Below are 57,671 nucleotides of genomic sequence, written 5' to 3' on the forward strand. Positions count from 1 at the left end.
ATGACCGCGACGATCATATCAACGCGTTAATCGATGTGCTTAAACCTATGTTGTAAAAACTGATGGGTAGGCACATTAGCTGCCTACTCAAAATTTTATACTTCCACGCAATGCCTTAGTGTTACCGTGCTTGGTTTTTTTATCCATGCGTTTACGCTGCGAACTCCGGCTCGGTTTCGTCGCGCGGCGTGCCCTTTGCACTTTAGTGGCTGAGACAATCAACTCTTTTAAACGCGCCAGTGCGTCTTCTCTATTTAACTCTTGAGTACGATGACTTTGCGCTTTGAGCACAATCACCCCCTCTTTTGTGATCCGGCTATCATTAAGCGCCAATAAACGTTCTTTATAGAATTCAGGCAGCTTTGAGCGATTAATATCAAAACGCAGGTGAATAGCGCTAGCTACTTTATTAACGTTTTGCCCACCAGCCCCTTGTGCACGAATAGCAGTTAGTTCAACTTCCCACTCATCAATTGTTACAGCGTTTGAAATAGTTAACATTAGGTTCAGTTACATTTGGCAAAAATGCATTATAGCATTTGCTGCATAGAGACCAAAATCAACTAATATTAATAGCGGTAAAGCTATATTTAGTTTTTAATGCGCAATAGGAAATAACAAAGGATCTAACTATGAAAAAATTATTATTATCAATCAGCTTATTAGCAATGAGCTTTTCAAGCCTAGCTGCAGACATTACTGAAAGTGATCTGCAAGGCTACATGAAAGCACTGCCAGCAGTAGTTGACTGGTCGCAAAATCAAGATGCATTAAAAAGTATGGACTTAGGTAGCATGCTAGGGGGCTCAGAAGGCGGTACCAGTGCAATGGCTTTAGGTGCACTTGGTATGATCAAAGATAACGATTTATACAAAGAATTTGCCGCATTAACTAATCAATATGGTTTTACACCTGAGCAACTTATTTCTGTAGGTTCTGAAGTATCAATGGCTTACCTTGAAAACCTCAAGGGCAATTTATCACCAGAGAATAAAGAAAAAGTAAATCAACTAATGGGTGGTTTGCAAAGTATGGGTGGCTCGCAAAACAACAGTGCTAGCTCATTGTTAGGTTCAGTTGCTAACTCAGCAAATGCTGGCAGTGCAGATGCGCCAGTAGTGAGCGAAAACAACTTAAACCTAGTAAAAGAGTATATGCCGCAACTACAAAAGCTCTTTGCAATGGTGCAATAAATTTGCCTAAAAGCATTAATAAAGCGACCTTTTGGTCGCTTTTTTATTGGTTGTAACTAACACTACTGAAATTTATACTGACTGCAATTATTAGCGACTTTAATTATTGATTTTATGTCATTTAACACTTTGCCACCCGCCACAACTGACGAACAACAAAAACAACTGTGTGTGTTACTTGCACTAATAATCAGCAGTGCTTCCCAGGGCTATCAAAACTCCACTCAGCAGATCACCAAACGCCTGTATAATCACCTTAAAAATGGTTATTCATTTTCCCAAGCTGAAGTAACTAAATACACAAAACAGCTCGAAGCTGACGAGCTGCTCTGGAAGCTACCTTATGGTGCGCACTTTCGTATTTCCATCAACGCGCTAGCGTATGTAATTATTAATGTCACTCAACAGCCTAAGATACTAAATGCATTTCTAACCGAAGCTATCCAAAGTTGTATTTACTTTGACAATAATTGCGACTTTTTATTCATGTTATTTAGTTATATTCGCCAGCAGCATGACACCGCGAAGATGCCGAAAGATTTATCACAAGAAATTGATTTTCAGGTTATAAATTTGCTGGCGCAGTCGCAATATAGCAGTCAAGTGTGGCACTGTTTACCAAATGCATGGCAGCAACTATGTTTAGAGCACTTTATTCGTGGACAGTTTTTTAACCTCAGCGAACAACCCGCTTGGCCAGCTCTGGTCAGTCAGGCAGCCCCGGCTTTAGCAGTTCATACACGTATTTACCTTAATGAAAACCTAGCGCTATTACTGCAAGATAAGCGCTTTACACAACTGCTCGATAACCAACAAGATGCTGTATTAGCAACCTTTATCGAGGCCAATAGTTGTGCCATTGAGGGTGAGTCTATCGATGGTGCATTAGTACTCTATAAAAGCGTATTAACCGCGTACAGAAAAAAATTTGGTAAGGGAAGTTATCCCAGTGAGCTCACAGGCTTACTGTATACATTGTGCTTATTTATTAGCGGTAGCGCGGCTGATATTAAACAACTCAATACGTGTCGCAAATGGTATAAAAAAACCTTTGGTGAGTTAAGTCACGCCTGCCAAGGCATTGATCACTTGCTTGATGATGACTTAGCACACTATCAACATCACCGCTTAGCCGGTAGCTTAAGTTATTTGCTTAATAACCCAAATGCTTTAGCGCCGTTATTTTGCTTATTACTAGCAATCATCAAAAACGCCACCGATGAACAAATAAATAGCTTACGCGATGACACACAGTTATTAACACAACTTAAAACGGCCGCAAACCACCAGCAACATTGGCTTGCAGAGCAATGTACTCACTTAGTTAATTGGCTTAGTGATGATATTGCTTTACCGAGCACAGGTTTACTACAGCACTTTACCCGCGTACCACAATGGCAACGTTGGTTAAATGAAATTAGCCAAATAGACACCCCAACTGCGCAGCAACGCGTGATTTGGCAACTCGATGTTACTCATCTAGATTTACCGATTATTCAAGCCAAAGTGCAACAACTCAATGCCAAAGGCGACTGGACCAAAGGCCGTAAAGTAAACGCCCATGAACTGAGTTACAGCCAATATGAAGACGCCCTAACCAGTGCCGACCGTCAATTTATCCAAGCGCTAAATAGTCATGCAGGGTTTGGTTACAATGAAATCCATGCAACTGGTGCAGTGTTACAAGCTCTAATCGGATTTAAAGGGCTGGAAGATCACAACGCCCAGCCAATTAGCCTAATTAAAGGCGAGTTTGTTATTGAAATTGCACAAGACATAAATGATTGCTACCGCTTGGTGATGCAACCGAGTATTAGCGATATTGATTGTGATTTTTTACTTTTACACAGCCATGCTCATTGTTATCAAGTGTTCACTATTGATGATAAACAGCTCAAGCTACTGAAATTACTTGAACAGCAACCCAATAACCTTACCGAAGAACGATTGCCGCAACTCAATAGTGCATTGCAAGTGCTGGCCAACGAACACCATATTAGTAGCCAACGTAGCGAGTTTGCCCAAGTTAATAACGTACGCCAAGGGCTCTGCGACATTGCCGCGGTGGTTGCGCTGACTCAATTAGGCATTAATGTTAACTTTTACAGCATGCCAGTTGGCGTTGACGGCCCTTGGCTTGAGCCCGGTATTGGTGCGTTAACCTTAGCGCACAGTATCAATGAACAAACCGACAGCATTGTAATCAAGCGCGATTTAAAAGCAGAACAGAAAGCCCTGCAGAAACTACTAACAGGTATGGCGGGTGTATTTGCAGATAAACAAGCGCCGCACTATAACAAGTCACTGCAACAATTTTACTTACCAGAAGATATCAGCCAAGCAATAGAACTACTTGAAACAGCACAGCAACAACAGTCCTTGGTACTAAGCTGGGATGAAAGCAGCCAAGGCATGCAAGTGGCGAAGAGCAAACACCTGTCGCTGAACCTCAATGACGATAATGACTGGTTAAGTGTCAGTGGCAATATCTCACTGCCCAGCGGCCAAGTATACGAATTACAAACGCTACTCAAAGCACCTCGCCGCGGCAGTATTTTAGAGTTTTCAGAAGGTAATTCGCTGTTATTGGATCAGCGTTTAACTAACTTGTTAAATCGTTTAGAAGGTATGCAAAACCTTGATAAACACAACCCTACTGATGAGCTAAGGATTGCCAATGCGCGCGCCCTGCCATTACACAAAACGATTGCCGACTTAGGTGATGTCACCTTTGGTGAAAGCTGGCAAACTCGCTTAGCTAAATTTGAGCAAACAATAGAGCCCACTTTACCGGTGCATTTAATCAATGTGCTGCGCGATTACCAAGTGGTTGGCGTTAACTGGCTCATGCAATTGGCTAACTGGGGGCTCAATGCCTGCTTAGCCGATGACATGGGACTGGGCAAAACGCTGCAAACTTTAACTGTCCTACAAATGCGCAGTAGTTTAGGCGCCAGTTTAGTGGTGGCACCTAAATCAGTGTGTCATAACTGGCGAGTCGAAACCGAGCGATTTGCAGCTAGTTTGAACGTAAAAATCATCGAAAACGCCACCGCGTGCAGCGATGTTCTCGCTACGGCAGGTAAACATGATTTAGTGATTGTTAGTTATGGTTTATTGCCGCTGATTAGCGAGCAACTCTGTCAATTTAGTTTTGCCAATATTGTGTTTGACGAAGCACAAGCAATTAAAAACCCTTTGAGCTTACGGGCAAAAGCCGCGTTTGCGCTCAATGGTCAATTTAAAGTAGCGCTGTCTGGCACACCGATTGAAAATCACTTAGGTGAACTGTGGAGTTTATTTAATTTTTTAATGCCGGGTTTTTTACACACTCTGCCGGTATTTAAAAAGCGCTTTGGCAATGCCGATAAAAACCAACAACAAGCAGACACCCTAAAAACCCTTATTGCACCGTTTATCCTGCGTCGTACCAAACAAACTGTATTAACTGAGCTGCCAGAAAAAACCGAAATAAATTTAACCTTTGCGCTCAGTGATAAAGAGCAAGCATTGTACGAGGCCACTCGTTTAAACGCGCTTGAACAAGCAAATCAGGAAGACAGCCAATACATCACCATCTTAGCTTCACTCACTAAATTACGCCGCGCCTGTATTGCTCCGCAGTTACTGTTAGAGAGCAGTAAGTTGCCATCGAGTAAACTCGACACCGCCGAAGCCATTATTACAGAGTTACTTGAGAACAATCACCAAGCACTGATCTTCAGCCAATTTGTTGATGTATTAAAACTGCTTGAGCAACGTTTGCAAAAGCGAGGCATAGAATATTGCTACCTAGATGGCAGTATGAGCAGCAACAAACGAAAACAACAGGTTGATAAATTTCAAGCGGGCGATGCGCCACTATTTTTGATCAGCCTCAAAGCTGGCGGAATCGGGCTTAATTTAACCGCTGCCGATTATGTAGTGCATTTAGATCCATGGTGGAACCCTGCGGTTGAACAACAAGCCTCAGACCGCGCTCATCGTCTCGGGCAAACGCGCCCAGTCACTGTGTACAGATTAATTGCACAAAACACCATTGAAGAGAAAATTCTGCAATTGCATGAACATAAACAAGCATTAGCAGATAAAGTATTAGCGGGCAGTGGTGATGCAGGGCAAATGTCTAAAGACCAATTATTGGCCTTGTTAAATAACAATGATCGGTAATGCTAAGGTTACTCTTGGTGCGCGAGCGTAACCGCAAACGCACTGTCATCTTCAAGCCTGCTCAGCATTTTGGCACTAGGCAGGCAAATATCTTGAACAAAATGCAACACATGCGGCTGTGGCTCACAAAACAAAATATCCAGCGCTAAACGATCTTTACCATATAAACCACGGTGGATCATATTCGCAGAAAAAATCAGTAAATCACCCGCTTGCATTTCAATCACGTGGCCGGTGGCTAAATCATCACTAGAACTATAGCCTTGCTCTGATAATCGGGTAGCTAACTCAGCTTTTGTATCCCAACGTCGATGGGAGCCCGGCACCAGTTCAATACCAGGCTCGTCTTCTAATGCCACCCGACAATGAATAACCTCTGGTCCCGATAGCGCCGCTTGCTGCTCAAGCAAACTCAAGTGGTATTGCATATCACGGTGCCAATAATTTTCTTGCTCAGGATTGACTGGATTAAAAAATAGCTGCGTATTCATAAATGCCGCTGAGTCTAAAATTGAGTCTACTTGCGCCATTAACTTATGGCTGGCAATAAACTTAAACAACACAAGTCGCTGCGCTTCGTCTAAATAGGTATTAGCGGTTAAGTAAGCGCTATTAACCGCCTTGGTTTGATAAAACGTTTTATTATCAGCAATCCAGTGATGATGAAAACAATTAACCACCTCGCGTACTTGCGAAAGCTCAGTTTCATTGTAAAAACCTTTTACATGAAAAAAACCGTGTTGCTCAAATTGCGTGTTGATCATCTGGCTAACCATCCTCACGATTTAAAATTGACTGCACGGCATCGGCTAACTCTGGTACTACATCACGTTCAAACCAAGGGTTGTTAGCGAGCCAAATATTATTACGTGGACTGGGGTGGGGTAACGGCAAAGTTGTTGGCCAATACTCACGCCACGATTTTACTAACTCAGTAAGCGCTAAATGCTTAGTGTGTGGCAGATGATACGCTTGCGCGTATTTACCCAGCACTATAGTCAACTTAATATTAGGCAGCGCAGCTAACAACTGCGCTCGCCAAGCAGGCGCGCACTCTTTACGTGGCGGTAAATCGCCAGACTTACCTTTGCCTGGATAACAAAAGCCCATCGGTAAAATGGCAATTTTTGTCGCATCATAAAACTCGTCTTTATTAAGCCCTAACCACTGGCGTAACCGCTGACCACTGGCATCATCAAATGGGACTCCAGTTTGATGCACCTTGAGCCCTGGTGCTTGCCCGGCAATTAAGATCCGTGCACTAGGGTTAAATTGCACAACCGGACGTGCGCCAAGCTCGAGCTGTGGCTCACAGATCACGCAATTACTAACTTGATCTAGAAGGTTACGCTGACTCACTGTTTTGCCCTATTCGCCACAACACACCACTTGGATCATAAACTACAAAATCAATCATATGCCACGGCTGTAAACTTGGCTCTGTTATTGTTACACCATACTTTTGCGCTAAACCTGCATTTTGTAACTGCGTATACCATGCGTTCACATCTGCAACTAAAAGGTGCATCATAAAGTTATTAGCGTGATCTGGATTATAAAAGTTTTGCAGTAAAAAACTGCAATCGCCATGATAAAAATACGCCATCTCAGGGCTTTGCCACGCAAGCTCAAAACCCATCTGCTGATAAAACGCAATGCTCAGCGGGTAATCTTTCGCTGGAACATATGCTTTGAGCTCCTCGCAAGTTAAATTTGCCATGTAATTTCCTTCCCTGAGTTAGTAAAAATATGATCTGTCATACTTGAACTATACCTGCTCTGACCACACTGCAAATTCATTACCACTTGGCTCTGTAAAATGAAAACGACATCCCCCAGGAAATTCAAATATAGGCTTTATAACTTGTCCTCCATGTTGCTCAACTTTACTGAGCGTTTGGCTAATATTGTCACTATAAAACACCAGTAATGCGCCGCCGTGTTGCGTTAACGAGCATGCTTGTGCCTGATAAAATCCACCATCAAGCCCGGCACTGTTTTGATCAAATGCAGTATATTCCGGCCCATAATCAACAAACTGCCAGTTAAATACAGCACTAAAAAACGCCTTCGTTGCCGTTAAGTCGGCTGCAGCAAATTCTACATAATTTAACTTTTCATGTGCACTCATAATTAATCCTAAAAACAACAATCACAATGCTTAATAACCTAATCACCACTAAGCATACAAGCAGTTGAAAAATTTGCGAACTTTTCAATAAAAACAACTGACACCCCGCATAGATCACTATTTTACTAAGTAAAAAGTAATGATTATTGAGGACTAACTTAGATAATAAAAGCAAAGGTAATACGAATCACTATCTTTTCTGTATCGAGAATATATAATACCCTCTTTATTCGCTCCCCACTTTGGGGCTTTGAGGGATCATTATGCACGCTCAATCGGTCAAAACTAGCCAAACATTCTCGATAGCTTCTAAATTAAGTCATGCTTATCAAGCTCATAGCTATCGTATTGCGGTAGTCTCACGATTTTTAGCTGCCATCGTTGGTGGCTACGTCTTTACTGCTGTATTTAGCTCATTACTGAGTATTATTTTACCGCTGAAAAAATCAGACGCCGTGTTACTTAGTATCAGCCTGACTATTTTTATTTATAGCTGCGTGTTTATTTGGGTGTTTGCCGTTAAGTCTCTCACTAAGATTTGGATCACTATTTTACTAACTACAACGGGACTTGCGTTGATCTTATCGTTACTAAAGGGCTGGTTATGAAAGAGAATTTTTTTCGCTCTATGACCTGGATGCATACCTGGGTTGGCTTACTGGTATGCTGGTTACTGTATTTAATTTTTTATGCCGGTACATTAAGTTTTTTCCGCGACGAAATAACTCTCTGGAATCAACCCGCTTTACATAATGTGCAAACAACAGATACCCGTATTGCGCAGCAAAAATCGCAGATCATCGCAGGTGTTAAATACCTGCAAAATGTCGCGGCTGATTCTCAGCGCTGGGGAATTTACCTACCCACACAGCGCGAACCACAGCTTAACTACGCCTATGAAAAACCTCGCCCTGAAGGCAAGCGATTTGGCGGCTGGCAAGAACATAATATCGACCCAAGCACAGGCCAAACCATCGCACAAACACGCGAAACAAAAGGCGGCAACTTCTTTTACCGACTTCATTTTGACTTACATTATATCGATGTACTCACCGCGCGCTGGATAGTCTGCTTAGCCAGTTTATTCATGCTGGTTGCGCTTATTTCTGGCATTGTGATCCACAAGCGTATTTTTAAGGATATGTTTAGTTTTCGCGCTAATAAAGGCAGCCGCAGTTGGTTAGACGGGCATAATGTATCGTCGGTTTTAGCCCTGCCTTTTCATCTGATGATCACCTACACAGGCTTAATAACACTGATCTTTATGCTATTCCCCTACCCAGCAATGACCGCCTATGAAGACGGTGTACGCGGCTTATTTAATGATGTACTGCCAACCAATGTTCGCAGCAAGAGTAGCCCTGAGAGTGCGCCATTGGCTAATATCGAAGGCATTTTAGATCACGTTTATACTAACTGGCCTGATGCCGATTTAACGCAAATATCAATCCGTGATCCAAACAAAGCTTCGGCTACTATCACAGTTCGCGCCTCTACAGGCACAATGCTTAGAGACCAAACACCCACCTTATTATTTAATGGCGTTGACGGTAGCTTAATAGCTAAAAGTGCCACAGAGCTGACGAATACAGAAGTATTTTACGATTCAATGACGGCACTACATACCGGTCGCTTAGCCAACCCACTACTACGTTGGTTATATTTTTTATGCGGCATTGCCGGCTGTGTGATGATAGCGAGCGGCTGTATAATGTGGGCTAAACGTATTCGTGAGCGGATGAAAAAACAACAAACCGCCTCGTTTGGTTTAAAACTGGTAGAAGGCTTAAATTTGGCCACACTAATGGGCCTGCCACTGGCTACTTGTGCATTCTTTATTGCTAATCGGCTGCTACCTATTAATGTTGCAGAGAGAGCTGACAAAGAGATTTTAGCGTTCTTTTTAACTTGGCTTGCAGTTGCGTTATTTGCCTTATTTAAACGCGCTACAGCGCAATGGATACAACTTGCATGGCTCAATGCTGTAGCGTGCATTGCAGTGGTACTTATCAATGCACTCACAACCGATGGCAATATCATCAGCTACTTACTGAATGGCCAATGGGCGCTGTTTAGTGTTGACTTTTTATGTATCATTTTTGCTGGGCTATTTGTGATCCAAGCCAAAAAAATACCAACTCGAGCACAACCTAAAGCACAGCGACAAAGCTCACGACGTGCTGCTAAAACTAACTTACAGGAGCAACAATAATGCATGAGTTATTGCAGTTTAGCCTGTGTTTATTGGCCTTTAATTGTTTTGCTTTAGCAAAATTCAATCATTATCGAGAGGTATTTAAAACGCGCCCCAATGAAAAACAGAGTAAACAATTTTTATTGGCGGCTTGGATCAGTATTTTACTAAGTTTAGTGCTGAGTGTTGTACAACATAACGGCTATGGCGCCTTGCTTTTTTGTGGCTATATTGCTGTAAGTCTTTTAGTTTTAATGATTTTTTATAGTTTTAAAGCATCATGGGTAAAAATCATGAGTGTACTAAATATCACGGTAATAATGCTGAGTGGGCTGTTTTTAAGTGTTTTTTAAGCTTAGTTAGTAAAATTATGATCTGAACATAAAAAAAGGCAAACTAAGTTAGTTTGCCTATATAGCCAAATAATTTGGTTATAAAAAGTAGGGGGATACACATGTCTACAAATAGCTTAGGGCAATTACTACTTAAGCTATGAAGGTATAATACCCACTGTATGTGTCATATTTATTACTGTGCTAACTTTTTCTGCACTAAGCATTTATTAGCGACTACAGTGGCTGTAAAGGGGATTTACAGTCACTTAGGGTCTTGCTTCACCATAATTAGCTGTTCAATATCAAATCCGCGTTGTTTTGCGCTGGCTTTAAAGTCAGCCAAGCGCTGCTCACTCACTTCTGGAGTACGCGCTAATAACCATAAATAATCTTTGTTGTAGCCAGACACATAAGCATACTGATAATCTTGTTGATCTAAACCAAACACCACATAAGAGCTATAAAACGGCCCAAAAAACGACACTTTTAGATGTCCTACATTATCACCATCAACAAATTTCGCCTTACCTTGCGCCTCGCTCCATTGCTTATCTTGAGCATTAAAACCACGGTTTAGCACAGTGACACTGCCGTCATCATTAATAGCATAATCCGCAGTGACGTTTTCTAAACCACGCTCAAAAGAATGGTCCAAACGGGCAATTTCGTACCACTTACCTTGATATTGCTCAAGCGAAAAAGGGCTCACAGCGGTGACTTGCTCAGGTAAACCTGTACACCCGCTAAGCAAACTGCCAACAAATAAAGTAAAGCTAATAAAATAATGATTTTTCATCGTCGAGTCCTTAATAGTTCATGATTGAATTTACGTAATAACCTACAAAAAAGTTCACTTAATACTAGTGGTTAGAAAAAGCTTAGGTTAGGATCACTCTTTTACTAACTAAATGAGCTAATAATGAAGATATGGGTTGATGCCGATGCCTGTCCGGTGGTGATCAAAGAAATTTTATTTCGCGCAGCAGAGCGCACCAAAACTGAGACCATTTTAGTCGCTAACCATGCCATGCGTATTCCGCCCTCTAAATATATTAGCCGTTTGCAAGTATCATCAGGATTTGATGTCGCCGATGACGAAATCGTGAAACGCATAGCCGCCAATGATTTAGTGATCACCGGTGATATTCCACTGGCCTCTGAAGTGATTGATAACGGCGGCCAAGCACTTAATCCGCGTGGTGAACTTTATACCAGCGAAAATATTCGCTCATTACTTAATGTACGTGATTTTATGGACACTATGCGTTCAAGTGGCGTAGAAATGAATGGTGGGCCACCACCACTGAGTCAAAGTGATCGGCAAAACTTCGCCAATAATCTTGACCGCATTTTAGCTAAAAACACATGAGTAACAGCGTAACTAATATCGGCTTTGGTGATACCAGCTTTACTGTTGCGGTCTACATCGCCAATCTGCCACCAATGCCTGAATATAGCCATTTAAGCGCGGTTACACCACTGCATAACGGGCAAATAAACACCATTAATCAAGCATGTGGTAATGGCTGGCGTAAAGTGTTTAACGTGTATGCTAAGGTACTGTTTGCACTGCCAAGTGAGCATTATCAATTTGCTAAACTCGCCCCAACTTGGCAGCAATATCGCGATAGCCAATTATTGCAAAGCAATAGTCACACCGCCTTATTATTCAGTCCGCCCCAACTTAATTGCCGTAACACTTTGCATATTATTACAGGACGAACCTATGCCAAAGCGCTCATAAACCAAGGGCTGCTAACGGCAGAATTAGACTGGCTAGATGATGAGTTTGCAATAGATAAAGCCAACAAACTCATTGTTTGCCCATATTTTGACTATCGCCAATTGAGCAATATTAAAATAGCCCGACTCAGCCAATTAGTTGCCGAGTGTTTTGAATAATATGGCGCAGTATCATTTTGTTAGCTAATCTTAAATAAGTTAACAAACTACGGATTATTAAACTCCATGAAAATACTCGTCGTTGACGATATGCCGTTAATGCGCCATGTATTGATTAACATGCTCAGAGCACTTAACTTTCCAGATCTAGTCGAGGCTACTGACGGCGTGCAGGCCCTTTCATTTTTAAAAAACCAAGACTTTGATCTAGTGATCACCGATTTACACATGCCAAAAATGGATGGTAAAACCTTACTAAACAGCATTCGTGACGATCAAGCGTTAAAAGCCATCCCCGTGCTTATGGTTACCTGCGAAGATAACTCTGCCGCAATCAAAGAGATTATTGCCGCAAAAGTTAGCGGCTTTATTATCAAGCCGTTTTGCTTAAACACTCTCGATAAACAATTAAAGAAAATCGTGTCACTAAGCAGTGCTTAAGCAACCTAGCTTTGAGCTTAAAAAGGATGATCAACCATCACCCACATATTTGTGCCTTCGTTGGAAATAGCTAAATCAGTGCGTACGACTAAACCTGCCAACATAGCGCGCAAACCAACCCCGTAGTCAAACTTAATATCGTCGGTAAGCGTGCCAAAATCGTACTCAGGTGCGACTCGCCCAGCTTCAGCAAATGCCACTAATTGAAACCAATCGAGCTTTAAAAATTTCAGCCATTGCACATCTTCAATTGGATTATATTTAAGGGTATGACGGTACTCTGCCGTGGCATAAATAGCCGCTTTATCATGAAAACGATAAAAATCGTAACCTTTCATTCTTTTAAAACCACCTAAGGTTGCCCCCTCATTATATGGGGCGGCATCAGTTATTACCGTTGAGCCATTAGGGGTTTTAAGTAGATCCCAACTCGGTGAATAGGCGGTCCACAAGTTAAGCGCTAACACCCGCTGATGAGCATATTCAGACTCACCAAAGGAAAAAAACTTACTGGCACTAAATTGCCATAAGTCCCAATCATACTCTTTGTCCCCCCATGGCGATGATGTTGTGTAAGAGACATACTGACGGCTACCAAAGCTCGGGTTAGTGCCAAAATCCGTATTGTCATATAACAAGCCAAATTCAACCGCTGACATATCACCACTGAGCTGTTGTGACTCAAATTCAAAACTTTGGAAGCGGCTAAAATAACGCATGGTGGCAACCATCGCCCCCGATGTCAGTGGGTTCCACTCTTTACCACCTGATGGAGCAGACACTAACATGCCATTTTTTAATTGGTAATCAACTATGCCGCTATCTTTGGTCGCGCCAAACGGCAGAGCATATTCAAGCTTCATATCAACCCAATTAGAATCGCCATCAGCTTCTAAATACTGCTCATTGTTTGATTCATTACTGCCTGGAGTGACGTCACCAGGAGCAACGGGTTGGCGAGCACCGGTATAAGCCCGTTGATCAGGAAAATAAGCCAATAAACCATTGGCACTTAAATACCAACGTTCACTATCGTTGATACGATAATTAAATACCCCAGCCCAAAAGCCATGACTCACATCACCTTTAAATGCGGTAGCACCAATTGTCATTTGATCTTGATGCCAACCTTTAAGCATACCGCCTACGCCTAAGTTAAACCCCATGGTCTCGGTGCTAAAAAAGTACGGCAAAATGAGGTTTTCTTGGATTTTATTCGGGGTTTCTTCGCGGTTAACACTCGACTTCATCTGCGTTACGTCAGCATGAGCAAGCCCCATACAACCACTAAGCAAGATTAAAGCCGCTACTTTTAGGTTTTTTGCCACTGTTATTTTCCCTATCCCAGCTCAACACTTTAGGTTGATTTTTACTCACCCAATTAAAGATACCAGTTAGTTATTAAACTGCAAAGCTGCGACTTATTGAATTACTTTAAATATGTTGTAGTCACTTTACTAATTATAGTTTCAACCTAAACAAACTGGGCTACGAAAAACCAGTACTTTCCCCAGTAGCCCAGTTTTATTACTGTTGTAATTGCAGTTTCAGCCAAATATCGACTACCGCTGCGTAGCTTAGTTTACTGCTTGCAGGTAATTCACCTCAACGGGTAAAGCAAGTGCCGACTCATAAAATGTAAACACCGCTGTAACATAAGGTTGTTGGTAATGCGTATCGAGTGCTGCTTGCGATGCAAATTGTTCAACCAAAAACAAACAGCTTTGCTCAGCATTGACATAAAGCTCGAAGCGCATGCAACCAGCTTCTGCCAAAGTTGCTGCTAAGATCCTCTGTAAACGCCCTTTACAATTATCAAACAGCTCAGGTTTTGGGGTTATTTTTGCCACAATATTAATCATTTTTGCTCCTTACTAAACAAACGCATAACCATTAAACGGATCGGGGGTGCCGCACTAAAGGCCACCACAAACGCAGCAGGCCACGCATTAGCAAAAGCTGTCATCCAGCTTTGCATAAATGTTTCAGTGAAGCCTAAGTTTACGTAAGTCACCCAAGCCGATAATAAAAACGACATCAAAAATGAGAATGCCGCGGTAAATGTTAAATGAATTTTCATATCTCCTCCTTAGCGTTACTATATTCAAAGCCGAGACAGGCAAACAGTCACGAAAACGCAAACTAAGATTGAGAAATTGATATGCTTGATGATCTTCATTTATTTATTGAAATAGCGCGGCGTAATAGCATGAGCCAAGCAGCGAAGGATCTAGGGCTAAATTTATCCACCCTGTCAAGGCGTATTCAAGGGTTAGAGGACAAGCTCGCAGAGCCATTATTGCAACGCACAGCAAGAGGGATTGTGCTTACCACAAAGGGCGAGCAGCTTTATAGCGAACTTGCCGAGCAAGTGCTGGCGCTCAATGATCAGCTCAATCAACTAAACAGCAGCGAGCATGGCCTGAGTGATTTTTACTTACTGTGCCCACAAAACATTATGGCAGGGCCACTAATGCCGGCAATCAACGAATTCGCAGCCACTAATTCGGCGCTCAATCTGCACATTTACCCAAGCAATGCCAATAGTAAGCTCAGCCAAAAGCGTTTTGATTTAGCCATTCGCATTGGCGAACAACAAGATTCGAGCTATTACCAAAAACGCTTAGGTTCAATTGCTATTAAACTCATTGTTAAAAATAATGCGCCCACTACTCGGCTGGTTTTACCCTATACTGAATCGCAGTTCCCTGCAGGGCTTTTAAAACAGCTTAAACAAACGTACCGGCAAATTAGTTTTTGTTTTGATATAACCATTGCTAAAAATATGGTCGAGTCAGGGTATGGCGTAGGCCTACTGCCGATGAGTGAAATTGACACTATTTGTGAAAAACATGCCTTTAGATATCTTGAACTACCAATAAACTTCCCAGCAAGGCCTATATACGCTCTATGGCCACATTCTCGTAAGCCCAGCTATGCGGCAGAGCAATTAATTAGTTTAGTACAAACAAAAATTGCGCAAACGCCCAGCTTGCAAGGTGAAACGGTTGAGTTAGGAAGGTTCTAGGTTCAAAGAGCAGACGAGGCTTCGGGATACGAGCGGCGGGTTTCGAGCGACGGGCTAATCCTAGTTCCTAGTTGCTTCCCTATAACCTAGTTTTTAATTTTTTCTCTTCAGCGCAGCGCCTCATAACCTCTTTGTGAATAAATCACTTAAAAACATATTTGCACAAATAGAAGACAATGAGAGTAAATGAGAAGATCAAAAATGCAGCGGGCTGCAGAATAAGCCTAGCGCCTAGTCACTTCCCTAGAACCCAAAACCTAGAACCTTTGCTACTCTTGCGCCATTTGACCTAACGGCAGTAAATTGATTACTCTCACGTAAAGTTTTAAAACTCAGAGGTATTTCAAATGAAGTTAGGCCGAAACGATCCATGTCCGTGCAATAGCGGTAAAAAGTATAAACGCTGCTGTATGGATAGCGCATCAAAGCAGCACTGTGAAGTATATAACGAAATAGCACAAACCATTGCTACTAACCCTGACTTAAGCCTAGATGAAATGAATCTGATAGCTCAACATAAAATTTCAGGGATCAACAATAGTTCATTAGATGATTTTTGCGGCCTTTCCGCTAATCAAATGGATAATTGGCTAAGAGCACCATTTAATGAGTTGGCAGGGGTAACAATAAGTATACCTAATGAGCTAACAGCAAGCCCCGTGATGCGCTACTTAGCGATAATACTAGATGAAGCGATGCAACAAGGTGGCTCATTTAAAGCAACAGCCAAAGGTAATTTACCAGCTCAAATAGCCAAGCAAGCTAGTGAATTACTTCCTGAGTTTGCCATATCTGAGTATGAAAAGCCTGTAAGTATCAGTGAGTTTGCCGGTAGTAACGAAGACAAAATTAACGCCTTACATTACACCCGAATTTTGGCAGATATTGCAGGTATTATTTACCTTCAAAACGGCCGTTTCCATGTTAAAAAAACTGCCCAAAAACAATATCAAACTCATGGTATTAAAGCCTTTTTCTTACCTATGCTTGAAGCCGCCACCACACACTATAATTGGGGCTATTTTGATAGCTTTGTCAGTGATAGCGATCTACGCACTTTTTGGGTATTTATGCTGTGGCGAATCCAAACTCACGGATCGGTTGAGCAATTGATAGAAGAAGTCATTACCGCATTTCCTGCTCTACTAAATGAAACACCGGCGACCGAATACACAGAGCCCCAAGATTTGTTAGGTGTTTTAATCAGATCCCGTTTTATAGAGCGGTTTTTAGAGTTTTGGGGATTTATCACGGTTAATCCTAAACGATTTGCAGATGGCAAACCCATTGCAATAAAAGCAAATATACAACCTTTATTAAAGCAAACCTTTGCGTTTGATATATAAAAAGAGCACATTTTATTCGCCTCACACAATGAGGCGAATAATAAGCTTAATTGCCTCATTGTGTAGTTTGCGAGTGTGCGAGTTGAAATAGCAACGGGTTTCGAGCGACGAATTGCAGGTTGCCCCAAGCCAAGAACCTTTAGTAAGTAAAGCGCTTTTCAAAATTGATGGTTACAGCTCGATATCAGTTAAAACAGCTAAACTAAACGATTTAAATACATCAAATGCATGTTCCCAATTAACGCTATGATCACCATAAACCATTGGAACAACATATTCATTAAAGCGCGTTTCATAGAGTGAATTAGTTTGCAATACATCTAAAGCAAACTTAAGTTCAACTATAGGATCTTCCATGAATTCTAAATGCTGATTACCGTAGCGGGTAATATCTTCCGCGATGACTTTTTTGACTAAAGGTACTACATCTTGAACATTCGCCAATGCTGCTTGTTGAATATAATAGGTATCATAAATATGACGAATTAGCGCAGGATCATCGTCTCTTTTATTATCACGTGCAAAGCTCGCTGTTCGCCTAAGCATAGACACTAACTTTTCAGCTTGTGTACTCTTAATACTAGAAAAATCCATCAGCGGCACTTCTGGTGCCTGTTGAGTTACCTCGTTCACTAAAGAAGATATATTGCGGCTTTGTACATTATCAAAAAGTAACGTTTCTATAAGCTCTAATTTAATAAACGGTCGTAAGCATGGGACTTTTGAATGGGCTTGAGGATAGCGAATATCAATTTGTTGATATCGATATTCATCAAAAACAGTTGGAGTATTTTCTACAGAAAAATAATCATGTGAATTAATCGCAGTAATTAACTGCAAGTGGAGCGCTTTTCTAGCCTTTCTTCTTTTAGTTTTAGACGTGTTAGCAGCTAAATCTTTAGGAATGATTTTTATATCAACATCTTCAGACATTCGATGAGTTTTAATGCCTGACTTTGTTAATGCCGTACCACCTGAAAAAACTAAAAAATGCGTATCAAAAGATAACTCACAAAGTAGCTTAAGTAGTACAACTACATAGTAATCTTTTTCAACAATGGCAGGATTACCCATACCAAGAGCATCCGCTACATCTAAAAATAAATCGCTATCAACTCGCATTGATAGCGCTATTATTTACAACAATCTTACGCTTAAATCGACTGGTGGTCATTATTTTAAATGAAGCGGGAACTTGTAAACTTTCACCATTAAGGCTGCGTTGTGAAAATTCATCAAACTGATACTCAACGCCCAGTTTTTCAATAGCCTCTAAAATGACTCCATCTGCACCCGCAGGTGATGCTGGCATTAACTTACCAGTAATGCGATTTTCTCGCGCTTTGGTATAAAGCCCATAACCAATGCGTAACAATTGACCACTATCAACCAACTTTTTTAGTACACGACCAACTTGGTCGTAACCTGCAATATCAGCAAAATCAGCGCGCTCAAAAACATAACGCTTAGAGCGATTTATTCTTGTCGTTACTTTACTTGCTATTGTCATATTAATTACTCTCGTTGCTTAGACAAAATATAGCAAATATACGACATTTAAACAATGCAAACATACGACACTTAGTTGATGTAATCACATCATCTTAATGGTATCTATCACCAGTAGGAGCGCGCTTTAGCAGTAATTGTTTTTAAATCCAGCCACGGGCATCGAGCTACGGTTACACACTAGTCCCTAGTCACTTCCCTGAAGCCTAGCTCCTTTTACTACCGTAGGCGTTAAGCTTGCTGACGCGGTCTTTATATTCTTTCTCTAAAGCGCAGCGCCTCTTAATCTCTGTGGTGAATACATCACTTACAATCAATTTGCACAAAGAGCAGTGAATGAGGGTAAATGAGAAGATAAAAGCTTCGGGCTACGAGTCGCGAGCGGCGTGCTATGAATTCAGCCTAACTCCTAGCCACTTCCCTAGAACCTAGCACCTTTACCTTAATTTGTGATTGTTTTAAAACCAATTTTACCACCGAGCTCACCGAGGCGCGGCGCTACACAGAGAAGATAAAATGCTACGGGCTATGGGTAACAGGCTACGAATTAACCCTAGCCACTAGTCACTTCCCTGAAGCCTAGCTCCTTTTACTACCGTAGGCGTTAAGCTTGCTGACGCGGTCTTTATATTCTTTCTCTTCAGCGCAGCGCCTCTTAATCTCTGTGGTGAATACATCACTTACAATCAATTTGCACAAAGAGAAGACAATGAGGGTAAATGAGAAGGTAAAAGCTTCGGGCTACGAGTCGCGAGCGACGTGCTATGAATTCAGCCTAGCAGCTAGTCACTTCCCTAAAACCTAGCAACTTTACCACCGTAGGCGTTAGCTTGCTGACGCGAAAAGCGTAGCTTTTGGATTGTAGGCGGGAGTTTACCTCGCGCTTTGGTTCTTATTTAAATTTTACAAACCCATGCCTGCTAATTTAATTTTTGTAGCATAACCTCTTGCAGAAAACACCTTACATACGTGGTAAACAGAATCATCTTTATCAGCGGATAACCTATACGCTATTTTGGCTAGTTCTTTAGCGACATACATAGGAGATGCCGCTAATCCTTGTGGTCTTGGAACAAAGTTCATGGCCTTAGTACACTCTTTTGATGAGGCTAGCATTTCCCAAACTAACTCAATCACTTTATCGTTAATCTCAATTTGGCTAGCTGTGCCTTTACTAAAAAACACCTCTAAGATCTTTTTTACGTCCTTGTCATCAATATCTTCATATTTTTTAGACATCATCCATTCCTTTGTTAAACATTATTTTTATCAGCAATTCTTTGCTTCCGTCAGTTCCTATACCAATAAACTCGTTAGATTTACCTTCTTCAATATAAGCAACATAGTTTTTGTAAGCTGAGTTTTTTATTTCTAAATCAAAGAAGTAAACCCCACCTTTATCATATTTAATACCACTAGTAGTTGATTTTAAAAGGTTCTTTCTTTGGGCTTTTATATATTCGTTTTCAGGTTCACCTTGAGGTGTGTATATAGATAAAAGGAGTTCTTTCACTGTCAATTTATTACCTGAAACAAAGAAGTGCTCTTCATGCGTGAAGTTTTCATCTTCAAATGAAATATCAATATAAGAACCCTCTTTCTTTAGTTTATAGCCCACGATATTGCCTTCATTATCAACGGCTTTTTTACAGCTATCAAAGGGTGCTATTGGCTTTACTAATTGATAAATAGTGCGATCTTTACCCTGTAAGTCGCAATCTAAAATAGCTGCATTTACATGAAGCGAGCATAGAGCTAAAAAAGAGAGGTAGATTATTTTCATTTATATCCTTTAAATTAAATACGTTCCTATTTTGATGGTATCTGTTTTTTTTATGTGCAGCAACACCCCATACAATATATGCAATTACGCCATAACCTTAATACGCTTAGCTTGCTGGCGTGAAAAGCGTAGCTTTTAAATTGCTTTGCTTTCATGTAATGAACGCTGAACCACTTGATAACAAATCGCACGTTGTTGTTCTTGGTTTAAATTTACTTGCCGCATCGAAAGAATCGTTTTCACTATTTGTTTATGCGAAACAATTGGAAAGAGTGGCCGCTGCTTTAGTTCGACAAACCAACCAGGAAAGCACAAAACAGGCATCACCTGTGTGTTAAAACCGGTTGATTCATATAGCCATTTGTTCACCCAATTTGCTTGATTTTGAGCTTGCTCTAACGGCTTACTTTCAAACCAAGAGGGAAATGCTAGATGATTATTCTCAAATTTGACTTTGTAATTTGCATCGTCTTTTATTCGCTTGTATCTGCCTTTAGTTTCAATAGCAAAAATACCATTAGGCCCCACAACTAAGTGATCAATGTTAAAACCATCTGCTTGTATATCATGAAATACCTGATAACCGTGTGACTGTAATTCTATCAGTTCAGAGGCAACAGCAAGTTCAGCATCACGGCCAAGTTTTAGCTTTATGAGATAGTTAGATTTAAGCCAGAGCTTTCTCGCTACATAAACTAAACCTAGCAAGATCATAATAATTAAGAAGTAATTAAACTTACCACTGGCAAACATTTCAGCAATGCCTTTGATAGCAAAAGGCATTGTTACTATCAAAACGGACAAGAAAATTAAGCCTATGACATCAACAATTTTATCGTTAACTTGTTCGTTGAGCGTTTGTGCCGCAACACGTTTAAGCTTTGTTCGATCCACAGGTAACTTTGCATTCTTTTGGTGAAGCCATATTCTAAAAAACAAAACGCCTAGTAACGAGTAGACGCTACCAACAATAACTAAAAGGCTGAGGCCTTGATTTAATAAATCATCCATGATGAGTTCCTGTAATAACAACGCACTCTTTATACATTAAAAACAGTTACATGTCGCGTTGGCGAAGGCAACCAAGGGGCGGATACCGCCGACCGCCCCTTGGAACCCCACGACGCCCCGAGGATCACACTGTTTCCTCAATCTAAATTAATGATATGAACGCAAACGCCGTGTGAGACAAAATAGTCTCAAACTCTCACTTTAGTGAGTTCATCAATTTGACTATTATTACTATGCGACTTATCATCATACCGTACCCATTAAAGTAAAAGGAATTACCATGGCAATAGATATAGTTATTTGTTTTGATCCTGTGACAAAAAAAGCAGTTCAATGCAAAACCGACGAAAAAGATACTTTCTCAAAAGACAATAGCCATATAAAAAATGAAGTAATAACTTCTGGAACACCTTATATTTGGCGAAAGGAATACTCAACCCCCTTGAATGCCCCCTCAATTGAACAAAAAAATATACTCAATCAATTTTCGCTTCTACCAGCACAATCCAGACGAAATACGAGCTGCACATAAGTCAGGCACACCCAAATACCACATGGTCGCTTTAGAGCAAAAAGCGCTTGCTATATTTAAAGAGTTGCAAGTTAAATACCAAGCTGAGTTACAACGTTTTATGAATACAAACCGTGCCAGCCGAAGAGGCACTATTTGGTCTAACCCTAATCGAGCTGTTCACATAGCTAAAAGTGCCAGACACTCAACTAAACTAGACATAAGCAGCACCGCAGAATTTAAAAAAATTAAATACATTGAAAACACAGGGCGTTGGCTTGGTAATGGTATGATCTTACTCGATGGTGCTTTTAGAGCTAACTCGGTTTACAATGATTATAAAAATGGTGACGACTGGCAAAGAAGTTTATCAACTGAGCTAGCAAGTTTTGGGGCGTCAACAACAGTAGGGATAGCAACTGGTACTTTTATAACAACACATTTAGCCGCAAGTACACTTCTAATGTTAACACCTTTTGGTTGGGTTGTTGCTATTGGATTAGGCCTTGTAGCCGGATTTGCCATGAGTATTGGAACCAATATCTTAGTTAAAAAGACGACTGAGAATATTTATGATCGCAAGCCTATTCATACGGGTATTTTATAGATGGATCTAGCACCTATATTAACTTACTTGTTCTTAACTTTTCTTTTTAGCTTTTTTATTTCATCTCTTTTGCTTTCAAGAATGTCAATTAAACATATAAATATACAAATGGAAAAAGATGGCGTGTATCCACCTAGTTGGGACCGAGGGATTGGAGCGAGTGCTTCATTTTATGTATTTGCAATGCTTTTTAGTAAGTATAGAATTAAAAACACGCTATTTGATGCCCGCTTTGTAGCTAAACATGCGCGGCCTATTGATAGAGTAATAGCGGCAGCCCATTTTATTTCAGTAACAGGAATGATAATTTGCCTCTGCATTATTACTTTATTTAAAAGCTTTTATTAAAGAAAAACTGAACACTTGCCTATATGACAATAGATGCCAGCATATTGATCTCATTAGAAAAATTAGCACTAACTAGTATGTTTATTTTTATGATAATGACATTTTTATTTGCTGTTTTATTCACTCGAATATCAATAAAACATATTAATAAAAATATGGAAAAAGAAGGCGTCTTTTCTCCCAATTGAGATAAAGGTATAGGAGCCAGTGCTCCTTTTTACGCTATGGCAATTTTTTTTAAACGCTCGCGCGTCCCAACACCACTTTTTGATGGGCGTTATATCGCAAAATACGCGAGGCCTCTTGATAGATTTTTAGCATTTTGTCATCTAATAACGACAATGGGGCTACTCATAAGTACGCTTACTGCTATGTATCTAGAGGCATAGGAGTTTCTCTGCGGAGTTAGCATGTTTTGGGGCTTCGACTGCATTCGGATTGTTTGTGGGTACATCTTTAACAACAGCGCTAAGTTCAATATTAATTGTAACGCCTTATGGCTGGGCAGTTGTTATTGGAGTAAGTCTTATAACAGGGTTAACAGCGAGCATAAAGATGAACAAATTTATGAAAAAACTTCTGAAACATATACGATAGAAACCTATATTTGAAGGGACTTTTTAAATACCCGCAGCTCATTTAGCTGGATATGCTCTTATCGTACTTATGATAGGTACTTTGCTTCTGGCATTTTATTTTTCGGGGGGATTACCGACCCACCTAGTTGGGATAGAGGTATCGGTGCTAGTGTGTCATTTTATATATTTGCGATGTTTTTTGAACGCTCCCGCATACCAACACCAATGTTTGATGGACGTTTTGTAGCCAAGTATGCAAGGCCCAGTTGATAAAGTAATAGGCGCAACCCATTTGGTTTCAGTCACAGGAATGATGCTTTTCCTTTGTATCGTTTCTTATTTTTCAGTTGGTTAATCAAATAAAGTAAAACTATAATTTAGGGAGCGTTATGGTGACTTCGACTCATTTATCAGGGTGTTTATTTTTAGCTTTTGTTGTTTTCTAATGCCTATACTAGAAATACTATTATACAGCACCATTTTTTTCTTTTTTTATCTAATGATAATGGCTGTTTTATTTCCGCGTATTTCAATTAAATACATTGATAGTAAAATGATACAAGATGGAATTGACTCTCCAAGTTGGGACAGAGGTATAGGCGCAAGTGCGCCATTTTACGCTATGGCTATTTTTTTTAAAAAAGCACGAATACCAACACCACTATTTAATGGCAGTCATGTTGCAAAGTATGCAAGACCAATAGACAAGTTTTTAGCCTGTTTACATCTTATTTCTACCACTGGGTTTTTGTTAAGTATTTTTTCTATGATGATTCTAGAATTTTTTATTTTATAGATGGAGTTAGCACCTTTTTTAGTTTACTTATTCTATATTTTTCTCATTAGTACTTTTGCTTCATCGATATTATTTTCAAGAATTTCGATTAAGTATATTAATAAAAATATGGAGAAAGATGGCGTGGACCCACCTAGTTGGGATAGAGGTATCGGTGCTAGTGCCTCATTCTATATTTTCGCCATGTTTTTTGAAAGGTCCCGAACCCCGACTCCGTTGTTTGATGGACGTTTTGTAGCTAAGTACGCACGCCCCATTGATAAAGTAATTGGTGCTATTCACTCTATTTCAGTGTTAGGAACAATAGTGTGTCTTTGTATAATTACCTATCTTCAAAGTAGCGTGTAGGCGAGAGTTCATCTCGCGCTTTGGTTTTTAATTGCAAATTCTGAGGGGGTCACGTTTGCGACGGCAACCAAGGGGCGCTCTTTATTAATTTAAAGCGCCTAAGCTCTTTGAAGACTCGGCACACTACGTGTTTTACAAGCTCTGAGCGTGCAACTTGCTGTCATGCAAACCACGTTTAATCTTTAAACCAGCGATAAAAACCAAACACTGCCAAAAGTGCAACACAACCAACAATCACGAGTTGCCATATTTTATCGTTATGAGTTTTTTCTTGCTCAGGAGCGTGTGCAGTTAAACGGGTATCTGCTTTTGATACAGGGGTTAATGTCATAGAATGAGTAAGCAGCTTCGCTGGGTTAGCGTCCGCCTGAGGCACCACTACCTTAACGGGTTCAAGATTCGTGCTTACTTTGTTTTGCGCATGCCACTGGTCTTCAAATTTAGTACGCTGCTCAGCTCGGTTTTCACTGCACCAAACAAAGTCAGTTTGTTGCAATTCATTAGCGCGGCAACGCTGCGGGTATTGGTAAAAATTACTCCAGGCGAGCCGTTTCCGATCACTGTCATATGTTTTACTATAGACCGTTGAATCATGTACTTTTTTATTTAATAAATCATTTGCTGATGAACGAGAATAGCGAGGTGATACAGAGCTACTCCCTCGGCGCTTTGGGCTTTTACAATAACGCCCTAATTCTTTAAAGAGCTCTGTGGCACGCTGGCGTAACCGCTCACCTTCTCTTGAGCTATAGCTTGATCTCATTCTGTCACGAATATTTTCTCGCTCAGCTTTTATGCGATCACATTGTGCTTGGGAATACTGCTCAGCGGCCAATGTGCTCGAGCTTGTAACCAAGCAAGTCGCTAATAAAATCCTTTTAATCATGTCTACATCACTGTCGTTAAATTAATGCTAGCGTATCAGTTTTTGCCTTAGCAGCAAGCCTTTGAGTTTAAAATCAGCCCCCTTTGCTTTATTTTCTTCATTATATGAGCTCACCTTTACCACTGTAGGCGTTAAGCTTGCTGACGCGAAAAGCGCAGCTTTTGGATTGTAGGCGGGAGTTTGTATCCGGCTTTGGTTTTTAATTGCAAATTTTTAGTTATGTCGCGTTGGCGACGGCAACCAAAGAGCGTACGATTTTCAAAGTTGACTCTGCTGCAAGTAATTCATCCCTGAAGCTGGGTTACTGTCGGCATCCATGCCTTCACTTCCTCAAGCTGCAAAGCTGCGCTTTGGTCATTCGTCACCTCTCAGCGCCCCGAGGATTTTACAGTTTCCTCAAAACCTAAATTGATATGAACGTAAACGCCGTGTATTCGCCGTCCATGGCGAAGTCACGGCTTTAATTGCTACCATGCAATTGATTACTCATCATTAATCTAATTTCGAGTGTGATCACGGGGAAATTGTCTTAGCAGCAGCCTTTTATGCAAAATTTGTCGATGTACAAAGAGTTATGTATATTAAATTCAACTTAGTTTGAGTAACGCGAATGGCTAATCAAGATCAAAAGGGCAAATGGCTTTCGAGTAAAGAAGCTATGAAGCATCTAAAAATATCAGGCTGTGAGCTTATGCATCGCCGCGAACGTGGTGAGCTTAAGTTTGAAAAGCGCGGGCGGGCATATTTTTATTATATTGGAGTTAGCAATAAGACTACGCTTAACTTTTAAAATGTAACCTCATTCGAGGTTTTTGCCAGATTGCTGGCGGCAACCAAGGGGCGCATAGCGCCGTACGCCCCTTGGAACCCCACGGCGCCCCGAGCATTTTGCAGTTTCTTCAAAACCTCAATTGATATGAACGTAAACGCCGTGTAAGGCACATCCTTGTGCCAGTCACGGCTTCGATTGCTTCCATGCAATCAATTACTCATCAATTACGTCTTTTCGGGCAAAATGACGGGGGAGTTTAACTCAGCATTAGCCTTCAAATTTGTTGTTGCTATTGCTGTTAGGTATATTGAGTTATCTTAACTATTTGAGTAACTTAAATGGCTGCTAACTTACCGACATCACTCAACTTCCCTCAATACCGTGATTTAGTAAAAATGCTCAAACATGGTAAATCATTACCTACAGCCATTTATTTACATAAAAGTTCATTAGAAGAAGCCCTGTCACCTGAATTATTCAGCTTCATAGAAAACACTATTATCAAACTTGAAGTCGAGCAACCGTGGAACTTAATTAAGCTCTATAAACGTGACTTAAAATTTACACTACTAAACTACCCTGATTTTGATAAATACGCATACCCTGCACTTCATACCAGCCATACAATAGATGCCCAAGAGCTAACATTAAAAACAACTAATTACATTGGCTCAAATAATCCCCCCATATTGCACCGTAAAGAAACCTTTGTTCTGGCCAATTATCCTCACTACCCATTATTTAAAGATATTACCGAGGAAGGAGAACAAATTGGCCTGTACCAAAACACCAAAAGCATTGGTTTTAAACAACAATGGCATAACTTAATTAAACGCAAAGGCTATAAGCTTGATGAGCAAGGACGGCTGCATAAAGTAGCAGAAATACCAAAACCTGAAATTGAACATAAACCACAAGCAATACAGCGCCATTTAACGGCTATAAATCGCGATAGACTTTCAGCGCCTTTTCAAAAACTGGCAAAGTATGGCTACTTAAATGGAGATTATTCAATACTTGATTACGGTTGTGGGTTAGCTGATGACGCAACTGAGCTAGAAGCACATGGGCTTAATATAAATGCTTGGGATCCAGTACACAGGCCAAGCGGAAATAAGCAAACTAGTGATATTGTTAATTTGGGTTTTGTACTCAATGTTATTGAAGATCAACAAGAGCGAAAAGAGACTTTAAAAGCAGCTTATAAACACACTAATAGACTGCTTTTAGTATCTGTAATGCTCGCCAACGAGGCAAAACAAGAACATTTTAAACAATACAAAGACGGCGTAATTACTAAATGGAATACGTTTCAAAAATACTATAGCCAAGCACAAATAAGAGCTTACATAGAGCAGACCCTAAACGTTAAAACAATGGCGTTTGGGCAAGGCATAATTGCTATTTTTAAATGCCCGCAATTAGAAGAGGCACATCATTTAGAGCTGCAATTTCAAAATTATAATTGGCAACACATAACGCAAAGGCCACAACCAAAAGCATTACCCAAAGCCCAGCAAAAAACCTTGTTTGAAAAACACCAAACACTGCTTGATGATTTTTGGCAACATTGCCTGCACTTTGGCCGTTTACCCGCAAACGATGAGTTTGAGCAAAGCACAACATTGCGCAAATACTTTGCCAGCCACAACAAAGCATTTACCCTGCTGCAAAATTACTATGAGCAAAATGAGTTTGAGCAAGCGCAACAAAAACGAAAACACGATTTACTGGTTTATTTTGCACTTAGCCTATTTGGTAAACGCCAAGCTAAAAGCCACATGCCTGCAAGGCTAACGCGAGATTTAAAAGTACATTTTGATGATTACAACCAAGCATTAGAGCAAGCAAAGCAACTGCTTTTCTCGATTGCAGAGCCTGCTAATATTGGTAATGCCTGTTATCAAGCCTATGAGCAGATTCAACTCGGTGAGTTACACGACAACCACTCGTATATATTACCCACTCGTTACTTAAATCATCTCCCCGCAATATTGCGTGTATACATAGGTTGTGCAGTGCAGTTTCCTCAAAACCTCAATTGATATGAACGTAAACGCCGTGTAAGGCACATCCATGTGCATGTCACGGCTTTAATTGCATCCATGCAATTAATTACTCATCAATTGAGTCTTTTCGGGCAAAATGACGGGGGAATTGCCTTAGCAGCGGCCTTTAATTCAATAATGAGTTAATGCTTGTTTACATTGCATTTTTTAGTAAACTGAATGCTCGCAAACAGGGAGTGAATTAATGCAAAAAATATTTAATGAGTTAGAAGATGTTTTAAAATCGCAAAATCACCTGAAGAGCAATTTCTTCGGTAGTTTAAATATTAAGAGCTGGAAATTATTTTTAGCAAAATTTGTAGCCCTCTACTTTTTAATATTTGCAGTATTCCCCTTTGTTTCCAGAATTGATAATTCTGTCATTTCAGAAAATATTTACCCGTACTCTGCAATGATATTTTTCATCACCCCTGTAATTTATCTTTTTATAAAACTGATGATGAATACTTGTACCGCATTAAAAAACCCTAGCTATGACTTTTTTAAACCAATAATGAAAGATATAAGCTTACATACAAACCTTGTAGATAAATTTTCAACATTTCAGAGCTATGAGCTATCTCAATCAATTAGAAGACTTACTTACGATATTGAAAGAACGAAAGGAAGAATGGGTTTTTTAGTAGGTGCAATAGAAAAGCTAGGGATTATTCCCTATTGCATAACCTTATGTTTCGCACTCAGTAATTTTCTTGATAAAAATGAGGGGAGTACAATTTATATATACGCTCTTGCCTTTTTATTCGGTTTATATGGCGGAGCTATAGTTACATTAAAAATAATAGATAAATTAGAATTTTTTAAAGTAATTTTAATTGATGCCAATGAGATTGCAGAACTGAGAGAATCACAAGAAGTAGAGCCAAATAACAAAAAAGCTTAACCTTTTCACCTATCTTTCAAGCTTTATTCGATTATTGCCAGATTGCTGGCGGCAACCAAGGGGCGGATACCGCCGACCGCCCCTTGGAACCCCACGGCGCCCCGAGCATTTTGCACTTTCCTCAAAGCCTAAATTGATATGAACGTAAACGCCGTGTAAGGCACATCCATGTGCCTGTCACGGCTTTGATTGCATCCATGCAATCAATTACTCATCAATCGAGTCTTTTCGGGCAAAATGACGGGGGAACAGCCTTAGCATTATCCTTTAATTCAATAATGAGTTAATGCTTGTTTACATTGCATTTTTTAGTAAACTGAATGCTCGCAAACAGGGAGCGATTTAATGCAACAGATTGGTATTTACGAGCAGTTAATTACACAAGTAATTAAGCAAAACTTAAATCGCGATCAATTTTATGTCGGTGAACGCCAGCTTGAATCGGCTGAAGCTGCTATTTGGCTTTCGCGCTTTTTAGGTAAGCTTGTTGAACATGCAATTGATGCAATTCCTAATTCAAACGAGCGTTTGCAAGAGCAAATAAACCTCGCAAACAGTCTTGTGCTTTGGCTTAAAGATCATATTCGCGATGACGAGCTGATCAATGAAAACCTTATCGACAGCCAAGGCCGTATTCTTACTGCACTGTTTAATACTCAAAACCCTATTGCGGCCAATCTTAAAGATTACTCTCACGATATTTTTCCGCTAACAGGGCTTACCCAAAGCGAATTATTTAGCGGTGCGAATGCGGGGATCTCCCTCGAAACCGAGCTAAAACGCGAGATTAAATCGTCCGACACTATTTACTGGCTTGTCTCATTTATAAAATGGACGGGGCTGCGAATATTTAAAAATGAGCTTGAAGCCTTTACCAAAAGCGGCAATAAACTCAAAGTAATCACCACCTCGTACATGGGTGCAACTGATGCTAAAGCGGTGGAGTTTTTAGCTAACCTACCAAACACTGAGGTAAAGCTTAGCTACAACAATCAGCAAGAGCGCTTACACGCAAAATCATACTTGTTTATGCGTAATACGGGTTTTCATACCGGTTATATTGGCTCGTCTAATTTATCGCATTCGGCGCTTACTAGCGGCCTTGAGTGGAACTTAAAAATTACCGCCCAAGAGATCCCGCACATCATAGCCAAAACTAAAAGCACCTTTGAAACTTACTGGCAATCGCCAGATTTCGAGCTATTTACTGGCAAGGTTGAATGTAAAGAAAAGCTCATAAATTCACTTAACGAGCAACGCGGTGTTGGCCAAGCAAGCAGCCAGTTTTATTTTGATATAACACCAAAAACCCACCAGCTCGCTATTTTAGAAAAACTAAGCGTTGAACGTAGCGTTCATAATCGCTTTAAAAACTTAGTGGTTGCAGCAACGGGAACTGGTAAAACAATAATCTCAGCGTTCGACTTTAAAACCGTTTACGACAAAAACCCAAACGCACACTTTTTGTTTGTAGCCCACCGCGAAGAAATACTCAAACAAGCGCAAAGCGCTTATCGTGGCGTGCTTAAAAATAACGACTTTGGTGAGCTTTGGGTTGGTAACTACAAACCACAGCGCTATAACCAATTATTTGCGTCAATCCAAACGCTGAATAGCCAAATTGAATCGCTCAATCTAACCCACGATTACTACGACTACATAGTTATAGACGAAGTGCATCACGTAAGCGCCGCCAGTTATCGCGCTATTCTAAACCACTTTACGCCCACAATATTACTTGGCTTAACCGCCACACCAGAGCGACAAGATGGCGCCAATATACTGGATGATTTTTGTGGGGTAATTGCCGCTGAAATTCGCTTGCCAGAGGCAATAAATCAACGCCATTTATGCCCGTTTCAATACTTTGGATTAGATGACGATATCGACCTAAGCCAAATAACATGGCGTGGTGGCCGTTACGATATAAGCGAGCTAAGTAACCTTTATACAGGGGAGAACAGCCGCGCTAACAAAATTATATCCAGCCTTGCTGATATAGTGACTAATGTTCACAACATTAAAGCATTGGCGTTTTGTGTGAGCCAAAAACACGCTGAATTTATGGCCTCTAAATTCAACTTAGCAGGCATAAACGCCGATGTACTGATCAGCAAAAATACCAATGAACGGGCGCACAAACAGCAAGCCCTGCGCCAAGGCGAAATACAAATACTCTGCGTGGTTGATATTTTTAACGAGGGGGTCGATATTCCAGAGGTTGATACCCTGTTATTTTTACGCCCAACTGAAAGCCTAACGCTGTTTTTACAGCAACTCGGCCGTGGCTTACGCTTGCCAGATAATAGCCCAAAGCAATGCTGTACCGTGCTCGACTTTGTAGGCAACGCTCGCCCAGAATACGACTTTGCTAGCAAGTTTCGCGCGCTGATAGGTAAAAGCAACCAACCAATAAAAACCGAGATCGAAAACAACTTCCCGCATTTACCGCTGGGTTGCCGAATAGAGCTTCAAAAGCGTACACAGCAAACAATATTAAAAAATATTCAGCAAGCCATAAACACTAAACGCCGTTTACAACAGCTGATAACTGCTTACCCGCAACACACCAATGATGCGCTAACGCTAAGTAACTTTTTACACATAAATCCACAAGTCACGCTTGAAGATATATACAAACCAAAAGACAGAAAGCTCGGCGGCTGGCACTGGTTAAAAGACGATGAAATACCCGCAGAGCAAGCCGACCTTTACGCCGCGTATTACCGCGCTATCAACACCCAGTTACTCGGCTGCGACTCGCTCAGCTACTTATGCTTTTTACGTGATTTATGTAACAACGACTTTAGTTTTACGCCAACAGCGCAAAACCAACAGTACGCGCTTATGGCGCATTACAACTTTTGGGATAACACAGGCACAAGTTTAGGCTTTAAAACGCTTGAGCAAAGCTTACAGGCACTTAAACACAAAGAGCTACAGCAGGAACTTGCCCAAGTGATTGTGCTGTTAATAAATCGCATTCACCAGCAAGAAAGCGATTTAACGTGCTTACCTAATCACGTAATCAAATTACACAGCCGCTACACGCGCCAACAAATACTCGCCGCATTTGGCGCTCACACGTTTGAGCAAAAGTCATCTGCTCGTGAGGGTGTTCTTATATTAAACGACCAAAACCTAGAGCTGTTATTTGTAACACTCAACAAGTGCGAAAAAACCTACTCACCCACCACGCTGTATCACGACTACGCAATCAGCCCCACCCTGTTCCATTGGCAAACGCAAAACAGCGCCCGCCCAGAACACGGCCGCGGCCTTAGTTATATTCAGCACCAACAAACAGGCAAAACCATATTGTTATTTGTGCGCGAACAAGGCAAAGACGAAAACGGCCGAACCATGGGATTTGTAAACTACGGCGAGGTTAAATACCAAAGCCACAACGGCAGTCAGCCGATGAATATAACGTGGGAGTTAACCAGCCCAATGCCAAGTGAAATGTGGCATGAAGCTGGAAAATTGGCGGTTGGGTGATAATTAACTTATATCATGCGCTAATTCAACGTAGCGAAAATAATCATCAATTGTCCAGAATTTTCTCGAGGGATCGTATTGATCTAATGCTCTTTTAAAAGTACAGAAGTTTTTATCCTTTGTCTTTGCGGTACTACTCTCGTATTTATCATTCATAGTAGATTTAACAAACTCTACATCAGCTGTCATCTTTGAAGAGTTAAGCACCTTTCCATATATATGAGCAAACTTGTAAGCTTCTTTAAAAATAGGTGGCTCATTCTCGAGTATTAACTTTATATCTCTATCTAAGCTCGTAAAGGCTAAATCTATTGAGTATTTAACTGTATGACCCTTAACCCTCTGCTGCTGCTGAGTAGTTTCTGGAGCATCTAACTTTTTATGTAAACGTTTTCGGTCATAAGATTCACGATAAAACTCTGATTCAAATTCACATATTAATTGCAGAAGTAACCTGGTATCAAAAATTTCATTCTCACAATGTATGACTATAGATTCATACTTGCTGAATAACTGCTCAAGCCGCCTGAGTGAAAGCTCATATAAATTTCCAATGGCAGAAAAAATATGTGATAACCCATCTTTATCTTGTTCATTTTCAAGAAAAAACATTTTGTCAATTTTATCGACTATTAGAGATTTTTGAATTAACAGAGATGCGAAGTTCTTTAGATCAGGTTTAGGAATCTTCGCAGTGCGGCTAAAAAATCTGGAAAGGTATTCTTTACCGTCAAATTCATTACCGTAGACAGCCTTAATAGATTTACTTAATTGATCTGTATCTGTAGCAATAATAAAAACGTAATTTTTTAATTCGAAAAAGTGCTTTATAACTTCTAAAAATTCAATTGCGTAATTAGGTCTACACCTATCTAATTCGTCGATTAAAATATAGACTTTAGCATCACCATCATATAGTTGAGCAAATCGCTCTAACGAAGTTTTGATATCTTCAATTGCATCTTTTTGTCGCATATATACTTCATTAAGCTTTTTACCAACTGTTTGGTAATCCTCATCTTCAAAAGTAAACTTTTTTGTGAACTCAACAATAGCACTATTCCCAGTAACGCCAGATACATAAGCCCCCCCAGCAACAGCAAGTAGATTCCATGTTTTTTTAGAATATTTCGCCGCAAATTTTAATAATACTTCTTCTTGATGCGCACAATTCTGCAGAGTATTAATTAAAGCCATTTGTTCTATCAGCTCACTAATAATAACTAGCAATGGGTCATCCGAAAAGTCTGAAATCCACGCATCAATGTGTATAACTGGTAGTTCATGGTCAAATCTCAAATCTGAATATAACTGCTTCAAAAAGTGAGATTTTCCAACTCCCCATGAGCCATCTAGATTTAGCACTAAAGGACTGTTTTGTTTGCGTATATAGCTAGATAAAAACTCTCCATATGCTTTTCTACCTAATTCACATGATTCAAAGGTATAATCATTCTTCCATTGTTTAAACTTGTCGCTACCCATTCATAAACCTCAAATATTCTTCGCTATTAACTCAGCTTTCAACAAGCCACCTTTAGTCAGTAGCTTAGGCGCAAAACTTGGGTTACGTTTTGACTTATAGGCATCAAGTATTAACTTAAGGCCATGCGCTTCTAACAATGAAATATTTACTTCTGTATCCATCTCGGCTGATTCGATGAAATCATCTGAAAAACTGGGGGCAATTATTAATACTTGTGCTACGCGTTTACCCTGATTTTCTGCGCGGGTTACATAGGCTTTTACTTGGCGAGACGTTGTAGAGTATTTTGCAAAATCACCATTTTTACAGGTTTTTGCTTCTCCAATAATTATGTCGTTATCGCTGAGCGAAATTACTATATCGGCTTTATCTTTAGTGGTGTTTAAGTCTTTTCGGAGATCTTCATCAATATTAAGTTCTAATATTTCAAAAATAGCTTTTGTGACTTCTTCAAACTTAACGCCAATGTCAGCTTCAATTACATCAGCGCCCGCCTCTCTTAGCGCGTTAATATCACGACGAGCTAGTGCATCATAATTTTCAATCAACTTATCTGTCGCATTAGCAAAGCTCTCTAAAATAGCAAAGCGTGGGTTACCACGTTTAGACAAGCCCATACTGTCGCGAACTTCTTTTACTTCATCATTTGAGAGTAAATATAAAATATCATGAGGTGTGATACTCAAAGCTCGAAGCTTTTCAGTGTCTATCACTTCGTTAGCTTCGAGTTCAAACGCTTCCTTTAACACAGCTTGCATTGTTGGGAAATGTTCTTCTAATGTTTTTAGAAGCTGTTTAAAACCGCTTGCACTTAGTGAATCAAACTCTTTTTCTGTTGCACCTGATAACGATGACAATATCAGGCCAATGCGCTCATCTAAGGTTGTGCCTAGTTTGTCGGTATCAATTTCTAAATCTTGTATCAGCTGCTTTAGCCTGTCTTTACGTTGGTTTTGGTTATCTTCAACGTTATGAATATCGTCTGATAATAAATTTGCAGCACTAATACCTGAATGAATAATTGTTTGAATTTTATCTGTTCTGCTTACACCTCTAATTTTACGACCATGGGCTTTAAGTGCATTTGAAAGCTCGGCATCAGTGCAAGTTCTTAATATTCTTAACACATATTTATCTGCAAGATCTTTTCCTTGAATTTCATTCAGTAAGGTAACTATTTCATCAGGAATAAATACTTCTTGGCGCTTTTTACTGATAAATAATAGCCCCATATCTCTAAGGCTATTTAAAGCGTCTAGTACACCATTTTTAGGAATAACATCAACTAAGTGCTCTACAGCTGCACACTCATCTGTAGTTAGATTTAACTCATCTGCAAGCACATTAAGAATACTGCGTTCATCATCGGTAACTTTGGCATCACGGTTATTCTTTTCGTCATTAAAATATGCTTCTTTCATACAAGCGTGATAGATTTTTAATGCTCGATTTCTTTCTAAAAAACTCTCACCAGAGCCTTGATGAATACACTCTTTTAATTCTTTTGAAAGCGTAGATAGCTCAGCCCACTCTTTTTCATAAAGCGATTCAATCCAGCTTATTCTGGCAACCCCGTTGCCGTCACGACTTAAAATATTAACCAATAAGTTAAGCTGCGCTGTACTCATTAGAATCTGTTCTTTTACAGAACCTTTGAAGAACTCGCGGACGGTATTAAACAACTGAGTTATTTCGCTGCCTGATGCATTTTTGATTTGGCCGTCGATATTGTCGATTGTTTTAGCTAAAGTTTTATTATTTTTAGCAGCATCAGAACAAAGGCGATCGAGGCATGAAATGAATTTAGATTTTTCGACTTGGTTAACAATTGATAAAACTTGGTTGAGTTTCATTTAGTAGAGTCCTTTCTTATTATGTGGTTACTAACCTAGCAGCAATTTGTAATTAGAGCAATTTACATTCAGTTAATGTTCATTTTTAAGGCAAATAAAACAACGATTGATTAACACCAATCTACCAGCATACTCCAACTCCCCGTGATCACACCTGAAACTAAGTTAATGATGAGTAATTTACAGCATGGATGCTGTAAAAAGCGTAGCTTGGCCATGGATGGCCTATCTACGCTGGTTACGTTCACATTATTAACGCATGTTGAAGATCAAGTGTGATCCTCGGGTGCGCCGTGGGATTCCAAAGGGCGGTCGGCGGCAGCCGCCCTTTGGTTGCCATCGCCAACGCGATAAAACCTCGAATAGAGGTTTTTAATCCCTTTCCCAAAATCATCTATAAATCACGGCTAAAGCCGGTTCCTACAAAAACAAAGCGCGATATAAAATCGAGCCTACGGCACGACCTACAATTTAAAAGCTTCACTTTTCGCGCGAGGCAAGCTATACGCCTACGCGTCATACCTCGGTTTACCTTCCGCCACTAAATTAAGCTCCGCATCTCTATTAAGATATAACCCTGCACCAGCGGCTTGTTCAAAACTATCTTTCGCTAACCACAATTTAGCGCTGTTCGCCTGAGCCACCTGATATGCCCAATCACTTACCGAGCGTGATTTATCAGCATCACAATTAAAATAATCACTGAGTTCACGGGTTATATGCTGGCTATTTAAAACGAGGTTTTGTTCTTGCCAACGTTCGCGGTGCAACTGCGCGGCTAAAAAGTCACGTTTGCTGTTATTACAGCTGCTATGCGCAGCCACAAAATTATGGCCTAAGTCGTTTGCGTAGCGGGCAAACGGTATAAAATGATCAACTTCAGTTTTATTGTTCAGCGACTTTTGGCAATAAAAACAATTGCCGTGTTGCAGCTCAATTAGCACAGGTTTGGCTTTACTCAGGGCGTTGCGGTCAAAACCAAATAAAAAGTCGTGCAGTTGGCTTTGTGGGCCAATTAGCGCTTGGTTATGCTTAATACTTTGAATTTTTTGCAGCCAGGCATTTTTAGCCAAATACACCACCAAATCATAAAAGCGCCGAAAACAACTGGCGATACCAGCATTTAAGGTGATGAATTTAGTGCTATTGGTATGTGGATATAAAAAGCATTCTGCTTGTTTTGCTAATATTTGTAAGCGCCACAATGGGCCACTTTTGAGTGTTGCCATTGCTGCGTTAAAGGTTGGCTTATAGAGCGAGCTTTGTTTTAACGCGCGTAAATTACGAATGTTGTTTTGTTGGCACTCATACAACACCGAAATCACTTTAGATTGCGCGCCAGAGTTTTGTTTAAGTAAAGCGCTTTCGCCTGTTTGTTCTGAGGCAAACGGCACTGCATGGTGCCAATATAGAGTTATGAGCTTGTCGGCTAAGGTGGCTAAGTCAATTTTCAGCTCTGCTTGCTCAGATATAAGCGGTTGCTCAACACATACATCAGCCAACGCATGCAACAACGCAAACTTATACGTTGCACTAAAGTCACCTTCCACCAGCATGCGCTGAATATAGGCAATAAAGTCGAGTTGCTGCCTCAAAGTATTACCTTTACGTTTTTAGCTTGGGGTTTTCCTTTATTATCAAATGGCTCAAATGATACTTTTACGCCACGTTTTAACTTATCTTTAGAACAATCAGCAACCTGTGCGAATGTAAAGTAATAATCGTTTTGCTGTTCACTTTCAATATGACCATAGCTTCTTTCTTCATCTAAAAACTTAATAGTGGAAGTTTTTACTTGTGAACTATTATAAGTACTGACTTTTTCGGCTACTTCTTGCTCTGGTATTTTTAAAATTTTATCTGCAAAAGTTACGCTTTCACCTTTAAGTGGAACAAAGCTAACAAGCTCATTATCTTTGGGTATATAATTTTTATCTTCAATATTCTGCTCGTTGAAAGGAAAGTCTTTACCAGTTTCAGAAACTATATATCCATATGAATTCTTTTGATTCCAAAACTTAATTCTAGAAATTTGTCGATTTTCATTTCTCAGTTTATATTTTTCATGGAAGGCCTTGAGTACATTATCTCGTATTTCACTGAAGCTCTGTTTAAACAGTTCTTCTAACTGCCTCATAAACTCGTTTTCAAAAAATTCGTTATGAGATGAAGTAATAGGTATACGCGGTACTGAAATTTTATCCCTGTCTAGTTGAATAGCTTGAGAGCCACTCTTTCGCTTAATTTTTCTGCCACTACCCATATTCATAGAGAACAAATCAACATAGCGACTAGGCCCCACACCAGAATAAGGCTCAAATACAAGTTTTAGTTTATTTTGAATAACATTATCATTGGCAATTGCTGATGATTTGGTAGAAGTATCATTACGCCTAGCATTAATATCTAAATAAGCCTTAGTAATATTATTAATTGCTTGCTGTTTGTTTTCTTCGTCCAAAGCGATTGTGAGCTTTTCTGGATCAAAGATTGAATCATCATGAGAATCCGCAGCCCTACTTTTAGGATATGGTTCTATATATTGAACCTTATCTATTCCTGCTGCTACTAAGTGCTTTGCACAATTGTGACATGGGTATGTTGTGCAGAACATATGCATACCTTTCACTCCAGTACCATTTCTGGCAGCGCTCATGAGTGCCGACATTTCAGCATGCACTACTCGACCATATTCAGTAATATCTTTTAAAGTTGATTTTTGAAGTATTATTTCTGCTTCAGCTCTATTACTTTCAGAAATTAAAGCCTTATCGACAAATAATTGTATTAATTCATCAGCTAACTTATCTTTAACTACTGCATTAGTATCATAGCCTATTACATAGTCTCTTTGGTCAACAGATTGCTTTAATTTGGCTTCATCCTCTACTGTATTAGCAATATAGAAATCGTCTGCCCAATATTGTCCACCGCCAGATTTAGGGACTTCATTGGCACCTAAAGCTATAACATCATTAAGCTCATTAACTATAGCACTTCCAACTTGGCGTGAAAGGTCACCAGATCTCAAAGCACTGGTATAGGCAAGGAACATGCTATGTTCGGACTGGGTTGGAGTTACAATAGGCGCGCCAAAAATCAAGTCAACATAGCGCTCAATAGATTTGCTTAATAATTCATCCAGTTCTTGAATTTTACATTTAAAACTTTCTGAACTTAGGTTGATAAAAAAATCAGAGAGAAGATAAGTTTTACCTAAATCATTTGAAATATCAATACATTTACCATCGATTTCAATAGTTTCTTTGAGCTGACTATAGTCATCATAAATATACTTAGCTGCTTGTATTAGGGCTTCATTATCGGAATAACCTTCAAGTTTAAACTGTTCTTTTTTTAAGTTAACTCGGTCCAATAAGGGCCCTGTAATACCTATAGTAAATAATGAGTCTTTGTAAACTGTTTTTAGCGCATTAAGCTCTTTTGGGTGTGTAACATTATCAATTATATAAACCGTATATTTTTCAGTATCTTTCCTGATCTCTTGAACTCTTTTAATTATAAGTGAGCTAATTAAATCATGCGGTTCATACACTTTCGTCGCATCTTCATTTACTTCATTTAGTACTAGTTCTCTAAGACCGGATAAATATCTGCTTTCTATATCAACTCTATTTTGAATACTTGAGCTTTGCCCAACTTGTGAACTCGAGTTAATGTCTAGTAGGTTAACTCTTTTTATTTTATAACCATAATTACCTACTGAGGTTTCCAATTTTTGGATAATTTTTTCTACATTTATTCCTCTTGGTGCGACTAAGGCTATAAATATTTCATAATTAGTCATTTTAATTCCTTTAATTATTCTATAGGTATTTAATTATTTCTTTACTACGGCATTGAGCCACACTTCATTTTCGCGCTCTGGTCGCTGATCAATACTTTGCCATTGTTTTAGTATTTTCAGCTCGGTGTGATGAGTAATGAGCGCAGTTAATCCGTCTTCGTTTAAATCGGTAAATTCGCGGCCGTTATGTTCGCGCTCTTGCATGCCGTATTTAAACGATACATACAAAACCCCGTTGGTTTTTAATGCGTGTTGTAGGTTTAAAAATGCGCAGGGCAATTCACTTTTAGGTACATGGAGTAAACTGGCGCAGCACCAAATGCCATCGTATTTATTGGTACAATTTAGCTGCTGAAAGGTTTTAACCTCTACAGCTTGTTGTAAGTAATTGCTGGCTAACTTTGCAAGATTTTCGCTTGCGTCAAATGCGCTTACGGTAAAGCCTTGCTGTTTAAAGTAGGCTGCATCGCGGGCAGAGCCGCAACCGGCATCTAAAATATGACCATGTTTGGGGATAAGCGGTAAAAACTCAGCGTAAAGCGCCGACATATCAACATTAACTGTTGAGTCGCTAAAGCTTTGTGCGTTTTGGTTGTAGTAACTGAGTGTTTTAGTAGGCACTAAATCTACCGCTCCGTGGTTAATTAATAATACTTAACTACTAGCTTGTTAAGCTTTGATTAAGTTTAATCCTAACCTAACATGAAAATGTATTAAAAACATAGAGTTTTCCGATGAGTACCAAGTAGATAGCTTATTATTGATTTGCAGCTAGGTAATTAGTCTTGGTTATGAGCTTGTGTTGAAGGGCTAGGATCTAAAAAAGTAACAAGAAGCTAGGTTCTAGGAAAGTGACTAGGCGCTAGGATTAACCCGCCGCCCGTTACCTTCTCTGTGTAGCGCAGCGCCTCGGTGTTCTCGGTGGTAAAATAATTTTAAAAAATCGCAGGTGCAAGATTTACTCGTCACTCGCATCTCGGCGCTGATCTTTTTAAATCACCTTGCAAACACATCAAATACCGCTAAACTAATCATTAGCAACCTAATGACTGAGTAGGTAATCATTTTGAAATCTGAACAAGCATTAAAAATGGCGCAACGTTTGGGGGATTTAATCCGCCAGCACCGTACTTTGCATTACACGCAGAGCACCTTTGCGAAGATGATTGGCGTATCGCGCTCTACAGTGCAAAAGCTGGAGCAAGGGGAAGTGGTTAAAAGTGATGTTTTATTTGAAGCACTGGTGGTGTTGCAATTACAAGGATCACTGCTCGATGAAATTAACGAATTAGCGGCTGATGTAGGCGGCTACAATGCACGGCAACGTAAAACCAATAAAACCCAGGTGATTAACGATGACTTCTGAGTGTTATGTGTTTATTGATGGGCTAGAAGACAAACCCATTATTTGTGGCTTTTTTAAGTTAAATACAAATACAGGCACTAGGTTCTAGGAAAGTGACAGGTGCTAGGGTTAATTCGAAGCTCGTAGCCCGAAACCCGCCGCTTTGTCTTCTCATTTACCCTCATTCACTACTCTTTGTGCAAATAGATCTTTTAGTGATTTATTCACCACAGAGGTTATGAGGCGCTGCGCTTTAGAGGAAAAATATAAAAACTAGGTTCTAGGGAAGTGACTAGGTGCTAGGGTTTGCCCGCCGCCCTCGGTGGTAAAAAGGTTTTTAAAAAATCACAGCTAAAGCTCGTTCCTTCAAAATAAAGGCGCTAAGATTAGCCCCCAGCTTTTGTCTGCTCATTTGCCCTCATTCACTTCTCTTTATGCAAAATGTTTTTAAGTGATTTATTCACCACAGAGGTTAAGAGGCGCTGCGCTTTAGAGGAAAACACAATGGGTCTAATGTAAGTCGTGCTTTAGCGCGTCAATTTTCAATATTAGACATTGTCACCATAAATGGCGACCTACAAGGAAGCGCTAAGATTAGCCCGTTGCCCGCGGCCAGTAACCCGTCGCTCGTTACCTTCTCTGTGTAGCGCAGCGTCTCAGTGTTCTCGGTGGTAAAATAGTTTTAAAAAAATCGCAGGCGCTAGGATTAGCCCGAAGCTCGTCACTCGAAGCCCGCCGCTATTACCTTCTATTTATGCCAAATGTTTTTAAGTGATTTATTCACCACTGAGATTAAGAGGCGCTGCGCTTTAGAGGAAAACACAAAGGGTCTAATGTAGGTCGTGCTTTAGCGCGTCAATTTTCAGTATTAGACATTGTCACCATAAATGGCGACCTACAAGGAAGCGCTAAGATTAGCCCGTAGCTTTTGTCTGCTCATTTACCCCCATTCACTACTCTTTGTGCAAATAGATCTTTTAGTGATTTATTCACCACAGAGGTTATGAGGCGCTGCGCTTTAGAGGCAATGACGAAAGGCGCTAGGTTTTAGGGAAGTAACTAGGGGCTAGGCTGTTTGCAGAAGCTCGTTGCTCGTAACTCGAAGCCGTTATCTTCTCATTTACCCTCAGTCAGATTTTCGATGCCCTTCGCAAGCTAAACCCAGACTAAATAACTAAATGAACGACTGATTAACAAGGCTTTTTACTGTGTTTTGTTTACTTAACAAGCAACAACATTAATATAATGCGGCTATTTTTTACACAGCTGTAATTATTGATTACAAAACCGTTCAGGCCGGTCACATAACACACCGCCAAAATTGACTTAGATCAAATAACATACAGCTGCAGTGGTTAAAATATCACCAGACTTACTAAGGGCGTAATTATGATTGATACCAGTATGAATATTTTGATAGTCGATGACCATGCGTTTGTTCGTCGTGCGCTTGCTACTATGATCAGTCAACTGGGGACTCATCAAATAACTCATGCCAGTGACGGTGACGATGCAATGCGTATTATTGCAACCGCAACGCCCGATATCATAATCTGTGATTTAGCCATGCCGAACATGGATGGCCTTGCCCTACTGAGGGAGCTGTCGACTCAGCAATTTGCTGGCAGTGTTATTCTGTCCAGTGCCTCTGATGCGAGTTTACTGCGTGCCGCTGCTAATTTAGTCACTGCGTTTGGGCTTAACTTATTAGGCGTGCTGCCTAAACCAAGCTCGCAACAGCAATTAACGCATTTTTTTAATCAACATCAGCAGCGCTATATTCAGCCAAATAAAACGCCACAACTCATTGTTGATAACAGTAAGGCTCAGCTGCAAAAAGCACTCGATAACACGCAATTTATTCCTGTTTTACAGCCACAAATCGCCTTTAGTAGTGGCGAGTGTGTTGGCCTTGAAGCACTGTGCCGCTGGCAACACCCTGAGCACGGTATGCTATCGCCTTACTTTTTTATTGAGCAAATTGAGCAAGCGGGCTTAATGGCGCAATTAACGTTGTCGATAATTGCGCAAAGTGTACAGGCACTGCAAGCATTACCTGCCGAGTTTGCAAACACTACGTTATCTATCAATTTAACGCCTTCATGTTTAACCAGCGACATGGTTAATACTATTTTGGCTGATCACGCACTGATGACCCTTGCCAAGCAAAAACGGATCTCCCTTGAAATAACAGAGCAAACAGAATTGCTCAGCGACAGCTTGTCGTTAGAGCTGTTATCACGTTTAAGAATGAATGGTTTTAACTTATCGGTTGATGACTTTGGTACGGGCTATTCTTCATTACAACAGCTAAGCCAATATCCGTTTAACGAAATAAAACTCGACCGCAGCTTTGTGTCGCAAGCAAGCAGCGACGCACAATCAGCGGCGATTGTTGATATGGCGATTCAATTAGCCAATAAACTGCATATGAAAGTAGTGGTCGAAGGCGTTGAAACACACGCTCAGTGGTTGTGCATGCAACAACTCGGCGCTGATATTTGCCAAGGCTTTTTATCGGCAAAACCTATGGAGCCGCATAAACTTGCAGCATGGTTACCATTATGGCAAGCCAGCTACAACGTAATTAAAGCGCAATCTTCTGAAGCATTAAGAGCGTGAGTTTTCTCGCTGATAAACGTTATATTGAATTCACGGTCAGTTTTATACACTCTGACATCAAGGTAGCTGTATGAACAAAAAGTACGCTTACGCAGTATTAATACATGCTGTTAGCCTTATTTTACTCTGCGTTAGTAGCTTCAATAGCTACGCAGCGGATAAGCCAGTAGCGCCGCTGTCGCACAAAAAAGTGCTATTAGTTGGCGCACTTAAAGCTAACCATATCCCTTACTTTGCGATTAACGATGCGAATCAAATTGCTGGCTTATACCCTGAGTATATCGAGCATTTAGCGCAGTCGTTGCACCTTCAAGTGCAATACCAGATTTATGATTCGGTCATTGATCTTGAAACAGCTGCGCAAAAAAACCGTGTAGATATTGCTTTGGGATTACAGTTAACACCACAACGCGCAGATTACCTTACCCTCAGCCATACGATTTTATCAACCCCTCGCAACCTATTGCTCAAAACAGATCTGGTAAGTAAGCCTTTAATTTTAAATAATAAAAAAAATATAAAGTTAGCAGTCTCTACAAGTGATGTGCAAAAAGAGTACATAGTTAAACAGTTTCCTAATCTTGCAATGTTTGAGCTACAACATCAAAACGATATTATCCCTGCATTGACCTATAACTTAGCTAACGCGCATTTTAATGATTCATTAACCAATCAGTATCTGGCGTCAATCCTCGCGCCGGGGTCGTTCTCGGTTGTCGTCCTTGATAATATTGCCGATAAAAAATGGCATATCCCATTATTAAAGAGTAATACCGCGCTCAATCAAAAAATTAATGCGCTTATTGATAAAACCGATCCTGTGACAATCTCAACCCTAGTGTCGCACGCCAGTAAATGGCAACGCCATAATAAAAAGTCGGTGATGTTAGTCACGCCCAACCAGCAAGATTGGTTGGCCCAACATTCGGTTGTGCGCTATACCACTTTGGCTAATTGGCACACCATTGCAATGCGCGATAAAGCAAATAAACCAATGGGCTTGTCAATCAGCGTGTTGAATCGTATTGCAACGTTACTCGGTGTTACCTTAGAGTATGTGCCTAGCAGCTCTTATGAAGATGCCATCGCGCTCTTAACAGCCGGTAAAATCGATATTATTCCGGCAATGCTGCGCACTAACGAACGCACCGCATTAATGAATTTTTCAGACCCATACCTTAGTACTCCTTGGAGTTTAGTGACACTTAAGCACAGCCCACTAAATATTACTAAACTGCGCTTTGGTGACTATAAAATCACCTCGCCAAATGGCGATTATGCCAGAGCCATACTGCAAGACTACTTTCCTGATAGCCAGTTTAGCGCTCAAAACAGCATGGAAAAAAGCTTGCAATTACTAAATGAAAACAAGGTTGATGCGGTATTTACCACATTAGCAACGTCACAGTCATGGCTTGCACAAGATACTGAACATACTTATAAATTGTTGCAAAATTTTGCTATTAACAACAATATTGATGTACAACTTGGCATCTCAAAACAAGCCCCTATTTTACTTGAACTGGTAAACCAAGCGTTGGATGCAATTGGCTATGCAGAGCTTGAATCACTCTCTCGTAGTTGGATTGAGCTTAATGCTAGTCAAGGTGTCACCATTAAAAAAATTATCTTTTATAGTTTACTTGCCAGTGCGCTATTTTTACTGGTTGTAGTCGGCTTTTTATATTGGAACCAAAAGTTACGCCAGGAGATAAGCTTTCGACGAATAGCACAACAGCGTGCGTTGCTAGCAGAGCAAAAGCTGACTGCAATTACCAACGCCATACCAGGGGCTGTGGTGCAATTTCGGATTGATAACCAGCAACTGATTTTTAGTTACGCAAGCCAAGGAATAGAGCGTTTTACGCCCTTTAAACAGATTAATTTATCGGCAAAAAACACTATTAAAAGCGACGATAGTGACTTTTTTAAATTGATCTCGCAACCGCAAATACAGCAGTTAATTAATGCCGCTAAGCAAGCATTAGAAGATAAACAAGGCATTGATTTTGAGTTTGTGCTCAATGCGCCTTACAGCAATTGGCTAAACTTAGTGGCGTTTCCTGCCAACCAAGATGATGACTGCGAATGGAGTGGTGTATTACTTGAGATCAGCCAACGTAAAGAACAAGAAATCGCACTCAGTGAAGAAAAAACCAAAGCAGAGCAAGCAGCCATCGCTAAGTCGCGTTTTTTAGCCATGATGAGCCATGAAATTCGCACCCCATTGAGCGGAGTTATTACCACCACAGAGCTGTTATCGCAGTCATCTTTGGATTATCAGCAACGTGATGACGTTAATACTATTGCGACATCTGCCAACAATTTGCTGCATATCCTCAACGATGTATTAGATCATACCAAAATGGAAGAGCAGCAGTTTGCGATTGAAAAAGTAGAATGTGATTTACTCGATATTGTTGAAAATGCGATCCGTGCTCATGTTGCCAATGCCCAAGCTAAAAACTTACAAATGAGCTTTGATTTTGATCCGCGATTACAACGCTTGATTGAAACAGATCCGGTACGTTTACAACAAGTGCTCTCAAACTTACTCAGTAATGCCGTTAAGTTTACCGAACAAGGAAATATTGCCATTGCGGTTAAGTCATTACACAGCAAGGGCAATATCCAACAGGTAGAGTTTACAGTGACTGACAATGGCTTAGGTATTGCGTTGGAAAACCAAAGCAAGTTATTTACGCCATTCATGCAAGCTGAAAGCTCGACTAATCGTCAATACGGTGGCACTGGCCTGGGGTTATCAATTTGTCGAATGTTGGTTAACCGCCTCGGTGGCGAAATCTCATTAAAAAGTGACTTGGGTAAAGGCAGCGAGTTTAGCTTTGTGATCCCGCTTGAGTCATATCGTGACTGTGAATTACCAAAAACTCCACTGCAACAATCATTGCTACTACTTGATGATGGCAGTGATTGCATTAAACAAGTGATGCATTACTTAACCCGTTGGCAAGTGGCCTTTATTCATGAAACAAACACCTTAGAGCCAACTGCATGGTGTAACCCGCAACAACACAATGATTGTGTGATTATTTATCATAATCACCTCAATCATCTGCAGCAGTTAAAAACGCGTGATAGCAGTAATGTGTGGGTCAAGCTGTGTGCCATGACAAACAATGAGCTTAATGCCGACTACTTTTTACCAACCAATCCATTGTTGTTGTCTCCATTACTCAAAATTTTAGCTAAGGCTTACAATACTCAATTAATGGACTTTACTGATGCCGCGCAAGAGCAAAAAGTAATGCTGCAAACCAAACAGCAAGCTATCGATAGCGGCCGCTTAATTTTGGTTGCTGAGGATCACCCTACTAATCGTAAAGTGATTAAGCGCCAACTCGAAAGCTTAGGCTATCAAGCCGATTATGTTGAGAACGGTGTGCAAGCGCTCGAAGCCATTGCTAAGCAAGATTACAATTTACTGATCACCGACTGCCATATGCCAGAACTCGACGGCTACGGACTTACTCAACAACTGCGCCAACAAGGCTGTACCATGCCAATAATTGCCTTTACCGCAAATGCATTAACAGGTGAAGCCCAGCGCTGTATTGAGCTGGGAATGAACGGCTATATAAGCAAACCGGTAAGCCAAAGCGTGTTACAGGCTAAATTAAATAAATACCTGCCGAAAATAGCTCATACTGTAAACGCGGTAGTCGATGATATGAGTCCTGCTGCAGTAACCGATAACAGCGGCTTTAACCTTGCTGAGCTGGAAACTATGTTTGGCTCTAAAGATGACGTGGATTTGCTGCTAAACGAGTTTATTAACAGCTCTAAAATTGATATTACCCAGCTTAATAATGCATTACAAGTTGGCGATTTTTTGCAACTCGCTGAAGTTGCGCACCGCTTAAAAGGTGCCGCACAAATGATGCTAGCAAATAATTTAAGTAGCCTAGCGAGCAGATTAGAAGACGCAGCAAAACGACATCAACAACCACAATGTGAAACCTTATACCAACAGCTCAATGATTGTTTTAATACATTGAAGAGCTAGGCACTAGATTCTAGGCAAGTGACTAGGTGCTTATATAAAGTGAGATCCCTATATCAGTCATGTTTGCTCGCTATTGTTTCAAACTCAAATTGGCTATAAATACGCTGTTGTTCTTTCATTGCTCTAAGGCTATTTTTACTTAAAATTATACGCCCGTATTCTACTACATTGAAGGCAAGGTAACTGGGGATCAAATTTATATCTACAATCGAAATAAGTTGTTCATTCACGTTAAGTATATTACTGATTTCAAGCTCAAGTTCTTTAGGCCTGAGCCGTTTATCAAATGAACTCAAGTCAAAATTCTTAAAAGCGACAGCAAGATCGATATCACTATGTGATTGCGCAGACCCTTTAGCGTGAGATCCATATAACCAAACCACTTCAATGTCGCTATTTTGCTGCAAATACTTAACGACTTCTTGAATAACGTCATTTCCCACAATACAAAACCATTAATAGTAAACTGTAATTATCATAACCGATCAGTTTTATAGTGAACACAAAAACTGATAATTCACTTTGTCTTCTCATTTACCCTCATTATCTTCTCTTTGTGCAAATTGGTTTTAAGTAACATTCACGGCTAAAGCCGTTTCCTACGGGAAATGATGCTAGGATTTACACGCAGCTCGAAACCCACCGCTCCTTTATATTTTAATTACCCTGTCACCAGAATATATCTTCGCCAAGCGGACTGTTTTCACTCAGCTCAAATTAAGTGGAAAAGTAAAGATGATGGTTATACCTTGTTGTGGTTGGCTATGAATTTTTACATCGCCTTGTAGTGCTTGAGTTGCGAGGTTATACACAATCGCCATGCCTAAACCACTGCCACCTTTGCCACGGGTAGTGGTAAAAAAGGGCTCAAAGACACTTTGTAATACGGTTGTGCTCATACCGTGACCGTTATCGCGATAACATAAAGAGTAACTGCCCTGCTGTTTATCTACTTGGACGGTAATGTTGATCTGATTATTAGTTCGCTCTTTGAAGCCATGCACACAGCTATTGCTGACCAAGTTCATTATAATTTGGCTTAAAGCGCCTGATACAGTCACTACACTGAGTGTTTCGTCGCAGTCAATTTCAGTGCTGATATGATGGCTGCGGGTAAGTGGTGTGAGGCTATGGATAGTATTAGCTAAGTACTCTTTTAGCATCACAGAGCTGATATCTAAAGACGATTGATCAACGGCTGTTTGCTTAAAACTACAGATCAACGCTGCCGCCCTATCCAAGTTACTACTTGAGATAGTTAAACACTCATCAATGTGGGTGAGAAAAGTCATCAAGCTATTTTTCGATAACGTATTTGTCTCTAACTGTTGCTTTAGTTGTTTGAGGTTATCGGTTGCCGAACTATTAGCAGTAACGGCAACACCAATTGGGGTGTTTACTTCGTGGGCAACCCCTGCCACAAGGTTGCCTAATGCGGCCATTTTTTCCGACTCGATTAGCTTTTCTTGCGTGCCCGTGAGTGTTTCTAAAGTTTTTTGTAGGGTATTGGTGCGCTCAACAACACGTTCTTCAAGGTAGCGGTTTGCCGCTTCTAGCTCTTGTTTAACTAAGCGACTCTCTTGTGCCGACAAAGCCCGACCATAGAGATCTGCCAATCCCGACAAAAATGTACACTCGTCGTCCTCCCATTGCCGAAAATCGCCGGTGTGCTCACAGCAAAAAATACCAATCATTTTACCTTTAAAGCGCAGCGGCGCGTCCAGCATAGAATTAATACCCAGTGGTGTTAAGTAATGCTCAGAAAATTCAGCGGTTGCTGGATCTGTATGCGCATTATTAGCAATGATCACACGTTGCGTATCGAGTGCCCTAAAATAAGCAGGAAAATTAGCACGGGTTAAAATTAGCGACTGAGCTGATTCTGCGTTATTTTTATCTAACAGTAATTGGCAATGACATTGGCTATTATCGTTATTGAGTAGCCATATACTGGCACGCGCAGTATTAAGGCCGTCTATTATGGCATTTACAATCAATTGTTCTGCAAGCTCTATATAGCCATCATCCAACGCGGATGAGGTAGATACTTTATAAAGTAATTGCACAAGCTGCTGCCGCATTACAAAAACCTTGTTCTATTTATAATCTTAAGGTTAGTTTAGTTGATGAAATTAAAGTCCACCTAAATTTTATAAGCGTTTCTATATTAAGACATTGTTCAGATAGACTTGGGTATTATACAGACTCACTCCTGTTGATACCCCTGAAGACTTTATGTTGTTTAAGCAGTTTGGCCAGCTCTCCTTTTGAGCTGGTTTTTTTTGTCTGCAATTTAACAATTCTGCTCGCCTTTGCTGCTACGTTACCCTGTGATGAATAAATCACACGGTATTATTTCAGCGACTGCGCCTTTGCTAACAAGCACACATTACTACTATAAAGCCCGTCATGCCCTAGTTACTCCTAGGCTGTCATGTTACAGTTTAACTTATTCTTACAGTCTCAATTATCGACTAGGCAGCACTATGCACCATTATTTTTTATCCGTTTTAGTTCTTTTTGCTACTTTAGTTACGGCTCCATCAATGGCCGAGGAAGCTCGCGCTGAGCCTGATCCACACCAGCAACAGCAAGCGCTCGAAAAGCTGCAACAGCCAATGTATAAGCCATTGATGGAGCGTTATATTCTTGATGAACTTAAAGCTGTACGCCAGGATCAGCAAAAACTTCGCGAAGATGTCACAAAACAAGTAACGCATGCGCAACTCGATACCGCTGATCGCGCGCTGACTTACACTACAGATACCATTAATAATGTATTTTTTATCATTACCGCTACCGCCTCTATTTTAGTATTAGTGGGTTGGAACTCGCTCAGAGATGTAAAAAATAAGGTCGAAGATATTGTAAATACCCGTGTTAGTGTGATCACCAATGAATACGAAGCACGTTTAAATACCTTTGAAGAAAAGTTACGTGAACGCTCCGAAGAAATTCTTAATAACCAAGAAAAAATATCGGTAACTAATGAGGTTCACTCATTATGGATGCGAGCTAATTTAGAAAGCGATATTGCGAATAAAATTGAAATTTTTGATGAGATTTTAAATCGCAAACCCGAAGATGTTGAAGCGATTGCCTATAAAGCTGATGCACTACTGGAGCTAAACCAAACTGAGCAAGCGATTGAGCTATGTAACCAAGCCCTCGATATAGACAGCGACTATGGTTATGCATACTGGCAACGAGCATGCGCTTACGCGCTCACTCACAAACATGCGGATGCGTTGGCAGATATAAAAATGGCGTTGGAATACTCACCCAATTTACGTAACGAACTATTACACGAAAGTGCGTTTGCCAGTTTACACGACAATCACAGCTTTAATACCATTGTCGCTGGGGATAAAGCTTAGTCGCTGTTTATGCTGCTATCGTTCTAAGAAGCTTTCAATCGCTTGGGTGAGTAGCTCGTCGAGTTGCTCTTCAAATCCATCTTTCGTGGTTTTAAAGTGAGTTAAATACGTTTGCACTTGTGGCTCTGACAACAGCCGGGCGTTAATGCTGTATTCGCGCTCAGCCTTACTTTTATCAAACCGTGGGATAAAGTGATAATGGGCAAAATAAGGGGCGCTTAGGTGCTGATTAGCATAGACGCAGAAGTGTTCAATTATTTGTGCACCGGTCGGGCCTAAACAACCTGGCTCGACCCGATAAAGTAACTGAATTTTTTTATCTTCGCTGATCTCCATATTCGTTACGGCCCCGTTATTTACTTATAAAAAATTTGTCTATAAAAGCTTATCTAAAAAACAGTACTTTGGTTATTTTGCCATTTTCAACTTGGTAACTAGAGATCAGCTCTGTGCGCTTATCAACCACGTTAGGATCGGTTGAACAGGTTTCTGACAGCTCATGATCAATCACGATATTACCGTGCACAATACGTTTAATCGGTGATGATTTAATACACTTTAATTTTTTAAACACGATGCCGTAACGGGCGATCAGTTTTTCTTTACCTTTAAATAGTAGCTCATTTGGAAAAGCATAAAACTCAACGTTTTCATCATACATGCTAATAAATGCGTCTATGTTTCTGGCGTTATAGGCTTTAATTAATTGTTCTATAACCGCAAGCGACTCTCGCGACTGCTTTGCTTTAACTTGTTGCTTTAAAGTAAGAGCTTCTTTCGCTTGAATAACGGCTTGCTCTGCTTGCGCTACCGCCACTTCTTTTTCTTGTTGAGTTTTAGGTGTATCTGCAGGTTTTGCTGTTTCAGTGCCAAGTACCTTACTGGTATCAACCACTTCAATCATATTGTTTTTATAGGGGTCAACAACTATGGGTTGTGTTGGTTCAATATCTGTCGGCGTTGACTGCTCTGCATTCTCAGGTGTTAAGGTGATCACCGCAGGACCATCTTGTAAATCACTCTCAGTCGGTTTTATCGCAGTAACTGGCGCTGTGGTTTTAACTGGCTCGACTTTATCTTCGGCAGCTTTTGTCTCAGCTGCTTTTGTTTCAGTTTTAACTTGTGACTCAACTGATGTACTCTCAGTTGCTAATAATTGCCACGAAAATAACAAACTAACGACAAAAAATAACGGTTTCATACGGTTCCTGAGTAATTTAAGAAACGCTAAAATAACAAAATTTAACGGTCCGCGATAGTTATTTAACCTCGACTGCGGGTAACAGATTTACCAGTATTGCTCCACGGTGATCTGCCCAGGCTCTCGGCGCCGATTGCGGCTATAGCCTGCGGTAGTCAATATCTCACTGGTTTCTTTTACCATCTCTGGGTTGCCACAAATCATAAATTGCGCCGTACTAGGCGAAGGGGTCAATTTGCAATAGCGAAATAAGCTCTGATCTGCAATATGAGTTGTGATCCGGCCACTTAAACCAGCTTTAGGCTGCTCACGGCTGACCACTGGCAGATACTGCAATCGTGGGTAAGTTTGTTGCAACTGAGTGATCCTTTGCTGATAACTAAGATCAGCATTTAACCGTACACCATGAACTAAAACAATCTCACTAAATTGCTGCCACACATCACCTTGTTCAAGTATAGATAAAAACGGACCAATTGCAGTGCCGGTACTGAGCATAAATAACTGTTCGCTGGCAGGCACTTCATCAAGTGTAAAAAATCCACTGGCACGACTTTCAATCATCACTGTATCACCTGGTTTAAGCTTAGCTAAACGCGGTGATAACAAGCCATCAGCGACATTGATAAGATAAAACTCTAAATCAGACGAGCTTGGCGGATTCACATACGAATACGCCCGAGCAATGCGTTTTTCATCCATCATTATCGATAGCTTAGTAAACTGCCCCGCTTTAAACGGCGCTACATCCGCATTTACAATTAAGCTGAATAAGGTATCTGTCCACCAAACAATATCTTTAACATTCGCCTCAATCCAATTAGACACAACTCACACTCCTTTTATTATTACTTTATATAACAGTGGCAAAGGGAATGGGAGGTGTCAATGTTTGCGGTCAGCGGTCAGCGGTCAGCGGTCAGCGGTCAGCGGTCAGCGGTCAGCGGTCAGCGGTCAGCGGTCAGCGGTCAAAAAATAAAAGCTCATTAATTTCTGTCAAACTCTTAATGCTCTAGAACCTACGAATTGTTGATCGTATTAAAACTGATGGCTGAAAGCTGATAGCTTACGGCTTGTTTTATAAAAAAAGCCGCCTAGGGTTACTAGGCGGCTTTGGAGGTTAGTCTCACTGTATTTGGGCGTGTCTCCAAACGAGTGAATACGTTACCAAGGAACTTTTTGCTTATTACGCTTCGATTGACTCAAGCGCAATTTTAACCATTTCATTAAAGGTGCTTTGACGTTCATCGCTTGGTGTTGCTTCACCAGTGATCACATGATCACTAACCGTGAATAACGCCATTGCTTTTGCACCATATTCAGCGGCTACGCCGTATAAACCTGCAGTTTCCATATCAACCGCTAGCATGCCTAATTTATCAAGTTCTTGATAAAAAGTGTTGTCAGCTTGATAGAACGTGTCGGTGGTAAATACATTACCCACTTTTGCTTTAATGCCTAACTCTTTTGCAGCGTTAACGCCGTTTAGAAGTAGGTCAAAATCGGCGATTGCGGAAAAATCATAACCACGAACACGAGCACGATTTACATTTGAATCGGTGCTGGCACCTTGTGCGAAGATAACGTCACGTATTTTTATATCGCTACCAATACCGCCACAAGTGCCGATACGAATAAGGTTTTTAACGCCATAGCTAACTATCAATTCACGGGCATAAATTGACATAGATGGAATACCCATCCCAGAGCCCATAATACTGACTGGCTTACCTTTGTAGGTTCCGGTAAAGCCATACATATTACGAACGCCTGTTACTTTAACTGCGTCATCAAGAAAGTTTTCTGCAATATATTGCGCGCGTAGTGGGTCGCCTGGCATTAAAACCGTTTGCGCGAAATCACCATTGTTCGCTTCGATATGCGGAGTACTCATTATTCGTTTCCTTTTACAATTGGTGCTGTTAGCTTATCGATAAAGCCGTCACCATATTCAAGTGCAGGTAAGTTAAACCACTGGGCAAGGGTTTGACCTATGTCTGCAAAACTAGCACGTTCACCAAGCGGGGTGTTTTCAAGCCCTGGTTGATAAGCAAGTACAGGTACATATTCACGAGTGTGCTCACTACCCGGGAATGTAGGATCACAACCGTGATCCGCCGTAATAATTAGTACGTCGTCTGGTTTAAGCTGCTTAAGGATCGTTGGTAAATAATCATCAAACTCTTTAAGCGCTTTGGCATACCCTACTGGGTTGCGGCGATGACCAAACTTTTCATCAAAATCAACGAGGTTCGTAAATATCAAACTATGATCCGGCGCTGACGCCATCACCTCAGAGGTTTTTTCGAGTAAATTTTGTAAGCCGGGGGCTTTGTATTTTTGGGTAATACCTTGGTGCGCGTAAATATCCGCTATTTTACCAATGCTTATTACTTCACCGCCGTCCTCTGCTAATTTATCAAGCAATGTTGGTGCTGGCGGTAATACTGAATAATCACGACGATTACCTGTTCTGGCAAAGTCTTGATTAGTGGAACCCAAAAATGGCCGCGCAATCACTCGTCCTATGTTCATTTCATCAAGCAGCGCCCGTGTGATTTCGCAGACCTGATAAAGCTTTTCTAGACCGAAAGTTTGTTCATGCGCGGCTATTTGAAACACGCTATCAGCTGAGGTGTAACAGATTGGTTTACCTGTTTTTACGTGCTCTTCACCTAGCTGTTCTAAAATAGTGGTTCCTGAAGCATGGCAGTTGCCTAAAATGCCAGGGATCCCTGTACGAGCAATTAGCTCGTCAATAAATTCTTGTGGAAAACAAGGTTGGGTATTAGGAAAGTAACCCCAATCAAATAACACTGGCACGCCTGCCATTTCCCAATGACCTGATGGCGTGTCTTTACCGCTTGAGAGCTCTTTAGCATAACCCCACGCTGCAATCGGTGTTTGACGGTCGCTAACTAGGCATGGTTCATTGCCTGCGGCTTCACAGGCATCCACTAAACCTAATAATGATAAATTAGGGAGTGATAACTGTTCGCCTGTTTCTTCTGAGTAAGCTTTAAGCAAATGCGCAAACGTGTTTGCACCTAAATCGCCAAATTTATCTGCGTCTGGAGCTGCACCTATGCCTAGGCTATCTGCCATCAATATAATTGCTCTTGCCATACTTACCTCGTCTATCCAATATGGCTACTTTATCTGCTGTTGCTTTTTAGCGTACAGGACATAAGTCCTGTTTCATAAAACCTAAACATTATAAATTTCACTCCTTAAGACGAAGCAAGAGAGATTATTCGTGTCTTTTTTGCTATTGTGATCTACCAACAATGTATCCTTCTGTGTGGATGAGAACTTTAGTGACACGAACAATAATAGCCATTGCTGGCGCTTCTGCGTCAGGCAAATCTCTTTTTAGCCAAACTATTTATAATGAATTGGTTAATGAGCTTGAACCTGGTGCCATCGCCGTGATCGAAGAAGATGCGTATTACAAAGATCAATCGCATTTGCCGTTTGACCATCGTACGCAAACTAACTACGACCACCCTGATGCGTTTGAACATGAGTTAATGTATAAACATTTAACGCAATTACGCGCAGGAGAAGCGGTAGAAGTACCTACCTATGATTATGCGCAGCATACCCGCAGTGACAAAACGCGCACTGTGATGCCTGCTGAAATACTCATAGTGGAAGGCATTTTATTGCTCAGTGATAAAGCGCTACGTAAAGAATTTGATATTAAAGTGTTTATTGATACACCTCTTGATATTTGCCTGATGCGCCGTATGCAACGTGATATGGAGCAACGAGGCAGAACATTACAGTCCGTTGTTGAGCAGTATCAAGCAACTGTGAGACCGATGTTTTATCAGTTTATTGAGCCTTCAAAGCACAACGCTGATTTAGTGGTTACGCGCGGTGGTATGAATCGTGTTGCGATTGATATAATTAAAAGTAAAATAAAATATTTACTGCAAAAATAACAACGGGAAATAACTAAACATGACAACATTTATGAGCTTAGTCGGCATGTGCGTGCTGCTAGCCATTGCTTTTGCGGCATCAACCAACCGCAAAGCGATTAGTTTAAGAACGGTTGGTATTGCGTTTGCCATGCAATTTATTATCGGTGGTTTTGTACTGTTTTTTGATGCAGGTAAAAACGCCTTAGTGAGCATGTCAAAGGCCGTATCATCGGTTATTGGTTTTGCAAATGACGGGATAGCGTTTTTATTCGGTCCGCTTGCCAGCCAAGATACCTTAGGGTTTATTTTTGCCGTACAAGTTTTGCCCGTTATTGTGTTTTTCTCTGCATTGGTTGCAGTGCTCTACCACATTGGCATTATGGATTGGATTATAAAAATCCTCGGCGGTGGCTTACAAAAGCTGTTAAAAACATCGCGTACAGAATCGCTTTCAGCAACTGCTAACATTTTTGTTGGCCAAACTGAAGCGCCGCTGATTGTAAAGCCGTTTATAGCAACCATGACTAAGTCAGAGTTATTTGCCGTAATGGTGGGTGGCTTAGCAACTGTAGCAGGCTCTGTCATGGCCGGTTACGTGATTATTGGTGTGGAGCTTAAGTACTTAATTGCAGCCAGCTTTATGGCGGCACCAGGTGGTTTCTTAATGGCCAAGATGATTGTGCCGGAGACCGAAACCCCTAAAGATACTTTAGCTGACTTAGACGATGTGGAAGACAAACCAGTTAATGTAATCGATGCTGCGGCATCGGGTGCGGCTAACGGCATGCATTTGGCTCTGAATGTAGGTGCTATGTTACTGGCATTTGTAGCCCTTATCGCATTATTAAACGGATTGTTAGGTGGTATTGGTGGCTGGTTTGATTATCCAACACTGACATTACAAGAAATTTTAGGTTATATATTTGCTCCGGTTGCTTGGTTACTTGGCGTACCGTGGAATGAAGCAATTATAGCCGGTAGCTTTATTGGTCAAAAATTAGTAGTCAATGAATTTGTTGCTTATTTAGACTTTATAAATTATCGCGATACGTTAAGCGCGCACACACAAGCGATTGTCACATTCGCGTTATGTGGGTTTGCTAACTTATCATCGATAGCCATTTTACTAGGTGGATTAGGCGGTATGGCGCCTAGTCGGCGAAAGGATATCGCACGCTTAGGGCTCAGAGCAGTGTTAGCAGGATCTATGGCTAACCTTATGAGCGCCGCAATTGCAGGTTTTTTCCTCTCGCTAGCTTAGAAACTTTGAGATGAGCCTTAGTTGCAAAACAATAGGATAACGCTTTAAGGGGTTAAAGCCTTATCTGAATTGAACGATACTTCACCAAGGGCCGCAAGGCCCTTTTATCGTTTTAACACAAAATTTTTATTAGTTTCATCAACCTTTTCTTTGCTATTGTTATACTTAGTACTTTAAGCCTAACTAAGTAAGTAAATGCGACTATTCATAACTTTTCTACTTTTTATCAGTATTCATTGCGTGGCGCAGCCAAATTTAACCGTTGTCACCGAGTTATCACCGCCGAATCAAATGTTGTTAAATAATCAGGTAACTGGCTACAGTACTGAATTAGTAAAAATGATAATCGCTGAAGCACAGCTCAATGCACCAATCAGCATGTACCCATGGGCACGCGCTTATAAGATGGCAAGTCATAACAGC

At 40.6% G+C, this 57,671-nt stretch carries 53 protein-coding genes (2 of these 53 only partly in view); 26 read left to right on the forward strand and 27 right to left on the reverse strand.

Annotation, left to right across the window (positions count from 1 at the left end; all coding sequences use genetic code 11):
• A protein-coding gene (gene hemH / locus A7968_RS00925) for a ferrochelatase (protein ID WP_064664704.1) crosses the window boundary here: on the forward strand, positions 1–56 show its 3' portion. 964 nt of this gene lie to the left of the window's left edge; 56 of the gene's 1,020 nt are visible here — the last part of the coding sequence; the start codon falls outside the window, past its left edge; it ends in the stop codon at positions 54–56.
• A 31-nt stretch (positions 57–87) separates the two neighbouring features.
• Here hemH and arfB read toward each other — a convergent pair whose 3' ends face one another.
• A complete protein-coding gene (arfB, locus tag A7968_RS00930; RefSeq protein ID WP_064664705.1) occupies positions 88–501 on the reverse strand; it encodes an alternative ribosome rescue aminoacyl-tRNA hydrolase ArfB in 414 nt (137 codons plus the stop codon).
• 131 nt (positions 502–632) lie between these two features.
• Here arfB and A7968_RS00935 point away from each other — a divergent pair, with 131 nt between their 5' ends.
• Together A7968_RS00935 and A7968_RS00940 are read left to right on the forward strand one after the other, a co-directional pair.
• Positions 633–1,193: a hypothetical protein gene (locus A7968_RS00935; protein ID WP_064664706.1), complete on the forward strand. Its 561-nt coding sequence runs from the start codon at positions 633–635 to the stop codon at positions 1,191–1,193.
• Between the two features lie 114 nt (positions 1,194–1,307).
• Positions 1,308–5,363, forward strand: coding sequence for a DEAD/DEAH box helicase (locus tag A7968_RS00940; RefSeq protein ID WP_064664707.1), 4,056 nt, complete (start codon positions 1,308–1,310; stop codon positions 5,361–5,363).
• Between the two features lie 8 nt (positions 5,364–5,371).
• Here A7968_RS00940 and A7968_RS00945 read toward each other — a convergent pair whose 3' ends face one another.
• The 4 genes from A7968_RS00945 to A7968_RS00960 are packed head-to-tail and all read right to left on the reverse strand — an operon-like array spanning position 5,372 to position 7,494.
• A complete protein-coding gene (locus tag A7968_RS00945) occupies positions 5,372–6,127 on the reverse strand; it encodes a phytanoyl-CoA dioxygenase family protein (protein ID WP_084448015.1) in 756 nt (251 codons plus the stop codon).
• A gap of 4 nt (positions 6,128–6,131) precedes the next feature.
• Entirely contained in the window at positions 6,132–6,722 is a 591-nt protein-coding gene (locus A7968_RS00950) for a uracil-DNA glycosylase family protein (RefSeq protein ID WP_064664709.1), read from the reverse strand.
• Positions 6,709–7,083 carry a VOC family protein gene (locus tag A7968_RS00955; RefSeq protein ID WP_064664710.1) on the reverse strand — a complete coding sequence of 125 codons (375 nt, stop codon included), beginning with the start codon at positions 7,081–7,083 and terminating at the stop codon, positions 6,709–6,711. The genes A7968_RS00950 and A7968_RS00955 overlap by 14 nt, the downstream gene beginning before the upstream one ends.
• Before the next feature lie 48 nt (positions 7,084–7,131).
• Positions 7,132–7,494, reverse strand: coding sequence for a VOC family protein (locus A7968_RS00960; RefSeq protein WP_064664711.1), 363 nt, complete (start codon positions 7,492–7,494; stop codon positions 7,132–7,134).
• 263 nt (positions 7,495–7,757) lie between these two features.
• Between A7968_RS00960 and A7968_RS00965 the strand changes: the two genes are divergently transcribed.
• Genes A7968_RS00965 through A7968_RS00975 form a run of 3 tightly spaced genes read left to right on the forward strand, consistent with a single transcriptional unit; the run spans position 7,758 to position 10,041 of the window.
• Positions 7,758–8,102 carry a hypothetical protein gene (locus A7968_RS00965; RefSeq protein ID WP_064664712.1) on the forward strand — a complete coding sequence of 115 codons (345 nt, stop codon included), beginning with the start codon at positions 7,758–7,760 and terminating at the stop codon, positions 8,100–8,102.
• Positions 8,099–9,706 carry a PepSY-associated TM helix domain-containing protein gene (locus A7968_RS00970; RefSeq protein WP_064664713.1) on the forward strand — a complete coding sequence of 536 codons (1,608 nt, stop codon included), beginning with the start codon at positions 8,099–8,101 and terminating at the stop codon, positions 9,704–9,706. Before A7968_RS00965 ends, A7968_RS00970 begins: the two co-directional genes overlap by 4 nt.
• Entirely contained in the window at positions 9,706–10,041 is a 336-nt protein-coding gene (locus tag A7968_RS00975) for a DUF3325 domain-containing protein (protein ID WP_064664714.1), read from the forward strand. Before A7968_RS00970 ends, A7968_RS00975 begins: the two co-directional genes overlap by 1 nt.
• Positions 10,042–10,285: 244 nt before the next feature.
• On the opposite strand, the gene A7968_RS00980 is transcribed toward A7968_RS00975, so the two are convergent.
• Positions 10,286–10,819, reverse strand: a complete 534-nt coding sequence (locus A7968_RS00980; RefSeq protein ID WP_064664715.1) for a lipocalin family protein — start codon at positions 10,817–10,819, stop codon at positions 10,286–10,288.
• 123 nt (positions 10,820–10,942) lie between these two features.
• Between A7968_RS00980 and A7968_RS00985 the strand changes: the two genes are divergently transcribed.
• The 3 genes from A7968_RS00985 (at position 10,943) to A7968_RS00995 (ending at position 12,366) form a co-directional block, all read left to right on the forward strand.
• A complete protein-coding gene (locus tag A7968_RS00985) occupies positions 10,943–11,392 on the forward strand; it encodes a YaiI/YqxD family protein (RefSeq protein ID WP_064664716.1) in 450 nt (149 codons plus the stop codon).
• Entirely contained in the window at positions 11,389–11,925 is a 537-nt protein-coding gene (locus tag A7968_RS00990) for a DUF6942 family protein (RefSeq protein WP_064664717.1), read from the forward strand. Before A7968_RS00985 ends, A7968_RS00990 begins: the two co-directional genes overlap by 4 nt.
• Before the next feature lie 66 nt (positions 11,926–11,991).
• Positions 11,992–12,366, forward strand: a complete 375-nt coding sequence (locus A7968_RS00995; protein ID WP_064664718.1) for a response regulator — start codon at positions 11,992–11,994, stop codon at positions 12,364–12,366.
• Positions 12,367–12,383: 17 nt separating this feature from the next.
• Here A7968_RS00995 and A7968_RS01000 read toward each other — a convergent pair whose 3' ends face one another.
• The 3 genes from A7968_RS01000 to A7968_RS01010 all read right to left on the reverse strand — a co-directional run bounded on the left by A7968_RS01000 (position 12,384) and on the right by A7968_RS01010 (position 14,446).
• Positions 12,384–13,694 (reverse strand): BamA/TamA family outer membrane protein, encoded by a 1,311-nt coding sequence (locus A7968_RS01000; protein ID WP_227008958.1) that lies wholly within the window; start codon positions 13,692–13,694, stop codon positions 12,384–12,386.
• A 249-nt stretch (positions 13,695–13,943) separates the two neighbouring features.
• Positions 13,944–14,228 (reverse strand): putative quinol monooxygenase, encoded by a 285-nt coding sequence (locus A7968_RS01005; RefSeq protein WP_064664719.1) that lies wholly within the window; start codon positions 14,226–14,228, stop codon positions 13,944–13,946.
• Positions 14,225–14,446 carry a DUF2798 domain-containing protein gene (locus tag A7968_RS01010; protein ID WP_064664720.1) on the reverse strand — a complete coding sequence of 74 codons (222 nt, stop codon included), beginning with the start codon at positions 14,444–14,446 and terminating at the stop codon, positions 14,225–14,227. The genes A7968_RS01005 and A7968_RS01010 overlap by 4 nt, the downstream gene beginning before the upstream one ends.
• 81 nt (positions 14,447–14,527) lie before the next feature.
• Here A7968_RS01010 and A7968_RS01015 point away from each other — a divergent pair, with 81 nt between their 5' ends.
• Positions 14,528–15,394 (forward strand): LysR family transcriptional regulator, encoded by an 867-nt coding sequence (locus A7968_RS01015; protein WP_064664721.1) that lies wholly within the window; start codon positions 14,528–14,530, stop codon positions 15,392–15,394.
• A 347-nt stretch (positions 15,395–15,741) separates the two neighbouring features.
• Positions 15,742–16,740, forward strand: coding sequence for an SEC-C metal-binding domain-containing protein (locus A7968_RS01020; protein ID WP_064664722.1), 999 nt, complete (start codon positions 15,742–15,744; stop codon positions 16,738–16,740).
• A gap of 171 nt (positions 16,741–16,911) precedes the next feature.
• On the opposite strand, the gene A7968_RS01025 is transcribed toward A7968_RS01020, so the two are convergent.
• The 5 genes from A7968_RS01025 to A7968_RS01045 form a co-directional block, all read right to left on the reverse strand.
• Positions 16,912–17,862 (reverse strand): nucleotidyl transferase AbiEii/AbiGii toxin family protein, encoded by a 951-nt coding sequence (locus A7968_RS01025; protein WP_064664723.1) that lies wholly within the window; start codon positions 17,860–17,862, stop codon positions 16,912–16,914.
• Positions 17,852–18,250 (reverse strand): DUF6088 family protein, encoded by a 399-nt coding sequence (locus tag A7968_RS01030; protein WP_064664724.1) that lies wholly within the window; start codon positions 18,248–18,250, stop codon positions 17,852–17,854. The genes A7968_RS01025 and A7968_RS01030 overlap by 11 nt, the downstream gene beginning before the upstream one ends.
• A gap of 902 nt (positions 18,251–19,152) precedes the next feature.
• A complete protein-coding gene (locus tag A7968_RS01035; RefSeq protein WP_064664725.1) occupies positions 19,153–19,488 on the reverse strand; it encodes a hypothetical protein in 336 nt (111 codons plus the stop codon).
• Complete coding sequence (locus A7968_RS01040) at positions 19,481–20,032, reverse strand: hypothetical protein (RefSeq protein ID WP_064664726.1); 552 nt, start codon at positions 20,030–20,032, stop codon at positions 19,481–19,483. Before A7968_RS01040 ends, A7968_RS01035 begins: the two co-directional genes overlap by 8 nt.
• A 135-nt stretch (positions 20,033–20,167) precedes the next feature.
• Positions 20,168–21,043: a nuclease-related domain-containing protein gene (locus tag A7968_RS01045; protein ID WP_064664727.1), complete on the reverse strand. Its 876-nt coding sequence runs from the start codon at positions 21,041–21,043 to the stop codon at positions 20,168–20,170.
• Between the two features lie 280 nt (positions 21,044–21,323).
• On the opposite strand from A7968_RS01045, the gene A7968_RS23285 reads away from it, so the two are divergent.
• The 4 genes from A7968_RS23285 (at position 21,324) to A7968_RS01065 (ending at position 23,883) form a co-directional block, all read left to right on the forward strand.
• Entirely contained in the window at positions 21,324–21,575 is a 252-nt protein-coding gene (locus tag A7968_RS23285) for a hypothetical protein (protein ID WP_064664728.1), read from the forward strand.
• Between the two features lie 22 nt (positions 21,576–21,597).
• Positions 21,598–22,161, forward strand: coding sequence for a hypothetical protein (locus A7968_RS01055; protein ID WP_064664729.1), 564 nt, complete (start codon positions 21,598–21,600; stop codon positions 22,159–22,161).
• A complete protein-coding gene (locus A7968_RS01060; protein WP_064664730.1) occupies positions 22,162–22,509 on the forward strand; it encodes a hypothetical protein in 348 nt (115 codons plus the stop codon).
• Positions 22,510–23,532: 1,023 nt separating this feature from the next.
• Complete coding sequence (locus A7968_RS01065) at positions 23,533–23,883, forward strand: hypothetical protein (protein WP_064664731.1); 351 nt, start codon at positions 23,533–23,535, stop codon at positions 23,881–23,883.
• 523 nt (positions 23,884–24,406) lie between these two features.
• Here A7968_RS01065 and A7968_RS01075 read toward each other — a convergent pair.
• Positions 24,407–25,117 (reverse strand): hypothetical protein, encoded by a 711-nt coding sequence (locus A7968_RS01075; RefSeq protein ID WP_064664733.1) that lies wholly within the window; start codon positions 25,115–25,117, stop codon positions 24,407–24,409.
• 610 nt (positions 25,118–25,727) lie between these two features.
• On the opposite strand from A7968_RS01075, the gene A7968_RS01080 reads away from it, so the two are divergent.
• The 4 genes from A7968_RS01080 to A7968_RS01095 all read left to right on the forward strand — a co-directional run bounded on the left by A7968_RS01080 (position 25,728) and on the right by A7968_RS01095 (position 32,339).
• Complete coding sequence (locus A7968_RS01080; protein WP_064664734.1) at positions 25,728–25,907, forward strand: hypothetical protein; 180 nt, start codon at positions 25,728–25,730, stop codon at positions 25,905–25,907.
• A 320-nt stretch (positions 25,908–26,227) separates the two neighbouring features.
• Complete coding sequence (locus A7968_RS01085) at positions 26,228–27,934, forward strand: DNA phosphorothioation-associated putative methyltransferase (protein ID WP_227008957.1); 1,707 nt, start codon at positions 26,228–26,230, stop codon at positions 27,932–27,934.
• Between the two features lie 208 nt (positions 27,935–28,142).
• Positions 28,143–28,841 (forward strand): hypothetical protein, encoded by a 699-nt coding sequence (locus tag A7968_RS01090; protein WP_064664735.1) that lies wholly within the window; start codon positions 28,143–28,145, stop codon positions 28,839–28,841.
• 345 nt (positions 28,842–29,186) lie between these two features.
• Positions 29,187–32,339 (forward strand): DEAD/DEAH box helicase, encoded by a 3,153-nt coding sequence (locus tag A7968_RS01095; protein WP_064664736.1) that lies wholly within the window; start codon positions 29,187–29,189, stop codon positions 32,337–32,339.
• Between the two features lie 3 nt (positions 32,340–32,342).
• Here the strand turns inward: A7968_RS01095 and A7968_RS01100 are convergent, their stop codons facing one another.
• From A7968_RS01100 to A7968_RS01120, 5 genes are all read right to left on the reverse strand, one after another.
• Complete coding sequence (locus A7968_RS01100; RefSeq protein WP_064664737.1) at positions 32,343–33,824, reverse strand: KAP family P-loop NTPase fold protein; 1,482 nt, start codon at positions 33,822–33,824, stop codon at positions 32,343–32,345.
• Positions 33,825–33,833: 9 nt separating this feature from the next.
• The gene (locus tag A7968_RS01105; RefSeq protein ID WP_064664738.1) at positions 33,834–35,678 is read right to left on the reverse strand and encodes a hypothetical protein; all 1,845 of its coding nucleotides are present in this window, start codon (positions 35,676–35,678) and stop codon (positions 33,834–33,836) included.
• A 509-nt stretch (positions 35,679–36,187) separates the two neighbouring features.
• Complete coding sequence (locus tag A7968_RS01110) at positions 36,188–37,234, reverse strand: HNH endonuclease (RefSeq protein WP_064665341.1); 1,047 nt, start codon at positions 37,232–37,234, stop codon at positions 36,188–36,190.
• A gap of 35 nt (positions 37,235–37,269) precedes the next feature.
• Positions 37,270–39,486 carry a cold shock domain-containing protein gene (locus A7968_RS01115; protein ID WP_064664739.1) on the reverse strand — a complete coding sequence of 739 codons (2,217 nt, stop codon included), beginning with the start codon at positions 39,484–39,486 and terminating at the stop codon, positions 37,270–37,272.
• 33 nt (positions 39,487–39,519) lie between these two features.
• On the reverse strand, positions 39,520–40,107 hold the full coding sequence (locus A7968_RS01120; protein ID WP_064664740.1) for a class I SAM-dependent methyltransferase: 588 nt from the start codon (positions 40,105–40,107) through the stop codon (positions 39,520–39,522).
• A 445-nt stretch (positions 40,108–40,552) separates the two neighbouring features.
• Here A7968_RS01120 and A7968_RS01125 point away from each other — a divergent pair, with 445 nt between their 5' ends.
• The 3 genes from A7968_RS01125 to A7968_RS01135 all read left to right on the forward strand — a co-directional run bounded on the left by A7968_RS01125 (position 40,553) and on the right by A7968_RS01135 (position 47,480).
• Positions 40,553–40,852: a helix-turn-helix transcriptional regulator gene (locus A7968_RS01125; RefSeq protein WP_064664741.1), complete on the forward strand. Its 300-nt coding sequence runs from the start codon at positions 40,553–40,555 to the stop codon at positions 40,850–40,852.
• 1,368 nt (positions 40,853–42,220) lie between these two features.
• Positions 42,221–43,453: an EAL domain-containing response regulator gene (locus A7968_RS01130; RefSeq protein ID WP_064664742.1), complete on the forward strand. Its 1,233-nt coding sequence runs from the start codon at positions 42,221–42,223 to the stop codon at positions 43,451–43,453.
• A 70-nt stretch (positions 43,454–43,523) separates the two neighbouring features.
• Positions 43,524–47,480: an ATP-binding protein gene (locus tag A7968_RS01135; RefSeq protein WP_064664743.1), complete on the forward strand. Its 3,957-nt coding sequence runs from the start codon at positions 43,524–43,526 to the stop codon at positions 47,478–47,480.
• Positions 47,481–47,533: 53 nt separating this feature from the next.
• On the opposite strand, the gene mntA is transcribed toward A7968_RS01135, so the two are convergent.
• A complete protein-coding gene (gene mntA, locus A7968_RS01140; RefSeq protein ID WP_064664744.1) occupies positions 47,534–47,923 on the reverse strand; it encodes a type VII toxin-antitoxin system MntA family adenylyltransferase antitoxin in 390 nt (129 codons plus the stop codon).
• A gap of 264 nt (positions 47,924–48,187) precedes the next feature.
• Complete coding sequence (locus tag A7968_RS01145; protein ID WP_064664745.1) at positions 48,188–49,561, reverse strand: GAF domain-containing sensor histidine kinase; 1,374 nt, start codon at positions 49,559–49,561, stop codon at positions 48,188–48,190.
• A gap of 465 nt (positions 49,562–50,026) precedes the next feature.
• On the opposite strand from A7968_RS01145, the gene A7968_RS01150 reads away from it, so the two are divergent.
• Entirely contained in the window at positions 50,027–50,857 is an 831-nt protein-coding gene (locus A7968_RS01150) for a tetratricopeptide repeat protein (protein ID WP_371850141.1), read from the forward strand.
• A gap of 15 nt (positions 50,858–50,872) precedes the next feature.
• On the opposite strand, the gene A7968_RS01155 is transcribed toward A7968_RS01150, so the two are convergent.
• From A7968_RS01155 to A7968_RS01175, 5 genes are all read right to left on the reverse strand, one after another.
• Complete coding sequence (locus tag A7968_RS01155; RefSeq protein WP_064664747.1) at positions 50,873–51,193, reverse strand: hypothetical protein; 321 nt, start codon at positions 51,191–51,193, stop codon at positions 50,873–50,875.
• A 49-nt stretch (positions 51,194–51,242) separates the two neighbouring features.
• Positions 51,243–52,058 (reverse strand): nuclear transport factor 2 family protein, encoded by an 816-nt coding sequence (locus A7968_RS01160; protein WP_064664748.1) that lies wholly within the window; start codon positions 52,056–52,058, stop codon positions 51,243–51,245.
• 87 nt (positions 52,059–52,145) lie between these two features.
• Positions 52,146–52,886, reverse strand: coding sequence for a ferredoxin--NADP reductase (locus A7968_RS01165; RefSeq protein ID WP_064664749.1), 741 nt, complete (start codon positions 52,884–52,886; stop codon positions 52,146–52,148).
• A gap of 358 nt (positions 52,887–53,244) precedes the next feature.
• A complete protein-coding gene (gene deoD / locus A7968_RS01170; protein ID WP_064664750.1) occupies positions 53,245–53,952 on the reverse strand; it encodes a purine-nucleoside phosphorylase in 708 nt (235 codons plus the stop codon).
• Positions 53,952–55,184: a phosphopentomutase gene (locus A7968_RS01175; protein WP_064664751.1), complete on the reverse strand. Its 1,233-nt coding sequence runs from the start codon at positions 55,182–55,184 to the stop codon at positions 53,952–53,954. Before A7968_RS01175 ends, deoD begins: the two co-directional genes overlap by 1 nt.
• A gap of 191 nt (positions 55,185–55,375) precedes the next feature.
• On the opposite strand from A7968_RS01175, the gene udk reads away from it, so the two are divergent.
• From udk to A7968_RS01190, 3 genes are all read left to right on the forward strand, one after another.
• The gene (gene udk, locus A7968_RS01180) at positions 55,376–56,005 is read left to right on the forward strand and encodes a uridine kinase (RefSeq protein ID WP_064664752.1); all 630 of its coding nucleotides are present in this window, start codon (positions 55,376–55,378) and stop codon (positions 56,003–56,005) included.
• 19 nt (positions 56,006–56,024) lie between these two features.
• Positions 56,025–57,248 carry a NupC/NupG family nucleoside CNT transporter gene (locus tag A7968_RS01185; RefSeq protein WP_064664753.1) on the forward strand — a complete coding sequence of 408 codons (1,224 nt, stop codon included), beginning with the start codon at positions 56,025–56,027 and terminating at the stop codon, positions 57,246–57,248.
• Between the two features lie 195 nt (positions 57,249–57,443).
• Positions 57,444–57,671: the beginning of a substrate-binding periplasmic protein gene (locus A7968_RS01190; RefSeq protein WP_064664754.1), read on the forward strand. 489 nt of this gene lie beyond the right edge of the window; the window shows 228 of its 717 coding nt (coding positions 1–228); its start codon is at positions 57,444–57,446; the stop codon falls past the right edge of the window.

The organism is Pseudoalteromonas prydzensis, assembly GCF_001661495.1.
Taxonomy (GTDB): domain Bacteria; phylum Pseudomonadota; class Gammaproteobacteria; order Enterobacterales; family Alteromonadaceae; genus Pseudoalteromonas; species Pseudoalteromonas prydzensis.

Bases quoted from the DNA above. Each gene is read 5' to 3' on its own strand.
- arfB (WP_064664705.1), bottom strand. From the start codon at position 501: ATGTTAACTATTTCAAACGCTGTAACAATTGATGAGTGGGAAGTTGAA.
- A7968_RS00935 (WP_064664706.1), top strand. From the start codon at position 633: ATGAAAAAATTATTATTATCAATCAGCTTATTAGCAATGAGCTTTTCA.
- A7968_RS00940 (WP_064664707.1), top strand. From the start codon at position 1,308: ATGTCATTTAACACTTTGCCACCCGCCACAACTGACGAACAACAAAAA.
- A7968_RS00945 (WP_084448015.1), bottom strand. From the start codon at position 6,127: ATGATCAACACGCAATTTGAGCAACACGGTTTTTTTCATGTAAAAGGT.
- A7968_RS00955 (WP_064664710.1), bottom strand. From the start codon at position 7,083: ATGGCAAATTTAACTTGCGAGGAGCTCAAAGCATATGTTCCAGCGAAA.
- A7968_RS00960 (WP_064664711.1), bottom strand. From the start codon at position 7,494: ATGAGTGCACATGAAAAGTTAAATTATGTAGAATTTGCTGCAGCCGAC.
- A7968_RS00965 (WP_064664712.1), top strand. From the start codon at position 7,758: ATGCACGCTCAATCGGTCAAAACTAGCCAAACATTCTCGATAGCTTCT.
- A7968_RS00970 (WP_064664713.1), top strand. From the start codon at position 8,099: ATGAAAGAGAATTTTTTTCGCTCTATGACCTGGATGCATACCTGGGTT.
- A7968_RS00975 (WP_064664714.1), top strand. From the start codon at position 9,706: ATGCATGAGTTATTGCAGTTTAGCCTGTGTTTATTGGCCTTTAATTGT.
- A7968_RS00980 (WP_064664715.1), bottom strand. From the start codon at position 10,819: ATGAAAAATCATTATTTTATTAGCTTTACTTTATTTGTTGGCAGTTTG.
- A7968_RS00985 (WP_064664716.1), top strand. From the start codon at position 10,943: ATGAAGATATGGGTTGATGCCGATGCCTGTCCGGTGGTGATCAAAGAA.
- A7968_RS00990 (WP_064664717.1), top strand. From the start codon at position 11,389: ATGAGTAACAGCGTAACTAATATCGGCTTTGGTGATACCAGCTTTACT.
- A7968_RS00995 (WP_064664718.1), top strand. From the start codon at position 11,992: ATGAAAATACTCGTCGTTGACGATATGCCGTTAATGCGCCATGTATTG.
- A7968_RS01005 (WP_064664719.1), bottom strand. From the start codon at position 14,228: ATGATTAATATTGTGGCAAAAATAACCCCAAAACCTGAGCTGTTTGAT.
- A7968_RS01010 (WP_064664720.1), bottom strand. From the start codon at position 14,446: ATGAAAATTCATTTAACATTTACCGCGGCATTCTCATTTTTGATGTCG.
- A7968_RS01015 (WP_064664721.1), top strand. From the start codon at position 14,528: ATGCTTGATGATCTTCATTTATTTATTGAAATAGCGCGGCGTAATAGC.
- A7968_RS01020 (WP_064664722.1), top strand. From the start codon at position 15,742: ATGAAGTTAGGCCGAAACGATCCATGTCCGTGCAATAGCGGTAAAAAG.
- A7968_RS01025 (WP_064664723.1), bottom strand. From the start codon at position 17,862: ATGCGAGTTGATAGCGATTTATTTTTAGATGTAGCGGATGCTCTTGGT.
- A7968_RS01030 (WP_064664724.1), bottom strand. From the start codon at position 18,250: ATGACAATAGCAAGTAAAGTAACGACAAGAATAAATCGCTCTAAGCGT.
- A7968_RS01035 (WP_064664725.1), bottom strand. From the start codon at position 19,488: ATGTCTAAAAAATATGAAGATATTGATGACAAGGACGTAAAAAAGATC.
- A7968_RS01040 (WP_064664726.1), bottom strand. From the start codon at position 20,032: ATGAAAATAATCTACCTCTCTTTTTTAGCTCTATGCTCGCTTCATGTA.
- A7968_RS01045 (WP_064664727.1), bottom strand. From the start codon at position 21,043: ATGGATGATTTATTAAATCAAGGCCTCAGCCTTTTAGTTATTGTTGGT.
- A7968_RS23285 (WP_064664728.1), top strand. From the start codon at position 21,324: ATGGCAATAGATATAGTTATTTGTTTTGATCCTGTGACAAAAAAAGCA.
- A7968_RS01055 (WP_064664729.1), top strand. From the start codon at position 21,598: ATGGTCGCTTTAGAGCAAAAAGCGCTTGCTATATTTAAAGAGTTGCAA.
- A7968_RS01060 (WP_064664730.1), top strand. From the start codon at position 22,162: ATGGATCTAGCACCTATATTAACTTACTTGTTCTTAACTTTTCTTTTT.
- A7968_RS01065 (WP_064664731.1), top strand. From the start codon at position 23,533: ATGCCTATACTAGAAATACTATTATACAGCACCATTTTTTTCTTTTTT.
- A7968_RS01075 (WP_064664733.1), bottom strand. From the start codon at position 25,117: ATGATTAAAAGGATTTTATTAGCGACTTGCTTGGTTACAAGCTCGAGC.
- A7968_RS01080 (WP_064664734.1), top strand. From the start codon at position 25,728: ATGGCTAATCAAGATCAAAAGGGCAAATGGCTTTCGAGTAAAGAAGCT.
- A7968_RS01085 (WP_227008957.1), top strand. From the start codon at position 26,228: ATGGCTGCTAACTTACCGACATCACTCAACTTCCCTCAATACCGTGAT.
- A7968_RS01090 (WP_064664735.1), top strand. From the start codon at position 28,143: ATGCAAAAAATATTTAATGAGTTAGAAGATGTTTTAAAATCGCAAAAT.
- A7968_RS01095 (WP_064664736.1), top strand. From the start codon at position 29,187: ATGCAACAGATTGGTATTTACGAGCAGTTAATTACACAAGTAATTAAG.
- A7968_RS01100 (WP_064664737.1), bottom strand. From the start codon at position 33,824: ATGGGTAGCGACAAGTTTAAACAATGGAAGAATGATTATACCTTTGAA.
- A7968_RS01105 (WP_064664738.1), bottom strand. From the start codon at position 35,678: ATGAAACTCAACCAAGTTTTATCAATTGTTAACCAAGTCGAAAAATCT.
- A7968_RS01110 (WP_064665341.1), bottom strand. From the start codon at position 37,234: ATGCTGGTGGAAGGTGACTTTAGTGCAACGTATAAGTTTGCGTTGTTG.
- A7968_RS01115 (WP_064664739.1), bottom strand. From the start codon at position 39,486: ATGACTAATTATGAAATATTTATAGCCTTAGTCGCACCAAGAGGAATA.
- A7968_RS01130 (WP_064664742.1), top strand. From the start codon at position 42,221: ATGATTGATACCAGTATGAATATTTTGATAGTCGATGACCATGCGTTT.
- A7968_RS01135 (WP_064664743.1), top strand. From the start codon at position 43,524: ATGAACAAAAAGTACGCTTACGCAGTATTAATACATGCTGTTAGCCTT.
- A7968_RS01145 (WP_064664745.1), bottom strand. From the start codon at position 49,561: ATGCGGCAGCAGCTTGTGCAATTACTTTATAAAGTATCTACCTCATCC.
- A7968_RS01150 (WP_371850141.1), top strand. From the start codon at position 50,027: ATGGCCGAGGAAGCTCGCGCTGAGCCTGATCCACACCAGCAACAGCAA.
- A7968_RS01155 (WP_064664747.1), bottom strand. From the start codon at position 51,193: ATGGAGATCAGCGAAGATAAAAAAATTCAGTTACTTTATCGGGTCGAG.
- A7968_RS01160 (WP_064664748.1), bottom strand. From the start codon at position 52,058: ATGAAACCGTTATTTTTTGTCGTTAGTTTGTTATTTTCGTGGCAATTA.
- deoD (WP_064664750.1), bottom strand. From the start codon at position 53,952: ATGAGTACTCCGCATATCGAAGCGAACAATGGTGATTTCGCGCAAACG.
- A7968_RS01175 (WP_064664751.1), bottom strand. From the start codon at position 55,184: ATGGCAAGAGCAATTATATTGATGGCAGATAGCCTAGGCATAGGTGCA.
- A7968_RS01185 (WP_064664753.1), top strand. From the start codon at position 56,025: ATGACAACATTTATGAGCTTAGTCGGCATGTGCGTGCTGCTAGCCATT.